We start from the raw sequence: 57,671 nt of genomic DNA, 5'->3' as shown, positions 1-57,671 counted from the left end.
TTTCAAGCGGAAACATTTCTGCCATATAGCCACCATAGTTTGTTAAAATAACGTCGTAATCCGAAATGGAAGCTTCGGGAACTATTTGTTGATAATCAGAAAGTGGAATTGTAGTAATGCTTCCTTCTGCACCATAAAGGGGATTATCTGCATTTTGCTGACTTTCAGATAATAATTGTGAAAATGAAGCTAAAACACTCTGTGTTCGGTACTCTATTTTATCAAAGGCTATATTATTTTCTTCAAGTTCCTTTAAGAACTCCTGACCGTGATCTTCAAGTAAAATATAATCTGCAGGCACTTGGCTATATGACGACGAGCCTGTTGAATAATAAGCTATATATGCTAATGTTGTAACCCCAAGTGAAACACCCGTTAAAACCGTTATAAGCGTTAATGATTTCGCATTACCTTTCATGCGATGCATTATCGGTGTTAGTGCTAAAACATCACGCACAGTCAAATGTCCATTTTTCTTAAGACGAATTGAATTCATAATAAATGCTACAGAAAAACGGAAAACAAGGAACGTACCGCCAATGGTAGTTGCTAAAATAATAATCATATTAAGCGTTAAATTACCCTGAGAGTTAATATCGAAAAGCTTAGTTGATGCATAGTAGCCATATACAATAAATACAAGTCCTAAAAAACCAATAACCATTTGTAATGGGCTAAAACGTTTCACGCGCTCATCGGCTTGCTTAGAAGCACTGAATAATGATAGTAATGATACGCGATATATCATCCAAGCCATTTGCACGAGTACAATGACTAGTAGAATGGCAAATACTACGATAGACTTCTGTAAAGCCTCTGTACTAAATGTCATCGTCACAAGTGTCTCTTTTTCTAGTACCCGTAGTAAAATCATGGCAAATAAACGCGAACTAAAGAACCCTACAAGCATACCTATAACGACCGCACCGACAAATAATAGGATACTTTCTACCGCTAACAAGCGAACGATAAGCCCCTTTGTCATTCCTATTAGCTGATACAAGCCTATTTCCTTACTGCGACGCTTCATAAATAGATGATTTGCATAAAGTACGAAAAACAAAACAATAAAGTACAGCATATAGGTTGCCGCAGCAAAACCCGCTGTGGCCGTACCGCTCTCCTCTACTGTAGCCAGCACTTCAGCATTATTTTGCAATGTCACAAAAGAAAAATATAAAGTAACACTAAAAATAAGTGCGAAAAAATATAAATAATAATGCTTCATATTTTTCTTCATACTGCGCAATACGAGTTTACTAAGACTCATAGCCGTCACCGCCTAGCACACTTTGCGTATGCATGATTTCTTGGAAAAATGCCTGTCTCGTTTTATCTCCTTTATATAGCTCACTATAAATGAGTCCGTCCTTTAAAAATAAAACACGTGTACAAAAACTCGCTGCTACTGCATCGTGCGTAACCATCATAATCGTTGCTTTTTTTGACTCATTAATACTTTGTAGATTTTTTAAAAGTGCAGTAGCTGATTTTGAGTCAAGTGCGCCTGTAGGTTCATCAGCGAATACAAGCGACGGATTCGTAATTAGTGCACGCGCTGCTGATGTACGTTGCTTTTGACCACCCGATATTTCATTTGGATATTTATTTAAAATTTCCGTAATACCTAATAAATGAGTAAGCTCTTTTAAGCGACTCTCTGCCACAGCCTTTGGTAGCCGACCAATAGCTAATGGTAGTAAAATATTTTCTTTTACCGTTAGCGTATCTAATAAATTATAATCTTGGAATATGAATCCTAATTGTTCACGACGGAAATTAGCTAATGCCTTCTCCTTCATACCACGTAAGTTTTGACCATTTATTTCAATAACACCTTCTGTAGCAAAGTCAATCGAACACAAAACATTTAAAAGTGTTGTCTTCCCAGAGCCTGAAGGTCCCATAATACCAACAAATTCACCTTTATTAACTTCTAAATCAATACCCTTTAATACCTCTTGGGCTGTTGATTTTTTGCCATATACTTTTTTTACTTTACGACCAATTAAAACTGCCACTTGTAAACGCCCCTTTCTATAGTTCAAGTGTACCCTGTCTACGTCGCCAATTCGTGTGTTTTACATGACAATATAAAAAGGTAGGTGACAATTTCGTCATCTACCTGTTAGTTTGACATATTCATTTTGTAATGGAAAACGTAATGTAAATATCGAGCCTTCACCTACACTAGATTGGACAGTAATACGGACGCCGATTTTCTGTGCCACGTTATGCGCTAAGTATAGACCCATACCTGTCGATTGGGCAGACTCTCTACCGGCTGTCCCAGTATACGACTTATGAAAGATTCGAGGTAAATCCTCCTTACGAATGCCAATACCCGCGTCTTTTATATGTAGTAATGTTGCTCCAGTAGCATCTACTTCCGTAAAAATCAGTACCTCTGAATTTGCAGGACTATATTTAATCGCATTGGACAGAATTTGTCGGATTATAAAGCCTAGCCATTTTCCATCTGTCATCACTGTCACTGTTAACGCTTCAACATCGAAACCAATACCTTTTTCAATACACCATGCTTGCATAGCTCTTATTTCCTTATAGACCACAGTTCTTAGCTCGATCTCTGTCAAATAATTATCTTTTTCAATAGAAGCTAAACGTGTTTGGTGTAGCTGCTGATCGACTAATAAATGTAGTCTTAACCACTCCGTCTCTAATTTACGACGTAGTGTCAAATCTTCTACGTGATCCAGCATTAAATTAATTGAAGTTAAAGGCGCCTTAACCTCATGAACCCACGCTAGCAGTTCATCGGAATATTCTTGAAGCTGTACCTTCGCTTGATTTAACTCTGTATTCTTGTCATAAAATACATCTTCAATTTTCGTTAAGTATGCTACTTGAAAAGGTGATAACATCATACTTTTGCTATGCACAGCATCGAGTTGACTTTCCACATTTCCCAGGAAATCCTTTAACTGTCTTACTTCTAGTTTATATCGCCAAAAAAGAAAGATCATAAAACTAATAAGCACACTAGTATTCATATACCAAATAGATATTCCCTCTAAACCAGCGTCTAAAGAAAATAAAACATTGATCATAACGATGATAAAAGCAAAAAAGCCTATCCAAGCGAGGCGTTCTCTTAAAAATAAAATTAGCATTGTTACTCACTTCCCTTGTGTTACAGCCATATAACCAAGTCCCTTTTTAGTTAAAATTGCTTCTTGTAAACCTATATCCTCAAGTTTACTACGTAACCGATTAACATTTACCGACAATGTATTATCATTAACAAAACGCTCATCATCCCATAACTTTCTCATTAAATCATCTCTTGAAACTATTTGATCGGCCTTCTCCACTAAAATACGTAAAATAAAGAGCTCATTTTTAGTTAGCGAGGCAAGGTTACCCTCATACATTATTTCACTGCGTGCATAGTCAATGATTGCACCATTAAACCGTGTAACATCCATAGATTCTTCTATATAATCATATGTACGACGTAAAATGGCTTGTACCTTTGCCAGTAATACTTCCATATGGAAAGGCTTTTGTACAAAGTCATCCGCCCCCATTTGCATTGCCATGACCATATCCATTGGGTGGTCTCGTGAAGATAGAAAGAGAATTGGCACCTTTGAGATATGACGTATTTCGCGACACCAATGAAAACCATCATAGGCTGGAAGCTGAATGTCAATCAATACAAGCTGTGGCTTTTGTTCAATAAAATCATCCATTACCTTTTGAAAATCTTTTGGACCCACAACCTGAAGCGACCACTGTGCAAAGCGTGTCTGAATCATTTCGAAAATTGATGGATCGTCTTCAATTAGCAATATTTTCATTTCCATATGCAAATTCTCCTTCCATGAAATGTTCTTATGTATTAAATAAGCTAATCATCATAACGTGAGGTTGATTTCCGCTCCGACCGGGCGCTTTCCTGGGGGCGTCCGATGAGCCGCTTTGCTCGCTCCAGAGTCTCATCCGTGACGCTGATCCCCGAGGAGTCGCCCAGCCTCCACTCCAACCAATTTATATATATCATACGTTTTCAATAAATATTATCCTAACTTTTTAAAGATGAATTATTAAACGGTTAATAGTAATTAAAAGGGGTGCGATTCTATACTCTACATGCTACATTGCCTTTCAATTTCAACTTCTTTAAGCAGCTGGCCAAACATCCGTTGAAAGAAGTTAAAACTTCCGGCGGATGTCTCTGGTACTAGCTTTCACCTCTAGCGGTTTCGTAAAAAATCGATATTTCTACTTCTTTTTGATATTTCACCCATTATGTATACATAAAATAATCTAATTCAACTAATATTACCAAATATTCTTTACATATTTTAACACAAAAAAAACCAATCTGTAAGCGTCCCTACAGATTGGTTTAAAAAATTAGCTTGCGCTAAAATTATTTTTGGATAGAAGCAACTACACCAGCGCCTACAGTACGGCCACCCTCACGGATAGAGAATTTAGTACCTTCTTCAAGAGCGATTGGAGCGATAAGTTCTACTGTCATTTCGATGTTATCGCCAGGCATTACCATTTCAACGCCTTCTGGTAAGTTACAGATACCTGTTACGTCAGTTGTACGGAAGTAGAACTGAGGACGGTAGTTAGAGAAGAATGGAGTATGACGGCCACCCTCTTCTTTTGATAAAACATAAACTTCAGCTTTGAAGTTAGTGTGTGGAGTGATTGAGCCTGGTTTAGCTAATACTTGACCACGTTGGATTTCTTCACGAGCTACACCACGAAGTAAAGCACCGATGTTGTCACCAGCTTCAGCGTAGTCTAATAATTTACGGAACATTTCTACACCAGTTACAGTTGTAGATTTAGCTTCTTCAGTGATACCGATGATTTCAACAACGTCACCAACTTTAACTTGACCACGTTCAACACGGCCAGTTGCAACTGTACCACGACCAGTGATAGAGAATACGTCCTCTACTGGCATCATGAATGGTTTGTCAGTTTGACGTTCTGGAGTTGGGATGTAAGCATCTACAGCGTCCATTAATTCAACGATTTTTTCTTCCCATTCTGCTTCACCTTCAAGAGCTTTAAGAGCAGAACCTTTGATTACAGGAAGATCATCACCTGGGAAGTCATATTCAGAAAGTAGGTCACGGATTTCCATTTCTACTAATTCTAATAATTCTTCGTCGTCTACCATATCACATTTGTTCATGAATACTACTAAGTATGGAACACCTACTTGACGAGATAAAAGGATGTGTTCACGAGTTTGTGGCATTGGGCCGTCAGCAGCAGATACTACTAAGATACCGCCGTCCATTTGAGCAGCACCAGTGATCATGTTTTTAACATAGTCAGCGTGTCCTGGGCAGTCAACGTGTGCATAGTGACGAGTTGTAGTTTCATACTCTACGTGAGAAGTATTGATTGTGATACCACGTTCTTTTTCTTCTGGAGCGTTATCGATATCAGCGTATGATTTAGCTTCCCCACCCATTTTTTTAGAAAGAACTGTTGCGATAGCAGCAGTTAAAGTAGTTTTACCATGGTCAACGTGTCCGATTGTACCAATGTTAGCATGCGTTTTTGAACGGTCGAATTTTTCTTTAGCCATTAGAGATTGCCTCCTCAAAATTATATGTTTATATTTTTTAAAAATTTATAGAATGATTGCTGATGGCGAACGGGCCCATCCGCCATCCCACAATCATAGCTTACAAATTAGTTATACTTTATGCAAGATGAAAATTCAATTATTCACCTTTATTTTTTTTAACGATATCAGCAGCAATTGATTTTGGTACTTCTTCATAATGATCAAATGTCATTGAGAATACACCACGACCTTGTGTTGCTGAACGAAGAGTTGTTGCATAACCAAACATTTCCGATAGTGGAACCATTGCACGAACAACTTGAGAGTTACCGCGAGCTTCCATACCCTCAACACGTCCGCGACGAGAAGTAATGTTACCCATGATATCACCAAGGTATTCTTCTGGAATGACAACTTCTACTTTCATCATTGGTTCTAAGATAACTGCGTCACATTGTTTAGCAGCTTCTTTAAGAGCCATAGATGCAGCGATTTTGAACGCCATCTCATTCGAGTCAACGTCATGGTAAGAACCGAATACTAATTTCGCTTTAATGTCGATTAGTGGGTAACCAGCTACTACACCGCGTTCAAGAGAGTCACGAAGACCAGCTTCTACAGCAGGAATGTATTCACGAGGTACTACACCACCAACGATAGCGTTTTCGAATTCAAAGCCTTTACCTTCTTCATTTGGAGAGAACTCAATCGTTACGTCACCATATTGTCCACGACCACCAGATTGGCGAGTGAATTTACCTTGAACTTTTGCAGAGCTACGGAATGTTTCACGGTAAGATACCATTGGAGCACCTACGTTAGCTTCTACTTTAAATTCACGGCGCATACGGTCAACTAAGATATCAAGGTGAAGCTCACCCATACCTGAGATGATTGTTTGACCAGTTTCTGTGTCAGTGTGAGCACGGAAAGTTGGATCCTCTTCTTGAAGTTTTTGTAAAGCTTGACCCATTTTATCTTGGTCAGCTTTTGATTTTGGTTCTACAGAAAGAGAAATTACTGGCTCAGGGAATTCCATTGATTCAAGAATAACTAGGTTTTTCTCGTCACACAGAGTATCACCAGTAGTAGTATCTTTAAGACCTACTGCTGCTGCGATGTCCCCAGCAAATACTTTAGAAATCTCCTCACGAGAGTTTGCGTGCATTTGTAGGATACGACCTACACGCTCGCGTTTACCTTTAGAAGAGTTTTGTACGTATGAACCTGATTCTAAAGTTCCAGAGTACACACGGAAGAAAGTTAATTTACCTACGAATGGGTCAGTCATAACTTTGAATGCAAGAGCTGAGAATGGCTCTTCATCAGAAGAATGACGTTCTAATTCTTCTTCACCATCAACATCAGTACCTTTGATTGCTGGTACATCTAGTGGAGATGGTAAGTAATCGATAACTGCATCTAACATTGGGCGTACGCCTTTGTGTTTGAATGCTGTACCACAGATTACTGGGTAAAATTCTACTGCGATCGTAGCACGACGGATAGCCGCTTTAAGTTCAGCAACAGAAATTTCTTCGCCTTCTAAATATTTTTCCATGATTTCTTCATCAACACTTGCAACAGCATCGATTAATTTTTCACGGTATTCTTCAGCTTGTGCGCGGTGCTCTTCAGGAATTTCACCATGAGTCACTGCTGTACCTTTTTCGTCGCCGTAGAAAGTAGCTTTCATTTCAACTAAGTCAATGATTGCTGAGAACTGATCTTCAGCTCCGATAGGTAATTGGATAGGGTGAGCGTTTGCTTGTAAACGTTCGTGTAGAGTTCCTACAGAATATAGGAAGTCTGCACCTGTTTTATCCATTTTGTTAATGAACACGATACGTGGAACGCCGTAAGTTGTAGCTTGACGCCATACTGTTTCAGTTTGAGGTTCAACACCAGATTGAGCATCAAGAACTGTTACAGCACCATCAAGTACGCGTAGTGAACGTTCAACTTCTACAGTGAAGTCTACGTGTCCAGGAGTATCGATGATGTTTACACGATGGCCGTTCCATTGAGCTGTTGTCGCAGCAGAAGTGATTGTGATACCACGTTCTTGCTCTTGTTCCATCCAGTCCATTTGAGAAGCGCCTTCGTGAGTTTCACCGATTTTGTGAATCTTACCTGTGTAATAAAGGATACGCTCAGTAGTTGTTGTTTTACCAGCATCAATGTGAGCCATGATCCCAATATTACGAGTATTCTCTAGAGAGAATTCGCGTTTCATAAGGTATTTCTCCTTCCATATTGGGCTTATACGATGTTTAGATTACCAACGGTAGTGAGCGAATGCTTTGTTCGCTTCTGCCATTTTGTGCATATCTTCACGTTTTTTAACTGATGCACCTGTGTTGTTAGAAGCATCAAGGATTTCGTTAGCTAAACGTTCTTCCATCGTTTTTTCACCACGAAGACGAGCGTAGTTAACTAGGTAACGAAGACCTAAAGTTGTACGGCGTTCTGGACGTACTTCTACTGGCACTTGGTAGTTAGAACCACCAACACGGCGAGCACGTACTTCAAGAACTGGCATTACGTTATTTAGAGCAGCTTCGAATACTTCAATTGGATTTTGACCAGAACGTTCTTTAACTAGATCGAACGCACCGTATAAAATCTTTTGAGAAGTACCTCTTTTACCATCAACCATCATTTTATTAATTAAACGAGTTACTAGTTTTGAACTATAAATTGGATCTGGTAACACGTCACGTTTGGAAACAGGACCTTTACGAGGCATGTGTTTTCCTCCTTTCGAATAGTTATCGATTTATTTTAAAAACATTGTCTTGCTATATTTGCCGCAAAAAATTCCAATCTGCTAGCAAGATTAGAAATTTGCGACAAACTTATGCTTATTATTAAGCAACGCTTAATAATGTTAAATTATTTTTTTTCTTTAGGGCGTTTTGTTCCGTATTTAGAACGTGATTGTAAACGACCGTTTACACCAGCTGTATCAAGAGCTCCACGTACGATATGGTAACGAACACCCGCTAAGTCTTTTACGCGTCCGCCACGGATAAGAACAACACTGTGCTCTTGTAAGTTGTGGCCTTCACCTGGGATATAAGCTGTAACCTCGATTTGGTTAGTTAAACGTACACGAGCGTATTTACGTAACGCTGAGTTTGGTTTACGAGGTGTCATTGTACCCACACGAGTACAAACTCCGCGTTTTTGTGGAGATTTAACGTCAGTTAAAGATTTTTTAAATGAGTTATATCCTTTGTTTAACGCTGGTGATTTTGATTTCGTGATTTTAGATTGACGAGGCTTACGTACTAATTGGTTAATTGTAGGCATCGATATTTCCTCCCTTCATTTATTCCTTGTTAATACCACACATCCAGGTGGTTCATTTTTTGGGTAAAAACAAAGTCTTTGTGTTTAATACACAAAAACTACTCTACAGTAATCGCAACTACCGCAGCTCCAACATGGATTCCACAGGCCTTGCCCAGTTCCTTTTTGGACTCAACAAGAATAACTGGTATACCGATTTCTCTCGCGAAAGATATGGCCGAATCGGTTACCCAATTGTCTGCATCAAGTGCCACAAAAAGTTCTTTCACTGAACCAGCTTGCATTGCTTTTACTGCTTGCTTTGTACCTATGATTGTTTGACTTGCCCTCACTTTATCATAAGACATTCTCATATCCTCCGAAGTACAGAACAGTTAACTATCAACCTTCAATATATTATCATTACCAATTTCGACTGTCAACTAATATCTTTAAAAAGTCCGAAGAGATGATAAAAAATACATCTCTTCGGTACTTATTTTAAAATTATTCAGCAGAAACTAGATCTTCTGTGTCAAGCTCATCTTTTTCGATACGGATTTGACGATAACGTTGCATACCAGTACCTGCAGGAACAAGCTTACCGATAATTACGTTTTCTTTTAATCCTAGAAGCTCATCACGTTTACCTTTAATAGCAGCATCCGTTAACACGCGAGTTGTTTCTTGGAATGATGCAGCAGATAAGAATGATTCTGTTTCAAGAGAAGCTTTTGTAATACCTAGAATTACAGGGCGACAAGTCGCAGGGTTTTTGCCATTCATAACAGCATCTACATTTGCCTCTGTGAATTGGTGAATATCTAGTAATGAACCTGGTAATAATTCAGTGTCACCAGCTTCGATTACACGAACTTTACGAAGCATTTGGCGAACCATTACCTCGATATGTTTGTCTCCAATTTCTACCCCTTGCATACGGTATACTTTTTGTACTTCTTTTAATAAATATTCTTGAACTGTTGAAACGTCTTTTACTTTTAATAATTGTTTTGGATCGATAGAACCCTCTGTTAAAACTTGACCACGTTCTACTGTGTCACCTTCGACAACTTTTAGACGTGCATTATAAGGTGCTTGATATTTACGAGTTTCTACGTCACCTTGAATTGTAATTTCTTTTAGACCTTCACGGATTTCAGTGACATCCGAAACAGTACCAGTAATTTCTGTAATAACAGATTGACCTTTTGGATTACGTGCTTCGAAGATCTCTTGGATACGTGGAAGACCTTGTGTAATATCGTCACCGGCAACCCCACCAGTATGGAATGTACGCATCGTTAACTGTGTACCTGGTTCACCGATTGATTGAGCCGCAATAATACCAACTGCTTCCCCAACTTCAACCTTTTCACCTGTTGCCAAGTTCATGCCGTAACATTTTTTACATACACCATGTTTTGTATTACATGTGAATGCTGAACGGATTGTTACTTCCTCGATACCAGCCTCGATCACCGCGCGAGCGATATCTTGATCGATTAAGCCATCTTTTTCTAAGATAACTTCGCCTGTTTCTGGATGCATAATTGTTTTCTTCGTATGACGACCGATAATACGTTCATCTAACGCTTCAATTAGCTCTGTGCCTTCCATTAACGCGCCGATTGTTAAACCGCGGTCAGTTCCACAGTCATCCTCACGAACGATAACATCTTGTGCTACGTCAACAAGACGACGTGTTAAGTAACCTGAATCGGCCGTTTTTAGGGCTGTATCGGCAAGACCTTTACGAGCACCGTGAGTAGAGATGAAATACTCTAATACCGTTAAACCTTCACGGAATGAAGATTTAATTGGAAGTTCGATGATACGACCAGCCGGGTTGGCCATCAGACCACGCATACCAGCTAACTGTGTAAAGTTAGATGCGTTACCACGGGCACCTGAGTCAGACATCATAAAGATTGGGTTTGTTTTCTCAAGCGATTTCATCAGCTTCGATTGAATTTCGTCTTTCGCAGCACTCCAGCTTGAGATAACGCGATCATAACGCTCATCTTCCGTGATGAAACCACGACGGAATTGCGCTTGAACTTTATCTACTTTTTCTTGAGCTACCGCTAAAATTTCGCCTTTGTCTGGTAATACGACGATGTCAGATACACCTACAGTGATACCAGCACGTGTTGAATATTTGAATCCTAGGTTCTTCATGCGGTCAAGCATTTTAGATGTTTCAGTAATGTGGAAACGTTTAAATACTTCAGCAATGATATTACCTAAGAATTTTTTACGGAATGGGTTTACAACTGGTACCGATGCAAAGTATTTACGCAGTACAGCTGTGCGTTGTGCATCAACTTTACCTTTTTCATCAAGCCCATTGTAAGCTGCATCTGCCTCAAGCTCTTTTAACGTTTCTTCATCAATTGTTAAATTAACAAAGTATTTGTCTGGTGTTTCTTGTTCTAAGTTGAATGCAGTTGGCTCATTAATGTATGGGAATGATTTAGGCAAGATTTCGTTAAAGATTACTTTACCAACAGTCGTTAATAAGAACATATTATTTTGTTCCTCAGTAAATGTTGGGTTATTTAACGAACTTGCTTTAATCGCAATACGAGTATGCAAATGAACATGACCTGTATCATACGCAATTAATACTTCGTTTGGTCCATAGAAAGTTGTTCCTTCGCCGCGAGCTGCTTCACGTTCAAGTGTTAAGTAGTAGTTTCCTAATACCATATCTTGAGATGGTGTTACAACTGGTTTCCCGTCTTTCGGGTTCAGGATGTTTTGTGCAGCAAGCATTAGAAGACGAGCTTCTGCTTGTGCTTCTGCTGATAATGGTACGTGAACCGCCATTTGGTCACCATCGAAGTCAGCGTTATAAGCTGTACATACTAATGGGTGAAGACGAATAGCACGACCCTCAACTAGTGTTGGTTCAAACGCTTGAATACCAAGACGGTGAAGCGTAGGTGCACGGTTTAGTAATACCGGATGCTCACGAATGACATCTTCTAAAACGTCCCATACATCGTTGTTTAAACGCTCGATTTTACGTTTAGCAGATTTAATATTATGAGCAAGACCACGTTCTACTAACTCTTTCATTACAAAAGGCTTAAATAGCTCAATTGCCATTTCTTTTGGTAGACCGCATTGGTACATTTTTAAGTTTGGACCTACTACGATAACCGAACGACCAGAGTAGTCAACACGTTTACCAAGTAAGTTTTGACGGAAACGACCTTGTTTACCTTTCAGCATATGTGAAAGTGATTTTAATGGACGATTACCAGGACCTGTTACAGGACGACCACGACGACCGTTATCGATTAATGCATCAACAGCTTCTTGTAACATACGTTTTTCGTTTTGTACGATGATACTTGGTGCACCAAGGTCTAGTAAACGTTTTAAACGGTTATTACGGTTGATTACACGACGATATAAATCATTTAAGTCGGAAGTTGCAAAACGACCACCATCTAATTGCACCATTGGACGAAGCTCTGGCGGAATAACCGGTAGTACATCTAAAATCATCCATTCAGGAGAGTTACCTGAGTTACGGAATGATTCAACAACTTCAAGACGTTTAATCGCACGAGTACGACGTTGACCTTGTGCTGATTTTAACTCTTCTTTTAAAGAATGAGTTTCATCTTCCAGATCAATTTTGCCTAATAATTTTTTAATGGCTTCCGCACCCATAGATGCTTCGAATGTGTTGCCGAATTTTTCGCGATATGCACGGTACTCTTTTTCAGAAAGTAGTTGTTTACTTTCTAAGTTTGTAGCACCTGCTTCGATTACAACGTAAGAAGCAAAGTAAATTACTTCTTCTAGTGCACGTGGGGACATATCTAAAATAAGACCCATACGGCTAGGAATACCTTTGAAGTACCAGATATGAGATACTGGTGCTGCTAATTCGATGTGGCCCATACGTTCACGACGAACTTTGGCACGTGTTACTTCTACGCCACAACGATCACAAACTACGCCTTTATAACGTACACGTTTGTATTTACCACAATGACACTCCCAGTCCTTAGTTGGACCGAAAATACGCTCACAGAATAAACCATCTTTTTCTGGTTTTAAAGTACGATAGTTAATTGTTTCAGGTTTTTTAACTTCACCGTATGACCAAGAACGGATCTTGTCAGGAGAAGCTAAACCAATTTTCATATATTCAAATTCATTAACGTCTATCAAGGAGCCTACCTCCCTCTAGTATAGGTCTTTATAAAGACTCTTTTACGCAGCTCGATAATCGTTTGCAAGAATCATGTCTCTTTAGCAAAAGATTAAAAATAGAATGATTTAATCAATTATGCCTCGGCATAATTGTGTCCGGAATCGGCTTTGTGTTTAGGCCTGCACGATGCAGGTCAGTTAGCCGTTATCGCATGGATGCGATGGTTTTAGGCTAACATCCCCTAAGAATTCCTTTCCGATTCCGTGACACCCGCCGGAGGCTTTGGGCCAACGTGATGTTGGTCACTCAGTCGTTGCCACAGGAAGTGGCGTTCTTAGACTGAGTTCCTCTGTTCAGCAAGTGTTTTTTTGTAGCGAAAGCGAAGCATCAGCTACAGGCATTTTGACTTCTGCTGAAAGAAGTTAAAAGAAAAAGCCGGACAGGGCGTTAAATCCTGCCCGACTAATTTGAAAAATAACTTTGACCGTGTTCACAAAGCTGTGAACTAACGTTTTCCATTATTCAAAAGACTCTACTGGCTCTTCTTCTGTATCTTGCTGTGGTGCAATGTTAAGTGCGTCAGCTGGTTGAAGATCATCTTCTTCGTCTAAGTCGCGAAGTTCTACCTCTTCATCATTAACTGTTAACATTTTGACATCCATACCAAGAGATTGAAGTTCTTTAATCAATACTTTGAATGATTCAGGAACACCTGGCTCTGGTACACTTTCACCTTTAACGATTGCTTCGTATGTTTTCACACGACCAACAACGTCATCAGATTTAACTGTTAAGATTTCTTGAAGTGTGTAAGCAGCACCGTATGCTTCAAGTGCCCATACTTCCATCTCACCAAAACGTTGTCCACCGAACTGTGCTTTACCACCAAGCGGCTGTTGAGTAACAAGTGAATAAGGACCTGTTGAACGAGCGTGAAGTTTATCATCAACCATGTGAGCAAGTTTGATCATGTACATGACACCAACTGATACACGATTATCGAATGGTTCACCTGAACGTCCATCATACAGGATTGTTTTACCATCACGGTTCATACCTGCTTCTTCCATTGTTTCCCAAACATCTTCCTCGTTGGCACCATCAAATACTGGAGTTGCCATATGAACGCCTAAGTAGCGAGAAGCCATACCTAAGTGTAGTTCTAAAACTTGTCCGATGTTCATACGAGAAGGTACGCCAAGTGGGTTTAACATGATATCAACAGGAGTACCGTCTGGCATGAATGGCATATCCTCTTCCGGTAAGATACGAGAGATAACCCCTTTGTTACCGTGACGTCCGGCCATTTTGTCCCCAACGCGAATTTTACGTTTTTGAACAATATAAGCACGAACTAATTGGTTAACACCTGGTGGTAATTCATCGCCATCTTCACGGTTAAATACTTTAACGTCAAGAATAATACCGCCAGCACCGTGTGGTACACGTAATGAAGTATCACGAACTTCACGAGCTTTTTCACCGAAGATAGCATGTAATAAGCGTTCTTCAGCTGTTAATTCTGTAACCCCTTTAGGTGTTACTTTACCTACAAGAATGTCACCATCACGGACTTCCGCACCAACGCGAATGATACCACGTTCATCTAGGTTACGAAGTGCATCTTCCCCTACGTTTGGAATATCGCGAGTGATTTCTTCAGGTCCTAATTTTGTATCACGAGACTCTGATTCATATTCTTCAATATGAACAGATGTATAAACATCATCTTTTACAAGGCGTTCGCTCATGATAACAGCATCCTCATAGTTAAAGCCGTTCCAAGTCATGAACGCAACAAGTACGTTACGACCAAGAGCAAGTTCACCTTTTTCCATAGATGGACCGTCTGCTAAAATGTCACGAGGTTTCACGCGTTCGCCAACTTTAACAAGTGGACGTTGGTTGTATGAAGTACCTTGGTTAGAACGAATGAATTTTTGTAATTTATATTTTGTTAAATCGCCTTTTACCTCTTTACCGTCAACGACTTCAATGCGGCGAACATGGATAGAGCGAGCTTCAACGTGCTCAACAATACCATCATACTTCGCTACTACAGCCGCACCTGAGTCACGCGCATCAACGTGTTCCATACCAGTACCAACGAATGGTGCTTCTGGGTTAAGAAGAGGAACTGCTTGACGTTGCATGTTGGCACCCATAAGTGCACGGTTCGAGTCATCGTTTTCTAAGAACGGGATACATGCAGTCGCAGCTGACACTACTTGCTTAGGAGATACATCCATGTAGTCCATTTGCGATTTATTAAATACTGTATTGTCCCCACGGAAACGACCTACTACTTCGTCTTTAGCAAATGTACCATCAGGATTTAATGGTGAGTTCGCTTGTGCTACATAGTAGTTATCTTCTTCATCTGCTGTTAAGTAATCAATTTGATCCGTTACTCGACCTGTTTCATGGTCAATACGACGATAAGGTGTTTCAATGAATCCAAATTTATTTACTTTGGCAAATGAAGATAAAGAGTTGATTAAACCAATGTTTGGACCCTCTGGTGTCTCGATTGGACACATACGACCATAGTGAGAATAGTGAACGTCACGTACTTCGAAACCAGCACGCTCACGTGTTAAACCACCAGGTCCTAATGCAGATAGACGACGCTTATGCGTTAACTCTGCCAATGGGTTTGTTTGGTCCATGAATTGCGATAATTGAGAGCTACCAAAGAACTCTTTAATTGATGCAATTACCGGACGAATATTAATTAATTGCTGTGGTACGATCGCAGCTGTATCGTTAATAGACATACGCTCACGTACTACACGTTCCATACGGGATAAACCGATACGGAATTGGTTTTGTAGAAGTTCACCAACAGAGCGTAGACGACGGTTACCTAAGTGGTCGATATCATCTGTTGCCCCTACTTGGTAAAGTAAGTTGAAGAAATAACTTACTGAAGATAGTACGTCAGCAGGCGTAATATTCTTCACTTCTTCATCAATGTACGCATTACCAATAATATTGATTTCTTTTTGCGCTTCATCTTTTGGTGCATAAATTTTAATAGACTGGATTGTTACATCGTCTTCAAGTACCCCGCCAACTTGTGATAAAGTGCGGTAACCGATTCCTTTTGATGAATCTTCTAAGTACGGTAAGATTTTATCTAAAGTACGACGATCAAGAACTGTACCCTTCTCTACTAAAATTTCGCCTGTTTCTGGGTCTACAAGCGTTTCAGCAATCGTTTGGTTAAATAAACGATTTTTGATATGAAGCTTTTTATTCATTTTGTAGCGACCAACATTCGCTAAATCATAGCGTTTTGCATCGAAGAAACGAGAGTATAATAAACTCTTCGCACTTTCAACTGTTGGTGGCTCACCTGGACGTAAACGTTCATAGATTTCTAAAAGTGCTTTTTCAGTACTTTCAGAGTTATCTTTTTCTAACGTATTACGTAAATACTCGTTATCACCAATAATATCGATAATTTCTTGGTCTGAACCGAAGCCTAATGCACGAAGTAACACTGTTACTGGTAGCTTACGAGTACGATCAATACGCACGTATACTACATCTTTCGCGTCAGTTTCGTATTCTAACCATGCACCACGGTTCGGAATAACTGTCGCTCCGAAACCTTTTTTACCGTTTTTATCAGTTTTATCATGGAAATACACACTTGGCGAACGAACTAATTGTGAAACGATAACACGTTCAGCACCATTGATAATGAACGTACCTGTCTCTGTCATTAATGGGAAGTCACCCATAAAGACATCCTGTTCTTTCACTTCGTCTGTTTCTTTGTTGTAAAGACGTACTTTCACACGTAATGGAGCTGCGTAAGTAACATCTCGCTCTTTACACTCATCAACATCATACTTAGGATCTCCTAATGAATAATCGATGAATTCTAATGAAAGATTGCCTGTAAAGTCCTCGATCGGCGAAATGTCACGGAACATTTCACGTAAACCTTCTTCAAGGAACCACTCGTAAGACGCCGTTTGAATCTCAATCAGATTTGGAAGCTCAAGCACCTCGTTAATACGCGCAAAGCTTCTACGCTGGCGGTGTTGTCCATACTGAACTAGTTGACCTGTCAACTCATTCACCCCTCAATAAAGCGATATTAGGTCTTTGCAAAATCATACAAATAGTGTATGATTTCGAAAGACAAAAAGAAAACGAGTCTTCAAAAAGATCTCATTTTCGGTTAACTAAACTTATCTTGGCAAGTATACCCACATTATAACAATCATATTCAAAAAGGGCATACGACCTCAAAATAATATTTTTGCATTTTACCATATTATCATAGCCGATTTGTCAAGTCAATAATTTATGCATATTTCACTTATTTTTTCGCGCGTACTATCCAGTACCCTTTTTTCTTCTCCACAACATCGACTTCAGAAAATTTCTCTTCTAAGTAACTTACCGTTGATGGTGCACCTTGTTTCTTCTGTATTACTACCCACAGCTCACCAGATGACACTAACTTATCATAAGCTCCATCGTAAAAGCGGAAAATTGTTTCCTTTCCTGCGCGAATTGGAGGATTGGTTAAAATAGCTGCGGCGTTTACATCATTATCAACCATCGATAGTCCGTCACTCACAAATATCCGTACATTTTGAACACCGTTTACTTGCGCATTTTTTTGCGAGAGTGCAACAGCACGTTCATTGATATCCATCATAAAAACGGTACGGTCTGGGTTTGTTTTAGCAATCGATAATCCGATTGGTCCGTACCCACACCCCACATCAAAAATCGCACCATCAATATCAGGCATTTGAAAAGCATCTATTAAAACACGGGATCCAAAATCTACTTCGCTTTTACTAAATACACCTGCATCCGTTTCAAAGGAAAACGTATGCCCTAACAACTTGAATGTCCAGTGACGAGGTTTACTCTCGGTTTGAGGCTTACTCGTATAATAGTGATCTGACATTTCCACGCCTCCTCAGAATGAAGAAAAAAGCTCGCCACAATGACGAGCTTCCCTTTTGTTTACAAGTAACGCGAGATTACTTAACTTCTACAGATGCGCCAACTTCTTCAAGTTTAGCTTTGATTTGTTCAGCTTCATCTTTAGAAACGCCTTCTTTAAGAGCTTTAGGAGCGTTATCTACTACTTCTTTAGCTTCTTTAAGACCTAAACCAGTGATTTCACGAACCACTTTGATTACTTTGATTTTTTCTGCACCAGCAGATGCTAATACTACGTCAAACTCAGTTTTTTCTTCAGCAGCGCCAGCAGCAGCACCTACTACTGCTACAGGAGCAGCAGCTGTTACACCGAATTCTTCTTCGATAGCTTTTACTAAATCGTTTAATTCAAGAACTGTCATAGCTTTGATAGCTTCTAAGATTTGCTCTTTATTCATTATAATTTCCTCCTAATTGGATAATGTTTTATTTTTGCGGTCAGGCCGCGGAAGTTATAGGGCGTATATTACGCGCCTTGTTCTTCTTTTTGTTCTGCAACAGCTTTTGTTGCAAGTGCGAAGTTGCGCACTGGAGCTTGAAGTACAGATAAAAGCATAGAAAGAAGACCTTCGCGTGATGGAAGTTCTGCAAGTGCTTTAACATCTTCAACAGAAGAGATTGTACCTTCAATAATACCCGCTTTAATTTCTAAAGCTTCGTTTTTCTTAGCGAACTCGTTGATGATTTTAGCAGGAGCTACAACATCTTCATTTGAGAACGCAATTGCGTTTGGACCAACTAATACGTCATTGATTCCTTCAAGACCAACTGCTTCAGTAGCACGACGTGTTAAAGTGTTTTTGTAAACTTTGAACTCAACACCAGCTTCACGAAGTTGTTTACGAAGTTCAGTTACTTGTGCAACGTTAAGACCACGGTAATCCACAACTACTACAGAAGCAGCATTTTGGAATTTCTCTGTAATCTCTTGAACTTGTACTTGTTTGTTTTCGATAGCTTTGCTCATGATGACACCTCCTATTAGAATGGGTCATTTATACCGACAAAAGAAAAGCCTCTGAGTCAAATAGACACAGAGGCTGAAAGTCATCATCTTTAAAATAAGAATCCGAATTCCGCTGTCCTCGGTAGGATCATTAAGTGACAAGTCACTCCTACTGTCTACGGTACAAATGGATGATTCACAACAGCAACCATCTTATCATAGATAGACAGCGCCGTCAACAGATTTACATAAAATTATTTTACTACTACGCTTGAAGCATCAACTTTAACAGCTGGACCCATTGTAGTTGTAACGTTTACAGATTTCATGTAAGTACCTTTAGCTGCAGCTGGTTTTGCTTTTTGCACTACATCAAATACAGCTAAGAAGTTTTCTACTAATTTTTCTGTAGAGAAAGAAGCTTTACCGATAGGCGCGTGGATGATACCAGCTTTATCAGCACGGTATTCTACTTTACCAGCTTTAATTTCGTTGATCGCTTTTGTTACATCGAAAGTAACTGTACCAGTTTTAGGGTTTGGCATTAAACCTTTAGGTCCTAATACGCGACCAAGTTTACCAACTTCACCCATCATGTCAGGAGTTGCAACGATTACATCGAAATCAAACCAACCTTGTTGGATTTTTTGGATGTATTCTGCATCGCCTACATAGTCAGCACCAGCAGCTTCAGCTTCTTTAAGTTTTTCACCTTTAGCGAATACTAATACGCGTTGAGTTTTACCAGTACCGTTTGGTAACACTACTGCACCACGGATTTGTTGGTCGTTTTTACGAGTATCGATTCCTAGACGGAAAGCAACTTCTACAGTAGCGTCGAAGTTCACTGTGCTAGTTTTTTGAGCAAGTTCGATTGCTTCTTGAGCGCCGTATAATGCGTTACGGTCGATTAATTTTGCTGCATCTTGCAGTTTTTTACCTTTTTTAGCCATTATATAATTCCTCCTTGATTGTGGTTATAGCGGATTTTACCTCCCACGAATAAAGGTTGCGCGTTCACAAAGAAACTCCGCAACCTTCCAAAAAACAAATACATCATCAAGTAAAACTGGGATTAGTCTTCGATAACAATACCCATGCTTCGTGCAGTACCTTCAACCATTAACATAGCAGCTTCTACTGAAGCAGCGTTAAGGTCTGGCATTTTAGTTTCAGCGATTTCGCGAACTTTATCACGTTTAACCGTTGCCACTTTTTTACGATTTGGTTCACCAGATCCAGATTGGATACCAGCTGCTACTTTAAGTAGTACTGCTGCAGGTGGAGTTTTTGTAATGAAAGTGAATGAACGGTCCTCGAATACTGAAATTTCAACCGGAATGATAAGACCAGCTTGATCTGCAGTACGCGCGTTGAATTCTTTACAGAATCCCATGATGTTCACACCTGCTTGACCTAATGCAGGACCAACCGGTGGAGCTGGGTTTGCTTTACCAGCAGGGATTTGAAGTTTAACAACTTTAATAACTTTTTTAGCCACGAGACACACCTCCTTAAGTCCGTGATGTGGTAATTGGGTTGCCCCTCCCACTCAATATCTGTCTGTCAGCTAATTGCCGATAACATTAAAATTATCATTGCAGACGTCAAACCAAAGTATGACAATCTGACCTAGAAATGATACCACTTTTAATTTTTTTAAGCAAGTAGTAATTAACAAAATCTGCGACATACGTCTTAGACATATGTACTTTAGTTACTAGAACTACATTTTTTGTATTTGCTCAAAATCTAGTTCCATAATTGTTTCGCGACCAAACATGTCGACAGAAACTTTGACCTTTCCTTTTTCAGTGTCAATTTCTTCAACACGTCCTTGGAAGTGAGCAAATGGCCCTTCTAATACTTCAACTGCTTCTCCAACAGAAATATCAATCTCGACGATTTTGTCAGTCATTCCCATTTGTTGAAGTAGACGATCCGCTTCTTCAGGCAATAAAGGTGTCGGCTTTGCACCACCACCAGATGAACCGATAAAGCCAGTTACACCTGGCGTATTACGTACAACATACCATGAATCATCTGTCATAATTAGCTCGACTAAAACATAACCAGGGAAAACTTTACGCATCATAGTACGCTTTTTCCCATCCTTCATTTCTGTTTCTTCATGTTCAGGTACAATAACACGGAAAATCTTATCCTGCATACCCATTGTTTCTACACGTTTCTCTAGGTTTGCTTTTACACGGTTTTCATACCCTGAATACGTATGAACAACATACCAATTTTTCTCCATAACTACTAGGACTCCTCGTCCGTCCCTCCCTTACAAATAAGAGTGAAAATGATTCACGATATGCTAAGTGCATTGTTTACTCTTTTCACAAACTGCTCATTAGAAAAACATAGCTTTCGCTAACAGCTAGCAAAAGCCTGATGATATATACCAAATCTAGCATAGTCATCTATTGCTACCCTCATACTATCGCTAGTAGCATACTTATCCAATTGAGAATATTTTACCGCTGTTCACGTCTTCAAATTCGCCTTGGCTTAATTTGCGTCTGGTTTTGAATCGTGCCCAGGCCTGCCGAGGGCCGACATGATGTCGGTCATTTCGGTAATGGGGTTTTTACCGATGCAGGTCAGTTAGCCGTTTTCGCGTGATGCGAGATTTCAGGCTAACATCCTAATATTCATTTTAATCCGTGACATCCTAAGGAGACTTTAGGCCAACAGATGTTTTTTGCAAGAAAACGTAGTGCTAACGCAGCATCAGCGGCATGATCTTGTTCACTCAGTCGTGTGTTGTTGTTGTCGCTTCGCTTTCGCACAGATAAATTGCCACAGGACGTGGCGTTCATAGACTGCGTTCCTCTATTTCAGTAGGTGTTTAGACACCCAATGACAAGAAACTATAACTGTATCCATCTTACCACCTATTGAGATGAGCGTCTCCTTCTGAATGAAGATAAAACAAACGAAAAAACCCGTTTATTGTCATGACGGGCTATTTCAGAAGTATTAACATGCTATTTACTAAATTATAAATCTAAGTACCAGCGGAATAATGATGAAATACCTAAGTCTACTAACACAAAAAATAAAGCCATAATTACAACAGTTGAAATTACAACGACTGTATATTTCGTCAGTTCTTTACTTTTTGGCCAGCTTGTTTTGCGCATTTCCGACATTACATTGCTGAAAAAGCCTTTAATCTTGCCCATTCTAGCCTAACCTCCGAATCAATCATATCTGTCTATTTACAAATTATTTTATAGCGTTTGTTTATGCACTGTATGTTCATTGCAATGCGAGCAAAATTTCTTTAATTCGAGGCGTACAGTTGTATCTTCCTTAGCTGGAAACGTATAATTTCTCGATCCGCATTTTTCGCAATTTAGAACGACTTTTTTTGCCATATAATCACCTTTTCGGCACTTTGTCTTTTCAAGACTAACACCTATATTTGTCAATGTCAACAAAGGCATACAACCGCTAAGACATTTCTTCAAGAACTAAATGTCGCTCTAATTTACGCTTTACTCGTTGCAAAGCATTGTCAATAGACTTCACATGGCGATTTAATTTCTCAGAAATTTCATGGTAAGATTGCCCGTCTAAGTAAAGTGCTAACACTTGTAGTTCTAATTCACTTAAAATCTCACCCATCTTTTCTTCTAAGTAGCCAAACTCTTCTCTATGAATCATTAATTCTTCCGGATCATCCATAATAGCACCGGTTAACACATCCATTAAAGTACGATCTGACTCCTCATCAAAAATAGGCTTGTCCAAAGAAACATAAGAATTTAGCGGTATATGCTTTTGCCTTGTAGCTGTCTTAATAGCCGTAATAATTTGTCTTGTAATACATAATTCAGCAAATGCTCGAAAAGAAGCAAGCTTATCTCCCTTAAAATCACGAATAGCTTTATACAAACCAATCATGCCCTCTTGCACAATGTCTTCTTTATCTGCACCAATTAAAAAATAAGATCTAGCCTTCGCTCTCACTAACAAACGGTATTTCGTAATTAAATAATCCAACGCATCTGTATTACCTTGATGCACCATTTCAATAAGTTCTTCATCATTGAATCGTTCAAAATCTTGTGTCACTTGTACAATACTATTTTTAAACATGGTATCACCTCAGCTACAACAGATAATTAGGAACAGTATAACGGAATTGGAAAATATGAGTCAATCAATCATTTCAAACCACGCCGCCATTTTTCGAATGCTAAAGCAACATCGGGCTTTAGTGCTATACGAGATGGCGGCTTGCTATCTTGTTTTCGTTTCACATCGTGAGAAATTTTATGTTGGATAATACCCAGATCAATTTCTAGCTCTCTTGCCGATTTTCGAAGAGCACCATTACCAAAAATAACATTTTGCTCTGCCATATCAGAGGTTGCTACGTGAATCTGTACATTTCTAGCTTTTAGTTCGTGTGTCATTTTCTCGATACGTTCATCTGCTGTTTCGTTTTTCCGTGTATAAATGACTTCGACATCATTTTCTAAATAAGTTTGCTCTACACCCGGTACAAGGTGTGCGTCAAAAACTATAATTACGCGCCACCCTATAGCTGCCTTATACTCAGCCATAAGCTCAATTAATCTCCTACGGGCATCTTCAAAATTTGTATCACGTAATGGTCGAAGCTCTTTCCAAGCCCCTATCATATTATAGCCGTCAACAAGCAAAATGTTGTTCATCGTCAATCATTCGCTTCTTGACGTTTACGATACACTTCGTACATTAAAAGTGCAGCAGCTACTGATGCATTTAGTGATGTGACATGCCCAATCATCGGTAAATGATATAAAAAGTCACATTTCTCTTTTAATAAGCGGCCCATCCCTTTACCTTCACTACCAATAATAATCGCAAGTGGCAATGTTGCATCCATTTTACGATAGTCTGCAGAACCTTTTGCATCTGTACCTGCAATCCAAACTCCTCGCTCTTTCAGCTCATCTACCGTCTGCGCTAGGTTATTAACACGAACGACAGGTACATGCTCTATTGCTCCAGTTGATGCCTTTGCCACTACAGCTGTCAGACTCACGGAACGGCGCTTCGGAATAATAATACCATGCGCACCTATCGCATCAGCAGTTCGCATAATAGAGCCCAGATTATGAGGGTCTTCTAGCTCATCTAAAATTAAGAAGAATGGATCTTCTTGTTTTTTTGCCGCTGCCGCAAATAAATCCTCCAGCTCCGCATATTTATATGCTGCAACAGAGGCAACTATTCCTTGGTGGTTGGCATCTGATAATTGATCCACCTTTTTTTTCGGGACAAATTGAACGATAACGCCACGTTCTCGTGCTAAATCTAGCAGTTCATTGACGCCTGATTTTTTCACACCTTCTGCAATCCATACTTTATTCATATCGCGGCCTGAACGAAGTGCTTCTAACACTGGGTTTTTACCGGCAATAATTTCACCATTTTGCTCTGCCATTAATTCGACACTCCTTTTGATTCCTCGATGATTTGAATAGCGTATGCAATGATTGCATAAACGCGTTCTAATTCATTTAATAAATATAAACTACCGAGCACAGCCTCAAAGCCTGAGCTATTACGGTATGTTTGAATATCTGTATTTTTAGGCACAGAGCCGGATTTGGCATTGCGTCCACGACGGAACACAGCCAACTCCTCCTCTGTTAAAAAGCCTTCATCCATCATTCGATGTACAATCATAGATTGTGCTTTAGCTGATACGTAACGTGTAGCTTCTCTATGAAGTGTGTTAGGTTTGACACGACCAGCACGTAATAAATGCTCTCGTATCTTTTGTTCTAAAACTGCGTCTCCCATATAGGCTAACGCTAATGCATTCAATTGCTTAACATCTTCGTTGCGGAGTTTATCCAAGTTACTTACCCTCGTTTCCATCTAGTTCCTTGTCGCGTATCTTCTAAAATGATACCTTGCGCTTGCAAATGGTCACGAATTTCATCCGAACGAGCAAAGTCACGATTTTTACGTGCATCTACACGTTCCTGTAACAGTGCTTCAATTTCTTCGTCTAATAGCTCTTCTTCTTTTACAAATTCAATACCTAAGACGTCACCTAACACCTCAAAAGTTTCAGTAAAACTTACTAATACTTTTTCATCAGTATTCGTTTCATTTAGATAAATATTTGCGATACGCGCTAATTCGAATAATACAGAAATGGCATTGGCTGTATTAAAGTCATCATCCATCGCTTCTTCAAAGTGAGCTTTTTGTTCCGCAATTTTTTTAAGCCATTCTTCTGAGTGATCACCTAAGCTCGCAGTTGCTGTTAAACGGTGTTTCACATTGTTGTAGGCAGTACGAATTCGTGCTAATCCATTTGCTGCTGCATCTACTAAATCCTTCGCAAAGTTAATCGGATGACGATAATGCACAGAAAGCATAAAGAAGCGTAAAACTTGTGGGTCAATTTGTTTGCGAATATCATTAACGAGTATAAAGTTACCAAGGGATTTCGACATTTTTTCATTATCAATATTAATATATCCATTGTGCATCCAATAACGCGCAAATGTTTTATCATTATGAGCTTCTGATTGTGCAATTTCATTTTCGTGATGCGGGAATGTTAAATCTTGCCCACCAGCATGAATATCAATAGTATCTCCTAAATGCTCACGTGCCATTACAGAGCACTCAATATGCCAACCCGGACGTCCTTTGCCCCAAGGACTTTCCCAGTAAATTTCACCTGGCTTTACAGCTTTCCATAGAGCGAAATCTAACGCGTCATCTTTTTTCTCACCTGCTTCTATACGAGCCCCAATTTTTAAATCATCCACCGATTGGTGAGATAATTTACCGTAACCATTAAATTTACGAGTTCGGTAATAGACATCACCAGCTGATTCATAAGCATAGCCCTTATCGACTAAAACTTGAATAAATTGAATGATATCATCCATATGCTCTGTTACACGCGGATGTACATCTGCTTTCTTACAACCTAGCGCTGAAACATCTTCAAAGTATGCGGCAATAAAACGCTCCGTTAATTCATGAACTTCTTCTCCAAGTTCATTTGCAGCCTTAATAATTTTGTCGTCCACATCTGTAAAATTTGAAACAAATTTCACGTCATAGCCTTTGTATTGGAAATAACGACGTACTGTATCGTAGACAATTACAGGTCGTGAATTTCCAATATGAATGTAGTTATAAACTGTCGGACCGCAAACGTACATTTTTACTTTGCCGTCTTCCAGCGGTACGAAAGTTTCCTTTTGTCGTGTTAATGAGTTGAAAATTTGAATACTCATTGTGTTTCTCTCTCCTTTTGTAAGCGCTCGATTTTCTGATTCAATGCTGCAATCTGCTTCTCGAAAGCTTGACAACGTTCTTCTACAGGGTCAGGTATATTTTGGTGGTCTAGTTTTTTCTCTAGACGAACGCCATCCTTAATCACTATTTTACCAGGAATACCGACAACTGTAGCATTTGGTGGCACTTCTTTTAAGACAACCGAGCCTGCACCAATTTTACTATTTTCACCAATTGTAATAGAACCTAACACTTTTGCACCTGTCGCAACTAGTACATTATCCTCTAACGTCGGATGGCGTTTCCCCTTTTCTTTTCCTGTACCACCTAAAGTTACACCTTGATACAACGTTACATTATCACCAATCTCACATGTTTCACCAATTACAACGCCCATCCCATGGTCTATAAAGAAACGGCGACCGATTTTCGCTCCAGGATGAATTTCAATTCCAGTAAAGAAGCGACTAATTTGTGAAATGGCACGGGCTATAAAATAAAAACGCTTTTTAAAGAACCAATGGGCAACTCGATGTGACCAAGTAGCGTGCAAACCTGAGTATGTCAATATAACTTCAAATACACTACGCGCCGCTGGATCATTCTCAAAAATTGTTTCTACATCTTCCTTCATTCTTTTAAACACAAAAGCTCCCCCTTTTCGTTTTGATCTGCTTTAATTCCACACAACCACTTGCATCCCTGGCCATTGAAATATTATAGCTAACGTTGATCTCACCGCAGAGTCAGTGAAGTAGAATCCGGCGCATCCATCGCTTCAAGTCATCTGTCTAGAAAATAAAAAAGCGCCCCTATCATCCCAAAAAGGAATGACAGAGACGCTAAATTTGCGCGGTTCCACTCTGATTGAAGGCGTATGCCTTCCACTTTGGACGTTCTGTAACGGGAACGAATCGATAAAGCCTACTTGTTGTTCAACTTTATGCTCAAAGGTGCATTTCAGTTTTGCCTTGGCTCAGACCACTTTCAGCCGGTGATGGTCCTCTCTATAGAGCATGCGCCACTTACTTCTCCTTATCAACGCTTTCTCAATGTAAATACATTTTACAACGAACTTATAAATTGTCAATCAATTTCTACTTATTGCGCAAATTTTTCTACACGATTAATTGTTTTCTGTTTACCAATTAAGCAAATTGCGTTAGGAAGTTCTGGACCATGCGTTTCACCTGTTGTGACAACGCGGATTGGCATAAATAGATTTTTACCTTTGTGACCTGTGTCTTTTTGAACAGCTTTAATAGCCGCTTTGACAGCATCAGGCGTAAATTCTTCTAAACCTTCAAGCTGTGCTTTAAATGCAGCCATTACCTCAGGTACCTGCTCCCCTGCTAAAACTGCTTTTGCTTCTTCATCATATTCAATATGATCATTAAAGAATAGGCGAGATAGTTCTACAATTTCAGCACCAAAGCTCATTTGTTCATGATAAAGTGCGATTAAATCTGTAGCCCATGCACGTTCTTCTTCTGATAACTCCGCTGGTAATAAACCAGCTTTTTGTAAGTGCGGTAAAGATAATTCTACTACTTCTTCTAAAGATAATTTTTTAATGTATTGATTATTCATCCAAGTAAGCTTTTGTTTATCAAACATAGATGGTGATTTTGAAAGACGTTTTTCATCAAAGATTTTAATAAATTCCTCTTTTGAGAAAATCTCTTCTTCTCCCTCAGGAGACCAACCAAGTAATGCGAAGAAGTTGAACATTGCTTCAGGTAGGTAGCCTAAATCTTTATACTGTGTGACGAATTGAATAATTGATTCATCACGTTTTGATAATTTTTTGCGGTTTTCATTAATGATTAATGTCATATGACCAAAGCGTGGATATTCCCAGCCGAATGCATTAAAGATCATCATTTGTTTTGGTGTATTCGATAAATGCTCTTCACCACGGAATACATGCGAAATTTCCATAAAGTGATCATCTAGCACTACCGCATAGTTATACGTAGGAATACCGTTCGCTTTAACAAGAACCCAGTCACCAATATCTTTTGACTCAAACGCTACTTGTCCACGTACTAAGTCTTCAAATTCATATGTTACATTTTCAGGTACGCGCATACGAATTGTATATGGTTCACCAGCAGCTTCTTTAGCCGCAACTTCCTCTGCTGATAAATGACGACAAGTACCATCATAAGTTGGAGCTGCAACACCTCGTGCTTTTTGTTCTTCACGAGACGCTTCTAATTTCTCAGAAGAACAGAAGCATTTGTAAGCTATACCTTGCTCTAGTAGCTTGTCAGCATGCTCTTTATAAATATCAAGACGCTCCATTTGACGGTAAGGTGCATATGGTCCACCAATATCGATCGACTCATCATACGCTATGCCTAACCATTTTAAATTATCTAACTGAGATGCTTCTCCGCCCTCTACATTACGCTCAATATCTGTATCCTCAATACGTACGATGAATTTACCGTTATGATGTTTTGCATATAAATAGTTAAATAACGCTGTACGCGCTCCACCGATATGTAAGAAACCAGTAGGGGATGGCGCGTAACGAACACGAACTTCTTTCGCCATAATTAAAAGCCTCCTAAATTTTCGATCAAAAAATTGACTTTGTTCATTTTACCACTCTGTTACAGGAAATAAAAGCGCTTTAGAGCCTGCTTTTATTTCTTAATCAATAGGATTGTCGCCATCGCAGCAATCCCTTCCTCGCGACCTGTAAAACCTAAACGCTCAGTTGTTGTTGCTTTTACATTCACTTGAGAAGGCTCTGCATGAAGCAATTCAGCAATACGATTTTGCATTTGTTGAATATACGGCGCCATTTTCGGACGCTGTGCCATAATCGTACAATCCACATTACCTAGAACATAGCCCTTTTCCTCAACAATATTCCAAATATACGCTAATAATTTCGCCGAATCAGCATCCTTAAACGCAGGATCTGTATCTGGGAAATGACGACCGATATCTCCCTCACCAATAGCTCCTAACGCCGCATCTGTTACAGTGTGTAATAAAACATCTGCGTCGGAATGCCCTACTAACCCTTTTTCATGAGGAATTGTTATACCACCAATAATTAATGGACGTCCTTCTTCAAATGCATGCACGTCAAATCCTTGTCCCACTCGAAACATATGATTTTGAAACTGTCTAATAAGATAAATAAAACAAGAAAATCTACCAACTGAAGCTCAATCGCTTCAACAAATATGCAGACTTAAAAAGCTTCCATTCAGCTTATAAGGCAGCCTCATTCACCTTCCTTCACTTCTATATTTACTCTATATTATACCCTCACATTTTAACATATTTCCTAGGAAATGAGTGTCTCGGCAAAGGTATAATATTTGGCTCTCTTTTTTCTCTCATTTTTTGATATGCTTGCATTAATAAAATACGAAAAGGCTGTGTTGAAATGAACATTAATTCTTTTGAAAAACAGTTTAAAAAAGTAATTGTACAACGTGGGTACGATTATTATATGAATAATCAAGTCATTGATATTATGCAAATTGACACTAGCAACTGGCGGGCAGAAGTTGAAGGAACTGAACCGTATACTGTAGATGTCACCTTCAATGCACAAGGTGATATTACATACGCGAATTGCGACTGCCCTTATGATGATGATTGCAAGCATATTGTTGCTGTGCTATACGAGATTAAGGAACAGTTTTACAATCCTCCTGTATCGGTATCTAAATCATCTAAAGCAAAAAAATCAACATTACAGCAATTGTTAACAACACAAACAAAAGAAAATTTAATAAGCCTAATTTTAACAGTCGGGAAGAATTCTCCTGATTTCTTACAAGAATTAGAAATCCGGCTAATGGAGCCAACTGATATAGTAATGGCCGCTAAAAAAATGATTGTCCAGCATCTGAAATGGGGGCAAGAGGGGAGAAGTGGTTTTATCCCACGCCATCGGGCATCGAAAGCACTAAAAGGTGTCTACGCAACACTTCAGCACGCTGAGGAACATATCGACAAAGAGGATAATATTACAGCTATCGAGCTAAGTTTTCTGTGCCTCCAATATGCATTAGAAGCACTACAATATGGTGATGATTCCGATGGTCATTTCGGCGATGCCATTAGAGAAAGTCTAGAATTAATTAGTCAAGCGATTGAAGAGGGGGCAACCTTTTGGTCAAAAGAGCAGTATGAAACAGTATATGAACTTGTTATTCAAAAAGCAATGCAACACGAGTTTGATGACTGGGTAGAATGTCGAATTCAACTTCTCAACGCCTGTGTTTCTCTTTGTTTATATGATGAGATTGAAAAACAGTTTAAAACCCTTATTTATTCAATGGCAAGCTCATCAGATGATTGGAACGCACAATATATAAACAAAGAATTAAAACAGGTTGAGCTTCACTTATTACAGAATAAATACAGTAGTAAGGAAGTAGAAGCATTTTTGGAGAAGCATATCGAGGACTACCATATGCGTGAGCAAATAATTCAATCTGCTATTAACCGCGGTGAATATGAAAAAGTATTACAATTGACAACTGATGGAATCCAGCAAGATCAACAACTCCCTGGCATTGTGAGCATGTGGAAACGTTACGCTTTTAAAGCTCATCAGCATTTAGGGCATACAGAAGAAATGCGCGAATTAGCTTTAGAGCTAATGCAAAAGGGTGAATATGATTTTTACAAAGAGTTCAAAGCTCTTCACTCTACTGAACAATGGCCAGAGGTTCTAGAAGAATTATTAAATAGCCTTACCAATTCGAACTTATATGCAAGACTTATTGTAGAAGAACAGCAATCTAAACGTATTCTAGACTATTGCAAAGAATACCCAACAAGAATAGGTCACTATTATCAATTCATTAAAGAACAGTACTATGAAGAAGTTTGTGCACTTTTCATTGATGCCATCACCATAGATGCTCAATCTTCCTCTAATCGAAAAAATTATAAAGACGTCTGTCGTTCAATCAATGTTATGCGTAAGGCAGGCTATACAGTAGAAGCTGGACGGTTAATTACTGAATTACTACAAACTTACCCAAAACGCCCTGCTTTTATAGAGGAATTAAAGAATATTATGAAATAGTGGATTTCCCCTGCAAAAAGCGTTGCTAAAGAACATCGCTAATAGAAGTTAAAATAAAATCCCGTAAGAAGTTATAGTGCTACTTCTTTACGGGATTTTGTATAGTTGCTTAGCTGCTACCATTGTAATTTACCTAATGTTTCTCAACTACTCTTTACAAAGCACGTTTACGCAATATCGCTTCACCGAAAACTAAATCCTCTTGCGTCGTCATCTTTACATTCTCGTAGCTACTTTCCACAATATGCACCTCATGTCCGAGACGCTCAACAAGCATTGCTTCATCTGTGCCAAGGAATCCTACCTTCTCAGCTACATCCTCTGCCTCTACAATCAAATCAAATTGAAATGCTTGTGGGGTTTGGATCATCCATAAGCTTTCTCGATCAATCGTCTCTTCAATAACACCATCGCGCACTTTTTTCATGGTATCCTTCGCACGAACACCCGCAATCGCAGCGCCAAAGTTATATGCACTTTGTACAAGATTTGCAATAATATCATGCGTAATAAACGGACGCGCAGCATCATGCACAAGCACTATATCAACCTGTTTCATTTCTTTCATGCACGAATGGACGGAATGCTGTCGTTCTGCACCACCATCAGGTAAGCCTTTAACTTTAGTAATTCCATACCTCTCTAGCATTTCTTGAATAAATACACGCTCTTCCGGCTTCACAGCAAGCCAAATACCTGTACACTGGCTATCCTGTTCAAAAACCTCTAGCGTGTGTATGAGGATTGGTTTTTCTAAAAGATTTAAAAACAACTTATTTTGCCCTGCACCCATTCGCTTTCCGCTTCCCGCAGCAGGCAACACTACTTCATATTGCACATTTCCCACTTCCTAGTCATCCTTTGGTTTAGCAAAAATCATACGACCTGCTGATGTTTGAAGAACACTTGTTACGGTTACTGTAATTGCCTGTCCTATATAGCTACGTCCCCCTTCAACAACGATCATTGTGCCGTCATCTAAATAGGCAACCCCTTGATTATGCTCTTTACCATCTTTAATGACCATCACTTGCATATCCTCACCTGGAATAACGACAGGCTTTACTGCATTTGCTAAATCATTGATGTTCAGCACTTTAACGTGGTGGAGCTCACAAACTTTGTTCAGGTTAAAGTCGTTCGTAACAATTTGTGTATCGTGCCCCATTTTCTTTGCAAGGCGTACTAGTTTTAAATCAACCTCTTGAACATCCTCAAAGTCCTCTTCAGTAATCTGTACCTTTGTCATACGTTCATCTTGTAATTTCTTCAAAATATCTAAGCCACGACGACCTCTTGTACGCTTTAATGTATCCGAAGAATCAGCAATATGCTGAAGCTCAGTAAGGACAAATTGGGGTACAACTAGCGTACCTTCTATAAAGCCTGTCTCAGAAATATCTGCAATACGACCATCAATAATAACACTAGTATCTAACAGTTTATAGCTACCTCGTACTTCTTGAGGCTCTACACCTTCCGTTAATTTTTTCTTCGTATTATTACCACGTAACGTAAATAGCTGGATTAATTCATCTCGCTTTTTAAAGCCTACACGGAACCCTAAATAGCCAAGCACAAATGACAATATAATTGGTAAAACCTTTGTAAATTTCGGTAAATCAATACTATCAATTGCAAATCCTAAGAAATAAGCAACGATTAGCCCGATAATAAGTCCCAGTGTACCAAATAATAAATCTCCAACAGGCACTTTAAATAGCACGTCTTCCATCCAACTAATTAGCCTTACGAAATAATCTGAAAAGGCAAATGATAGTGTAAACAGTAAAAGCGCTCCTAAAGCTACTGATACGTAGGGATTATCAAGCCAAGGATTAGATGATAAATGAAGCAATTCGTATAATGGCGGTAAGAAAACAAGGCCTAATGCTCCTCCAATCAGTAAAAAAGCAATTTGAACAAATTTTTTCATAACTGTCACCTCCCATTTTTACTATATAATTATACATAGTTTACTGTAGAAAATCTTTTATGAACCCATCAAAGTATCATCAATATTCTTGTGATCAACCATTTCGATTCTAATGAAAGAGGACAATCAATTATTGAAATCCTTCCATGCTTAAGCATCTGCTGGGCATTAAAGAAGCCTTTTCACAGACGTTATCTTAGACGCCATTACCCCCTTTAGAGTTTCCTACCTTCTATCTATGAATTACAAAAGCTTGCAAATCAATTATGCCTCGGCATAATTGCGTCCGGAATCGGCTTTGTGCATGCACAAAGAACTCCTTGCCGATTTCCGTGACATCCGCCGGAGGCTTTAATTTATTTCAGCGGGTGTTTGTACACCCGCTGAAATAAATTAAAAGTGCATGTCAGAACATTGCCCAACATGCACAAGCTTTTTTATAGCTCTCTAAAGCAAGCATTCAATGCATCCTTTATCGTTTCCACACCAACTATCTCAATACCTTGTGGAAAATCCCATCCACCTATATTCGAAACCGGTATGAAGGCCCGTTTAAATCCGAGCTTTGCTGCCTCAATCACACGTTGTTCAATACGAGATACACGACGCACCTCGCCTGTCAAACCTACTTCCCCAATAAAGCAGTCCGTTGCTCTGACAGCCTGATCCTTAAAACTTGAAACGATGCTTGTCAACACCGCTAAATCAATTGCAGGCTCATCCAGTTTCACGCCGCCAGCAACTTTAATATATGCATCCTGAGCCTGTAACATGAGGCCCATTCTCTTTTCAAGAACAGCCATAAGCAGTTGTACACGGTTTTGATCGACACCTGTTGCCATTCGTTTTGGATAATTAAAACTTGTTGGTGTTACAAGTGACTGAATTTCAACTAGAATTGGCCGTGTACCCTCCATTGAGGCTACGATTGTTGATCCTGCCGCTCCCTGTGAACGCTCCTGTAAAAACAACTCAGACGGGTTTAACACTTCCTTTAAGCCCCCCTGAAGCATTTCAAAGATAGCAATTTCATTCGTAGAGCCAAAACGGTTTTTTTGGCTGCGTAAAATACGGTGATTATGATGTCGTTCCCCTTCAAAATACAATACCGTATCAACCATATGCTCCAATATACGTGGCCCTGCAATTTGGCCCTCTTTTGTTACATGTCCAACTAAGAAAATTGCAATTCCCTTTGTTTTTGCAATCCGCATAAGTTCTGCTGTACATTCACGCACTTGTGATACACTACCAGGTGCACTCGTTACCTCTGGATGAAAAACAGTTTGAATCGAATCGACAATAACAAACTTTGGCTGCACATCGTCAATAGTCTGATTTAAAAACTCTAAATTCGTCTCAGAATAGATATACAGCTCCTGTGACACCACTCCTAAACGTTCTGCACGTAGCTTTGTTTGACGGATGGATTCCTCACCAGAAATATAAAGCACGCGATGCCCTTTATTCGAAAGCAACGCAGATACTTGTAATAACAACGTCGATTTCCCAATCCCAGGATCTCCCCCAATTAATACAAGAGAACCCGGCACGATACCTCCACCTAACACTCGGTTAAGCTCACCCATTTCTGTTGCAACTCGTGATTCCTCAGCTGCTTCAATCTGCATAATAGGGAGAGCCTTTTGAGTAACCGTAGCAGAATGCTGGAATGCCCCACGTGGCCCTTTCGCGACCACCTCCACCTCTTCAACCATCTTATTCCATTCCCCACACCCTGGACATCTTCCCATCCATTTTGCGGATTCATAGCCGCAGCTTGAGCATACAAATTTTGTTTTTTTCTTCGCCAAAATGCATCCACCTCGAATATTTGTTCTTATATTTATTGTACATCAATTTAAGCCTTGGCGTAATTACGTCCGGATTTTTAATTGTGCCCGCATAATTTATTCCTTTTAAAATCGTCCGACGAGGCTTTGGGGGCAACGTGATGGTGGTCACTCAGTCGTTACCACAGGACGTGGCGCTCTTAGACTAAGTTCCTCTATTTCAGTAGGTGTTTGGAACCCTCTAAAAAGGAACCACCTTCAGAAATGCTAAATGACGATAAAAAAGAACAGCTTGGCACTATGCCTTGCTGTTCTTTTCAAATAAACATTTAATGGGCAGATGAGGGATGAATGCCCCCACTGTTGAAGATTATTTAGAAGTAGAAACTTCCTCTTTTTTCTTCACAACAAACTCTTCATTTACGTAATCAATAATAACTTGATTACCCTTCTCTACATTGCCTTTCAGCAGTTCTTCCGATAAACGGTCTTCTACTTGTTTTTGCAACGAACGACGTAGTGGACGAGCACCGTATTGAGGATCGTAGCCTTCCTCTGCAATTTTCTCGAGTGCCGAATCCGTTAACTCTAACGAAATGTCTTGCTCCTTCAGACGTTTTGTTAAAGCATTCGCCATCATTGCGACGATTTCTTTTAAATGTTCTTTTTCTAGTGAGTGGAAGACAATCATTTCGTCGATACGGTTTAAGAACTCTGGACGGAATGCTTTTTTCAATTCCTCGAGCATTGTACCCTTCATATCTTTATACTTCGTATCAGTACCACCTACATTAAAGCCAAGGTTTTTCTGATATTTTAAAGCATCTGCACCGACGTTTGAAGTCATAATAACAACGGTATTGCGGAAATCGACCACTCGACCTTTAGAATCTGTTAAACGGCCATCTTCAAGTACTTGAAGTAAGATATTGAAAACATCTGGATGAGCCTTCTCAATTTCATCTAGTAATACTACTGAATACGGTTTACGACGAACCTTTTCCGTTAGTTGACCGCCATCATCAAAACCTACATAGCCTGGAGGTGAACCAACTAAACGTGAAGTCGAATGTTTTTCCATGTACTCAGACATATCCACGCGAATCATTGCGTCCTCATCGCCAAACATAACCTCAGCTAGTGCTCTGGCAAGCTCTGTTTTACCAACCCCTGTAGGGCCTAAGAAAATAAATGAGCCAATTGGTCGTTTCGGATCTTTCAAACCAGCTCTTGCGCGACGTATTGCACGAGAAATTGCCTCTACTGCTTCTCCTTGACCTACAACCCGTTTGTGTAACTCTTCTTCAAGTTGTAATAACTTAGACGATTCTTCTGACGCAATTTTCGAAACGGGAATTCCAGTCCACATAGATACTACCGCTGCTACATCATCCACTGTCACTTTTGACTCGGCTTTACCTTGTTCTTCCTTCCAGTTTTTTCTTGTAGTTTCGATTTCATCTTTTAGCTTTTGCTCTGTATCTCTTAATGATGCTGCCTTTTCAAATTCTTGACCTGAGACAGCTGCATTCTTTTCAGAGCGCACATTTTCAAGCTTATCTTCAAGTGCCTTTAAGTTTGGTGGCACTGCGAATGAACGTAAGCGGACTTTAGAACCGGCTTCATCGATTAAGTCAATCGCCTTATCTGGTAAGAAACGATCAGAAATATATCGATCACTCATTTTTGCTGCCGCTTCAATTGCTTCATCAGTGATTTTCACACGGTGATGTGCTTCATAACGATCACGTAAGCCTTGAATAATTTGAATTGCTTCTTCTACAGTTGGTTCATCAACTTGAATTGGTTGGAAACGACGCTCTAATGCCGCATCCTTCTCAATATATTTGCGATACTCATCTAGTGTCGTTGCACCAATACATTGCAGCTCGCCACGTGCTAAAGATGGTTTTAAAATATTTGACGCATCTATGGCACCTTCTGCACCACCCGCACCGATCAATGTGTGCAATTCATCGATGAATAAAATAACATTTCCTGCTTGGCGAATTTCATCCATTACCTTTTTCAAGCGGTCCTCAAATTCACCACGATATTTTGTTCCAGCAACAACTGTCCCCATATCAAGTGTCATAACACGTTTATCACGAAGAATTTCTGGGACTTCATTATTAATAATTTGCTGTGCCAAGCCTTCAGCAATAGCTGTTTTACCAACACCTGGCTCCCCGATTAATACAGGGTTATTTTTTGTACGACGTGATAGAACCTCAATAACACGTGTAATTTCCTTGCTTCGACCAATGACTGGATCTAAAGTGCCTTCACGAGCAATTTGCGTTAAATCACGCGCAAGGCTATCTAATGTTGGTGTATTGGCAGCCTGTGCAGCTTGTTGACCAGATTGAGCATTATCGTTATTACCTAATAACAATAGCACTTGCTGACGAGCCTTATTCAATCCGACACCAGCATTATTTAATACACGGGCCGCTATACCTTCACCCTCACGAATAAGCGCTAATAGTAAATGCTCTGTGCCGATATAGGAATGACCTAATTTACGTGATTCATCGACTGATAGTTCTATTACCTTTTTAGCGCGAGGTGTGTAGTGGACAATTGGACCAACATCTTCTTTACCTTTCCCTACAAGCTCTTCGATACCTGATTCAATCATTTGGGGACTAATATCAATGGCTTCTAATGCTTTTGCAGCAATACCGCCACCTTCACGGATAAGCCCTAATAGAATATGCTCTGTTCCAATTGATTCGTGTTTCCAACGAATTGCCTCTTCTTGGGCAAGCTGTAATACTTTTTGCGCGCGTTGTGTAAAACGATTAAACATCAAATGAATCCTCTCCTTTTCTCCGAATAATAGGCTTACTCATATTTTCTCGAGATAGTGCCTCACGAAGCATTTCCGCTCGTACGCGATCTCGCTCAGTAGGTGGCAAAACGTCACCTGCGTAATTCTGTAAAAATCCAGGTTGCATACTAACAACACATTCGTTTAATTTAGTCGCTTTAATACCTTCAATTAACCGTAAATCTACTCCTAAACGAACATTTGAAAGACAGGTAGCAGCTTCCTCACTCGTTAAAATTCGAGCATGTGTTAATGTCCCTAAAGCACGGTATACACGGTCTTCTAAGGCAAGCTCTGCTTTTTCCATTAACTTTCCTCTTGCATGTCGTTCTTTTTGAATTATTTTTTCAGCGACACTTTGGATATCGGCTAAAATATCATCCTCTGTTTTCCCTAGTGTAATCTGATTTGACACTTGGTAAACATTCCCTATATTTTCACTACCCTCCCCATATATTCCTCTTACCGTCATTCCTAATCGTGTCATCGCATTAATGATTTGATTCATCTGACCCGTAAGTGTAAGGGCAGGCAGGTGCATCATGACAGATGCTCGTAAACCAGTACCAATATTTGTTGGACAACTTGTTAAATAACCAAATGTATCTCGAAATGCGTAAGGCAAGGCTTTCTCTAAGGTACGATCAATTTTATTAGCTTGCTCGTATGCCTTTTGAAGTTGAAAGCTCGCCGTCATACATTGAATGCGTAAATGGTCTTCTTCGTTCACCATAATGCTAGTTGATTCGTCATCAGATAAGAGCATGGAGCCAACTCGCTCTTTTTTTGCAAGCTGAGGACTAATCAAGTGCTTTTCCACAAGTATTTGACGCTGTAAAGACGTTAAGTCTTTAATAGCAAAATATGAATAATTTTCTCGAAGTTCTGTACTATCCTTGATTGCATGTGTAACTGCGTGTTCCACCTGTAATGCTTCATCCTCTGTAAAGGCTAATGGAAAACGATAACCATCTAAATTTCGAGCAAGGCGAATGCGTGTACTTATGACAATATCTGAATAATCGTCCTCTACACTCATCCATATCGGTGTAGCACGCTCTAAAAATGACTCAATCATCACGACACATCACCACCTTCAAATTGTAGCTGCTTCTCAAGTTCCTTCGCTTCATCACGAAGCTTTGCGGCCTCTTCAAATTGTTCTTCATCTACAGCAATCTTCATACGTTTACGAATATCTTCAATTTGCTTTTTGATGACATAGACATTATTTTGGGCACCGGGCATTTTTCCTATATGTTGAGGACCAGCCTGTATACGGTTAAAGAGCTTCGGTAAGTGTTCACCAAAGGTATCATAGCAGCTAGGGCATCCAAACTTACCTTCTTTTAAAAATTGTTTATACGTAAATCCACATTGTGGGCATGTTTGCGGTTGTGGTGGTGCCTGCTGTTTTTCACCCACTTGTTGTTGCTGCCATGTAGGGGAGCCAAACCAATTGGATAATAACTGCTGAATAGATATTGGCTCTTGCTTAAACTCAGCATGAAATGGATGGAACTGCGAGGCACAGACGTCACAATAATGATGCTCTACTTTTTGACCATTTTGAATTTGTGTTACGGTAACTGTCGCATTACGCTGCTTACAATGTTCGCATATCATTCCCATCACCTCTTTATTTGTGCTGTTCATATTTAATCGTTGTTAGCATCGCTCGTAAAATTCTTGCTCGAATAATATCCCGTAATGGGAGTTGCAAATCGAGAGTTGAGCGATCAACTGCTGCTAACATTAATTTCGCTTCTCGCTTTGAAATTACCTGCTCATCAATTAGTCGATACACTAAATCTTCTGCCATTGTTTGCGATGCCCCACCTTCTATTTGCGCGAGGACATCATCAATCAGATCAATTTGTGAATTCGCGCGGACACGTAAAATTCGAATGTATCCACCACCACCACGTTTGCTTTCAACAAGATAACCTCGCTCGACAGTAAATCTAGTATTGATTACATAATTTATTTGTGAGGGCACGCATTGAAATTTATCTGCGATTTCACTACGTTTTATTTCAATATGCCCTTCTCCACCTAATTCAAGCACTTGCTTTAAGTAGCCTTCTATGATGTCTGATATATTACGCATTTTAGGAATACACCTCGCTTACTTCACTGACTTTGACTATCTTTGACTTTCTTTGAGTATATTATACAAAACGCTTGAAAATAATTGCAATTATTTCGCACTTAGAAAAAATCAATTATGCCTATGCCAGAAATAATTGCGTCCGGAATCGGCTTTGTGGTTTGGCGAGCAGGATGTTTTTTGCCCGAAAGCGTAGCGTCAGCAGCTTGATGCAGGTCAGTTAGCCGTTATCGTAAGGAAGCGATGATTTTAGGCTAACATCCGCCAGAGGCTTCACTTATTTCAGCGGATGTTTGGACAACCGTTGAAATAAGTTTCTTAGTTATAAGATGCCCTTTTCAGCTATAGAAAAAACGCAAGCATATGCAACTAGCATATACTTGCGTCTATAAAAATTATACCCATCGACCAACTATTGGATAACGCCAATGCTCATCAGATAGAGCCTTTACAATACCGATAATTGGTGCAATAAAATACATGATACCAAACACAATTAAGAACGGTATACCAATGATTAGGAAGCTTAAAATCCCCGAAATTGTCATTAATACCCCCATCACAACTTGGAACAATAAGGCTTGCACGGAAATACTTTTTACCTCTTCATCTGAGCTGATTAAGAAAAATATAATCGGTACTAACCATGGCGCAAAAAACGCACTTGCGTGTATGATTACCTTAGACCATTTAGTTTCCATTTATATCAATCCTTCCATTTAATTTTTTATTTTATGTACTACTATTTACGGATCTATTTCTTAAATAGTTTCAAATATAAATTGGATTTTAAAATTTTTTTGAAAGGCATGTGATAACCGATGGAATTTAATAACAAACTTGCCAACGAATACGAAAAAGGTATTCGTCGCACGCTCCCTAGCTATGATGCAATGCTACGTTTGACACAAACCTTTTACCAATCTGCGTTACATGAAACAGCTGAATTTTTAGTAGTTGGCTCCGGAAGCGGCAATGAGATTTTACAGCTTGCTGAGAAAAGTCCTCATTGGTCATTTGTTGGTATAGATCCGTCAGAAGCGATGCTGCAAATCGCTGGTGAACGTTTAAAATCTCTACCTAATAATATTTCTTTATATCAAGGAACTATACTGGATACTCAGTTACCTGCAGTGAAGTTTGATGCAGCAAGCTGTGTATTAGTGCTTCACTTTATACAAGATGATCAGGAGAAGCTTGCAACATTACAAGAAATAGCGAATAATTTAAAGCCTGGTGCTCCCTTTGTCCTCGTCTCAAAATATGGGCAGCAAGGTTCCTTAGAAACTGAGCTACAATTTGATTTATGGCGTGCTTATTGGCTACAGCATACAAAGCTAACACCATCGGAAGTAGCAGAAATGGAGAAATCGATACGTTCTCTTTCATTTATGCGTGAAGAGGACATTTTAGCACTATTACAGCAGGCAGGTTTTACAAAACCATCTAGATTCTTTGCGACTGCTTTATTTGGTGGTTGGATATGTTATAAAGAAAGTTTGTTGTGAAGATATATACACCTGTTAAGCTATAATTAACAGAATTGAGGTGAATGCTGTGATACGTACAATTGGCATTACAAAAGACCAAAAGCTTATAAAGGATTTTCCGCTTGAAGATATACACAAAAACGAATTTGAATGGTACTGGGTCGATTTTAATTGTCCGACCGATGAGGAAGAACTACTGTTAGATACATTTTTCCATTTTCACCCACTCGCTATAGAAGATTGTTTAATGCGTTTACAGCGACCAAAGCTCGATTTTTATGATGATTTCCACTTCTTTGTTATCCAAAGAGTTAACGAAGAATTAACAGCTGAAGAAGTAAACATTTTTGTTTCTAATAAATTTATTGTCACATTTCATAAAAATTCAGCACCGGAGATAGATCGAGTACAAATGATGTTAGAAAAACAGCCAAAGAATTGGGAACGTGGCACCATCTATTTAACATACCAGATAATCGATAAAATCGTTGATAACTATTTCCCGCTTGTCTATAAGATTGAGGATCATTTAAATGCACTAGAAGATGAGCTTACCTATCAAAGTAACCTTAACGCTATGAAAATTGTGTTTGAATTCCGTAGTGATTTGCTTGATCTACGTCGCACCATATTACCAATGCGTGATCTATTATATCGTATCCTTAACTCTTACCGATTTTCACTAAATAAATCAGAACGAGCTTATTTCGGAGATATTTACGATCATCTGCTTAAACTCACCGAAATGATTGAATCCAACCGTGAGCTCACTGCAGATATGCGTGATAGCTATATGGCGATGAGCTCTAGTCGTATGAATGGCATCATGATGACCTTAACAATTGTTTCAACAATCTTTATTCCGCTAACATTCATTGCCGGTGTTTATGGCATGAATTTCGAATATATGCCAGAGCTACACGGGAGATTTAGCTACTTTATCGTACTCGGAATTATGATTTTTATCGCTTTATTTATGCTGGCAGTCTTTAAGCTTAAAGGCTGGTTCAAATTATTTAAACCTTAATTCCTTCAGGACCATCGTCATCGATGACGAGAAGTACCCGCGCAAAGCGTTTACTCGCACAACATATTAAAGGCACCTGAGATTTTTCTAAGGTGCCTTTCTACTGTCAGTAAGGACCACGATCATCAACTTTATGTTCGCCTTGCTGTGGAAATAAAAAGTAAGCGAGTACCCCAGATACTATTGTTGCACAGATAGTAATTAATAGTTGATCTAAGTCTGGTACTTCAGCATAGTAGTTTCTTAACATGTAAACCGAGCCAATCGCTACAATTACCATAACCGGAATAACAAATTTGAAACGCTTCTTTTCCATGTAATACCTCCTCAAAACCATTGTTACGTTCAATCTAAACAGTTCGTATTTTACAGGTTTCCTATTTTAAATTCAATTTACCTACTACCTTTTTAATAGTCTATTTCATGACTTTTAAGCGACAGTCGTCTATAATGCCTATAAAAAATAAAGAAATACACTAAAATTTTAACCAAATTCACGACAAAAAATAGTAGAATAGACTAAATACCATATATTCCGAAAAATTAACAAACTAAGCAATTCGATTTTTATATACTACTATGCATTTATAAAGAATGGAGCAAACAGACAATGAGTTGGTTTACAAAAAAGAACGATTCTAGCTACTCAATTACATTAGCACCTGAAAATTATAAAAATAATGTACAATTGGATGTATCAAACTATCCAAAACTTCAAAAACAGTTGCAACTTTTAGATTTAACAATTGAGGATTTAGCCATCATTAAACAACTACAGCCTTTAGCTAAAGATTTAGTTCCTGAAATGGTGGATCAATTTTATGCAGCTATTAGTTTAAGCCAAGATTTGTTAGATATTATAAACAGAACGTCACAAATCGATCGTTTAAAAGTTACTTTACATAAGCACTTGAGTGATATTTTCGAAAGTCATATTAACAACGCTTATATTGATGAACGGAAGGCAATCGCTGAAACCCATGTTCGAATTGGTCTACAATCAAAGTGGTATATCGCCTCATTCCAGTCATTAACAACGACATTTACACGCTTTACAAATGAGTTGGATTTATCAAAACATGATGCCATACGTGCTATCAATGCCTTCTGCAAAATCATTAATTTCGAGCAGCAGCTTGTAATCGAAGCCTATGAAAAAGAAGAGGAACGCATTCGAGCAGCAGCTGATGACACAAAACACGCACTTGTCACTACCATTCAAAAAACGGCAGAGGAGCTCAATGGGATTAGTGAAGAAACAGCAGCCTCTTTATTAGTCATTTCTTCTCAAACGGACGATATCGCAGTAGCGACTAAACAAGGCTTATCCTTCGTTGCTGATACACAGGAAAAATCCAAACGCGGACAGCAGCAGCTACAAGATCAAAATGATTTAATACAAGTTATTTTGCAAAGTGTAAACAGTCTTGAAGTTACGATGAACCAATTACGCACATCTTCTCAAAAAATATCAGAGATTGTAGGGCTAGTTACGGGAATTGCCGATCAAACCAACTTATTAGCATTGAATGCTTCTATCGAGGCAGCCCGTGCGGGTGAGCATGGTAAAGGTTTTGCTGTTGTAGCAGAGGAAGTTCGTAAGCTTGCAGAAGAGACAAAAAATGCTGTACAAAATGTTTCTCATCTCATTAGAGAAACAGAAAGTAATATTACAACAATGTCTAATTCAGTTATTAACGTGGATCAAAAGATTCAACATAGCGTAGATACACAAAACAGTTTATCTAAATCATTTAATGATATCGCCGATGCTGTTGCTGGAATTCAACAGCAGTATGTAAATACATCCAGAGATATTTCAACAATCTCTAACTTGATTACTGAACTGTCACAAGGAGCTACACTCGTTTCTTCTTCCTCCGATTCACTGATTAATGTGGTAAATGAGTTAAAAATGTAAGCACAAAAAGGGAAACTGACAGTATACGTCAATTTCCCTTTTCTCTTTTAATGCGGTAATTCCCGTTTTTGCTTACGATGTTCTCGTCTTGCAGGGCCTGTTTCAAACAGACGTTTTTCTGCATCTGTTTCAGGATAAATTGCAGGAACTGGCTTAGGTTTACCATCATCATCTACTGCAACCATCGTTACAAAGGATTCTGTCGTTAATTTTTCCTCACGAGTTTCAATGTTTCGTGAAATAACCCGAACGTAAACTTCCATTGAAGAACGTCCAGTTGAGGAAACAATACTTTCGATTTCTAAAATATCCCCTACATGTGCTGCCGATAAAAAATCAACTGAATCAATAGAGGCTGTAACTACATGCCCTTTCGCATGCTTCATTGCCGTAATTGCAGCAATTTCATCAATATAAGCTAACACTCTTCCACCAAAAATGGAGTTGTGATTATTTGTATCTGGCGGTAATACGAGACGCGTTTGAACAGTACGTGACTGACCCATCGGTATTGCGTTGTTTGTCATAGTTCTTGCAACTTCCCTTCATGAAATGTTCTTTCGTCATCGTATCGTAGAAAAAGAGTTGATGCAAATTAGAACGATTTTTTCATCGTTATAAATTTCATATCTGTCATTTCCTCAATTGCCCACTTAATACCTTCGCGCCCGTAGCCACTCATTTTTACGCCACCGTATGGCATATTATCGACCCTAAATGTCGGAATATCATTAATAATAACAGCACCCGCTTGTATTTCATCTGCTGCACGTAATGCATCAGGTAACACATTCGTATAAATGCCAGCATTTAAACCAAGTTCCGACTCATTCACTAGTCGAATAGCGTCGTCTAATGTTTCATATGAAACAATTGAGACGATTGGCGCGAATGTTTCCTGACAAACAACTTTCATATCCGACGTCACATTCGTCATAACAGTTGGCGTTAAAGTACGTTCCGTAAATGTTCCGCCTGTTGCAACTATCGCACCTTGTGACTTTGCTTCGTCAATCCATTGACGAATACGTTCAACTTCTTTTGGATTAATCATTGCACTAACATCCGTATTTGTATCTAGTGGATCACCTACCACTAATTTTTCTGTCTCCGCTACAAACGCCTTTGTAAATTCATCAATAATAGATGCGTGTACATAAATACGTTGTAAAGAGATACAAACCTGTCCAGCAAAATTAAAAGCACCACCGACACAACGCGAAATAATTTTATCAATTGGTGTCGATGGCTCGACAATTACTGCAGCATTGGAACCAAGCTCTAAAGTGACTTTACGCAAGCCTACTTTTTCTTTAATGCCTAAACCAACCTTACCACTACCCGTGAATGTCACCTTTTTCACAAGTGGGTGGGTCACTAGTGTATCACTTAGCTCCCCTCCGCTACCTGTAATAATTTGAAGCGCACCATTAGGTAGACCCGCTCGCTGGAAAATTTCTGCCATCACGATAGAGCTTAATGGCGTTTGCGTCGCTGGCTTTAAGACTACCGTATTTCCAACTGCAAAAGCAGGACCTAATTTATGTGCCACTAAATTGAATGGAAAATTAAATGGTGTTATGGCTGAAATTACACCTATAGGCTCTCGTTTTGTCCAGCCGATACGATCTCCTGCCCCTGGTGCAGCATCCATCGGTACCGTTTCACCGTTTGCTTGCTTAGCACCCTCCGCAGCAAATTGATAAGTTGCTATTGTACGTTCTATTTCAGTTAAACCTGCCGATATTGGCTTACCTGCCTCTAGGGCTAAAATTTCAGCTAATTCCTCTTTGCGCTGACGCATTATGTTAACCACTTTATATAATATTTCGGCACGTTCGTAGGCTGTTGTCTTTTTAAACGTTTGGAATGCCTTATGTGCACCTTCTATTGCTTGCTCAACGTCAGTAATTGATGCTTTAGCTACCTTTGCAATAACCTCACCACTATAGGGCGAACTTAGCTCATATGTTTCCTTTGCGTTCTGCCATTGGCCATTCATCCAAAGCTTTGTTTCCTTCATCCTTCAAATGCACCTCCAAAAAATCAAGTTCTTCTTTATTTTATCACGAAGAACTTGATGCTACAGCTGCTGCCCCCATTGCCGCGAACATTGCTGCTTGCTGTGCTTGAATTAATAATTCAATAGATGACATGATCGTCATTGATAAGGATTGTTGCACCTGCGCCATATCATAAATTACAATTTGTATGGCCATAAATAACACAAATTCACGATGCCATTTTAAAAGTTTCATATCTTTTAACTCATTATATACATCAACAATCTGTTGAAGCTGTACTTGATTCACTTCAAGGATTGCTAAAAAACCAAGTAAAGGATAGTGCATCGTCTTGACCTTTACATCCTGATTCTTTAGTGTGTCACGGATCGTCACAACATTTGGCACTAGATTATTATCATATTGGGCTGATAAGAAAGTCAGTAATTGCGATAGCCATTGAAGCTCATTACCCGCATTAAAATTATACGTACGTAATTCTTTATAATAACGATTCATTGTTTCCGCACGTAGCTCCGCATCATCAGAGGGGCTACTTAACAATACTGCATAAGGAATATCATCGTATGACGTTAAAAACTTATGATGTTTACGGATTGCATCAAATAATGCACGTGCCGCCTGTGCATGTGCACGCTTCTCGCTTTCCTCTTCAGTTAAAAACTGTGCTCCAATAAAACTAAAATTCCCACTTCTAAATTTCGCTTCCTTCATTATATTCACGTTGTGCAGTAAATTTTTTACGGCTTGTTGTGGATCTTCTTGCTCCAATAAATTTGCAGCAATACTATAACCTACCGTTGTTCTTAACGGAGATGTCCATGAAGTTTGCTTTTTCATTTCTTGTAATACTTCTTTATACTTAACAGAATCAAAAGGTTTTCCAGATGCCACATATTTGCTAGCTATGGCTAACACAATTTTACGATGCACTGTCCGGCCAACAGCATTCGAGACATCCTCCACCATATTTGTAAACTGATTTTCAATCATAACGAAATCCATGTTTAACACGCTCCTTTTCCATATTTACGTAATTAAACAAAAAAGGATTCATTCATTTTGGCTCATCATCATAACGTTGGATTGGTTTCATTCCTGCTAACGAAGCGACAGTAGCACATGATTTTTTGTGTGAAAGCCTCCTATCAAGTAGCCATATAACCTCACATAAACTTTCCAAATAAATCAACATAAAAAACAGCGGCAATACTGTTTGCCGCTGTCACTAAAGTCTTTAAATTACACCTAATTCCTTTAACTCCTCTGTTGAAAAGGCTCTTGATCTTGTTAAGAACCGTTTCCCTTCAACGCCTTCAAGTGAAAACATACCACCTCTACCATCGACAACGTCTAAGATTATTTGTGTATGCTTCCAGTAGTCGTATTGATTTTTATGCATATAGAAGGGAGCACCACCAATCTCTCCTAGGCAAACATCTTGATCACCTAATAGTAGGTCGCCCTCTGGATAACACATTGGCGAAGAGCCGTCGCAGCATCCACCTGATTGATGAAATATAACAGGACCATGCTTTTCTTTCAATAATTCTTTTAGTGCTAGCGCTTCCTCTGTTGCTATAACTCGCTCGACCACGCTCATGCACCTCCCTATTGATTAGAAGAAACCAAGTTTGTTTTCACTGTAGCTAACTAATAGGTTTTTCGTTTGTTGATAGTGAGCTAACATCATCTTATGGTTTTCACGACCAACCCCTGACATTTTATAGCCACCGAATGCTGCATGTGCAGGATAAGCGTGGTAGCAGTTTGTCCAAACACGTCCTGCTTGAATACCACGACCAAAGCGATAGGCTGTATTCATATCACGTGTCCATACACCTGCACCCAAACCGTATAATGTGTCATTCGCGATTTCTAACGCTTCTTCTTTTGTTTTAAATGTTGTTACAGCAACAACTGGCCCGAAAATTTCTTCTTGGAAAATACGCAGTTTATTATGTCCTTTGAAGACAGTTGGCTTAATGTAGTAACCATTTTCAAAGCCTGCTCCTACATTATTTTTCTCTCCGCCAATTAGACATTCTGCACCTTCTTGCTTTCCAATATCTAAGTAAGAAAGGATTTTTTCCATTTGCTCACTTGAAGCTTGCGCACCCATCATCGTATTCGGATCAAGTGGATTTCCAACTTTAATCGCTTCAACACGCTGTAGGACGCGCTCCATAAATTTATCGTAAATAGATTCTTGAATTAATGCACGAGAAGGACATGTACATACTTCACCTTGGTTTAATGCGAATAATACAAAGCCCTCTACTGCTTTATCTAAAAAGGCATCATCTTCGTCCATAATATCCTCAAAGAAGATGTTTGGCGATTTGCCGCCCAATTCTAATGTAACTGGAATAAGATTTTGCGAAGCATATTGCATAATTAAGCGACCTGTCGTTGTCTCACCCGTAAAGGCAATTTTACCGATGCGTGGGTTTGATGCGAGCGGCTTCCCTGCCTCTAAGCCAAAGCCATTGACAACATTTAGTACACCTGATGGCAATAAATCTTCTATTAATTCAACGAGCACCATAATCGAAGTTGGTGTTTGCTCTGCAGGTTTTAACACCACACAGTTTCCAGCTGCAAGTGCTGGTGCTAGCTTCCAAACAGCCATTAATAACGGGAAGTTCCATGGGATAATTTGACCTACTACCCCAATTGGCTCATGGAAATGATAAGCGACAGTATCGTTATCGATTTGGCTTACTGCGCCTTCCTGTGCACGTAAAGCTCCCGCAAAATAACGGAAATGATCAATTGCAAGAGGGATATCTGCATTTAATGTTTCACGTACCGCTTTTCCGTTATCCCATGTTTCGGCAACGGCTAGCTTTTCTAAGTTTTGTTCTATGCGGTCCGCAATTTTAAGTAAAATGTTTGCACGCTCTGTTGGGGATGTTTTTCCCCATGCATCTTTTGCGGCATGTGCTGCATCAAGTGCAAGTTCAATATCCTCAGCAGTAGAACGAGCTACTTGTGTAAAAACTTGTCCAGTAACAGGTGTCACATTGTCAAAGTATTGTCCTTTCACTGGAGGTGTCCATTCTCCACCAATGTAATTTTCATATTTCTCTTTGAATTGAACTACCGACCCTTCAGTGTTTGGAAATGCATAAACCATTTTACTTCTCCCCTTTACACAAAATGATGAGAAAATAATCTACAAATATCGTCATTTTTTATCGAAATAACAATAATTTCATAGATACCCTCTTACACAATATATTGTCAGAAACGAAAAATAATTTCAACTTTTTTAAAATTTTTTAGATTCCTATTAAAATTCGTTTGTGATTAAGGAAGCAAATTGGTATGAAAGCACAAGGGATAAGGGGGTAGAACGACGAGGAGAATCACGAAAGTTGTTTTCCTGGAATGAGTTATTTTTCCTAGAAAAGCTTCTAGAATTCACGGTGTGACCAACTATAATGTATACTTAAAAATAATATAAATGTATAGGAGAACAGTATGCGCATTAATAAATATTTGAGTGAAACAGGCATCGTATCTCGTCGCGGTGCGGATAAATGGGTAGAAGAAGGTAAAGTAACCATTAATGGTGAACTTGCTACAGTTGGTAGTCAAGTAGCAGCTGGTGATATGGTTTGTGTTGATGGAAAAGAGGTAAAGAAAGAAGAACAGCTCGTATATATTGCCTTAAACAAACCAGTAGGAATTACAAGTACAACTGAACGTCATATAAAAGGAAATGTCGTTGATTTTGTCAATCATCCTCTTCGCATTTTCCATATTGGACGACTAGATAAAGAGTCAGAAGGGCTATTATTACTGACAAATGATGGTGACATCGTCAATAAAATTTTACGTGCTGAAAATCATCACGAAAAAGAATATATCGTGCAAGTCGATAAACCCATTACGGAGCAATTCATCAAAAAAATGGGAGCGGGTGTAGATATTTTAGATACTACAACCTTACCTTGTCATGTCGAAAAAATTTCTGATAAAGTCTTTAAAATCATTTTAGAGCAAGGTTTAAATCGCCAAATACGTCGTATGTGTTCGGCACTTGGCTACTCCGTTAAGCGTCTACAACGCATTCGTATTATGAATATTAAGCTTGGCAATTTAAAAGTTGGACAGTGGCGCGATTTAACAGATAAAGAACGAACAGAACTATTTAGACTACTTAAATACACACCAAAATAAAGCAGTTTAAGGGGATGGAACTATGCTGTCAATTCAAAGTACTGAGCAGTTAACTGGGGCACGTGTTAGCGGGGATTTTTGGGATTTAGATGAGCTTATTAATGCTATTTACAAAATAACTGGTGATGAAAACAAGTATTATGATTATCAAGGAGCGCGCCTGCGCATTCTTCGTGTTTGTTATAATCTACGTCAAGCTGCCCAGGGGGAGCATCAGCTTGAGTTTGTTAGCAATGGTCTCAATAAAAGTGTTTTGATACAGCATGAACTAATTTTTCCCCACAAAAATGCTTATTTCGCAGCAGAGATTCTTTGGCCTGAGCTAATCTTTACTGCTATCGCTTTAAACGATTTCATTCGCCTACATCAGGAGCTAATTGATTCTTCTGATTGGAATATTGATGTTGCCGCTATTCGTAAATTCCAGGCAGCGGTTGCTAACTGTTTAGAGCAGGAGCTTAATGAGGAAGAATACTTAGTATTTTTAAGAATGCTCCATACTAAAAGTCCATTAACATTCCGGTATGCAACACAGTACATCGATGTTTTGAACTTAGAGTATATTCAACTAAGCCTAGAGGAGCGTAAAGCTCAATTAGCATCATTTGCTCTCCGATTAATGTTAGAAGACAATGAATATGTAATGCTAAAATCACAACTCATGGAAGCCGCAATTACTACAAAAAAATCGTTACATGAAATCGAAATTAAAGCTAAATATCCTGAAACTATTTTGTGGTAAATAGGAAGCGCCGTCTCAACTAATTTGAAACGGCGTTTGTCAATAAAATATAGCGATTGGGCTAAACGAGTAGCCCTCATCTAGGTAAACAATATTTCCTTGGCCATTTTGTTTTTCAACACTATGAGCCGACTCACCTAACTTTGAACAGCTATCTATCTTCCTTTAAATTGTTGTGTAAGCCATTTTTCTAATAACTTCCTCGTGCTGTGGATAGTCAGCTAAAAGCTCTTCTTGTGTAAATAATTCGAAGTCTTCAAAATCAAAGCCTGGCGCAACCATGCAGCCTACTAAACTAAATGCTTCTGCATCCTCTACAGATGAGCCAAATATAGTATTTTTCGGTACTGCTATTTGTGGTACTTCTCCCGACTCAACATCTAATCCAAGTTTCTTCGCCTCATATGTACCATCTGGGAAAATCATATGGACTGTTAGCGGACTGCCAGCATGATAATACCAAAGCTCGTCCGACTTTAAACGATGCAAATGCGATATATCCTGTGAACGAAGTAAGAAATAAATACTCGTATAAATGGGTCTCTGTACATCTCTTACAGCCATATCCTCAGCTGCTCTAAACGAGGATATGTAATATCCCCCCTCAGGATGCTCTGCTAAATTTAATTTCTCAATAAAATATTGTGCTGAATACTTCATAAAACATCACTCCTTTCGTCCACAATACCAAATAATAAAAGACGAATGCTACTGCTATCTTTTTTTTCAAGCACCTATCTAATATAAAAGGCATCTCATCTTCGGAGATGCCCTCATCTTTTATAAACCACCTAAATAAGCAGCCTTTACTTGTTCACTCTCTTGAAGCTCTTTAGCCGTGCCCGATAATACTATACGTCCTGTTTCAAGTACGTACGCACGATTGGCTACGGATAAAGCCATATTGGCATTTTGCTCAACAAGTAATACGGTTGTACCTTCTTTATTAACTTGCTCAATAATATTAAAAATATTTTTTACCATGAGTGGCGCAAGCCCCATTGAAGGTTCATCCATTAATAACAATTTTGGTTTTGCCATTAATGCTCGACCCATCGCTAGCATCTGTTGCTCACCACCAGATAATGTACCTGATTGCTGTTTACGGCGCTCCAACAGACGCGGGAATAATTCATACACATGCTCTAGATCCTTTTTGATACCTGCTTTATCGTTACGGAGATATGCTCCAAGCTCTAAGTTTTCTTCAACGGACATATTTGCAAAAACACGGCGCCCCTCTGGAACATGTGAAATTCCTGATTTTACAATTGTCTGTGCAGCTTTCCCTGAGATAGAGAAGCCCTCATATTCAATGATGCCACCCTTTGGTTTTAATAAACCTGACAATGTTTTTAATAATGTACTTTTACCGGCACCATTTGCACCAATTAACGTTACGATTTCACCCTCATTTACTTCTAAAGAGAGGCCCTTTAATGCTTGAATGTTACCGTAAAATACATCTATATTTTGTACTTTTAGCATTAGCTGATAACCTCCTCGCCAAGGTAAGCTTCAATTACCTTTGGATTGTTGCGGATTTCTTCTGGTGTCCCATCAGCGATTAATTGGCCGTGATCGAGCACGTATATACGTTCACAAATTCCCATAACTAAGCTCATATCATGCTCAATTAGAAGAATTGTTAAGCCAAATTCTTTACGAATAAACGCTATTAATTCCATTAAATCATGCGTCTCCTGCGGGTTCATCCCTGCTGCTGGCTCATCTAATAAAAGTAGCTTAGGTTTCGCAGCAAGAGCACGAGCAATTTCTAGACGGCGCTGCATCCCATAAGGTAAATTTTTCGCAAGTTCATCCTTATAAACATCTAAGCCAAAGATTTTTAAAAACTCAATAGATTGATGCTCCATTTCTGTCTCACCTTTAAAATGATTCGGTAAGCGGAAAATAGAAGACCACATGGAATGCTTTGCAAGTGAATGGTTTGCTACCTTAACATTATCTAAAACAGATAGCTCTTTAAATAAACGAATATTTTGGAATGTACGACTAATACCTTTTTGTGTTACTTGATATGGTGCAAGCCCATTTAACTTTATATTGTCAAATGTAATCGTGCCCTCAGTTGGCTTATACACCCCGGTAAGCATGTTAAAGCTCGTTGTTTTACCAGCTCCATTAGGCCCTATAAGACCTACTAGTTCTCCTTGATTTAGGTACATATTAACGCCCTGTACCGCCTTTAAACCACCGAATTGAATGCCCATGTTTTCAACATTGATAAGAAGGTTTCCAGTCATTATTTTGTACCTCCTTTTTTACCGAATTTAAATAAATCTGTAACTTCCTTTGTTCCCATCAAACCTGTTGGACGGTACAGCATTACCACTATTAAGACTAAGCTATAAATAATCATACGTGTTTCTGGGAAGTTTGCTAAATATGCTGAGACTACTGTTAAGAAGACCGCAGCTATGACAGATCCTGAAAGACTGCCTAAACCACCAAGAACTACATAGATTAAAATATCAAAAGATTTTAAGAAACTGAAAGTGGTCGGTTGAATAATGTAAAAATTATGTGCAAAGATGGCCCCTGCAAGACCAGCAAAGAAGGAACCAATTGCGAAAGCTACAACTTTATAGTAGGTTGTGTTAATACCCATTGCATCTGCCGCAATTTCGTCCTCACGAATCGAAATACATGCGCGTCCATGACGGGAATTTGTAAAGTTCGAGATTACTAAAATTGTTAGAACAACACCTATGAATGCATAAGTCCAATTTGATAAATATTCAACCTGCATCCCTGCTGCGCCACCAACATAATCCGTATTTAAGAAGATAATACGTATAATTTCCGCAAAACCAAGCGTTGCAATTGCTAAATAGTCACCTTTTAAACGTAACGTCGGGATACCTACAATTAAACCTGCTACTGCTGCTGCAAGTGCCCCTAAAAAAATAGCTAATGGGAACGGAAGCATTAATTTAGTTGTGATAATGGCAGAAATATATGCCCCTACCGCTAGAAAGCCGGCATGCCCAATCGAGAACTGACCAGTAATACCAATGACAATGTGCAAGCTGACCGCAAGCATAATGTTAATACACATTGTGATCAACATATTTTGATAGTAAATATCGAGAAAGTTCGTTGAAATAAGCACCTGAACAACTGCATAGATGACTAGCGCTAATACTGCATAGCCCCAGAAAACTTTAGACTTTTTCATAATCACCACTCACCTACACTTTCTCACGGGCATTTTTACCAAAGATACCCGATGGTCTGAAGATTAAAATTAAAATTAAAATAACAAATGCCGCTGCATCACGCCATAGAGAGAAACCAAGTGCACTTACGAATGATTCCACAACACCGAGCAACATACCGCCAACCATGGCACCAGGAATAATACCAATACCGCCAAGTACTGCCGCTATGAATGCTTTAACCCCTGGAATAACACCCATTAATGGATCGATTTTTGTGTAATATACCCCGAAGATAACACCTGCTGCACCCGCTAAGGCTGAACCTATTGCGAATGTCGCTGAAATTGTGTTATCTACATTAATGCCCATTAAACGTGCTGCATCGGCATCATGAGAAACAGCACGCATCGCTTTCCCAATTTTTGTTTTATGTACGATGAATTGTAAAAGAATCATCAGTACAATTGAGACAGATAAAATTAATATAGATGTACTACTAATTTGAACACCAAAAATATCAAATGATTTATTTTTAATGACATCAGGATATGCCGCAGGTTGCGCACCTCTGAAGAAAATCGTTGTATATTCGATTAATAGCGATACACCGATTGCCGTAATTAAAGCAGCAATACGTGTGGCATTTCGCAAACGCTTATAAGCAATACGTTCAATTAAAACACCAAAGATTGCACAGACTGTCATTGCCAATAATAGTGCTGGAAAGAAACCAAGCTCCCATTTAGCCATTGCATAAAAGCCAATAAATGCCCCAATCATGAAGACATCTCCGTGGGCAAAGTTAATCAGCTTAATAATCCCGTATACCATCGTATACCCCAGCGCTATTAATGCGTAGATACTACCTAATGAAATACCATTCACAAGCTGCTGTATCCATTCCATGAGCGTTCACTCCTTTTTATTTTTTGAAAAGTGCAAAAATAGGACTTACTTCTACATGTTATTATTGAAAAGAGAGTAAATTGTGTCCTCTTAAAAATTTTTTCATCATCTATCCATTTCGCTTTGGTGTATCTGCATTCATCTCATCACCTTCAATGGTGGGAACCTTTACTGAATAAGAGAAAACAAAAAGGGAAGGCGTGTTTACCCGCCTCCCCTTGCCTAGAAAACATTAAGGATTAACTTTAGAGTTGAACACTTGTTTACCGTCTTTAAATTCAAGAACTGTTGCTGTTTTAATTGGGTTATGATTTTCGTCAACTGAGAAAGTACCTGTTACTAAAGAAAGATCTTTTGTGTCAGCTAGTGCATTTTTAATTGCTTCCCCATCCGTAGAGCCTGCACGTTTAATAGCATCAGCAATGTAGTAAATTGAGTCATAGCCAAGTGCATTAAATGCATCTGGTGCTTTATCATTGTTCGCTGCTTTAAACGCCTTTACGAAGTCTTGAATTTTTTTATCTGGGTCTTCTGCAGAGTAGTGGTTTGTGATGTACGTGTTATTTAGCGCTTTCGCACCAGCTAACTCTACTAATGTTGGTGAATCCCAACCGTCAGCCCCCATCAGTGGTACATCAATACCCATTTCACGTGCTTGTTTCACAATTAAACCGACCTCTTCATAGTATCCTGGGATAAAAATAAAGTCTGGCTTCTCTCCTTTAATATTTGTTAACTGTGTACGGAAATCAGTATCCTTCGCTACATACGCTTCTTCCTTTACAACTTTCCCGCCATTTTCTGTAATTGTTTCTTTAAATGATTTCGCAAGGCCTTTTGCATAATCAGATGCGTTGTCCGCAAAAATAGCTACATTTTTAGCTTTCAATTCATTAGAAGCGAAGTTTGCTGCTACAATCCCTTGGAATGGATCGATGAAACAAGTACGGAATGCATACTCATTAATGCTACCGTTATCATTTACTGTAATGTTTGGAGCAGTACCAGAACCAGTAACGATTGGGATTTTATTTTTATTCGCAATTTGCACAGTAGCAACTGTATTACCAGAAGTTGCTGGGGCTAACATTGCTACTACTTTATCTTGCGTTGCTAGTTTAATAGCTGCTGCAGTAGCCTCCGAGTTTTCTGATTTGTTATCTACTTTAATAAGGTCAATTTTTTTACCGTCGATCCCACCATTGTCATTAATTTCTTTAACAGCAAGCTCTGCACCCAGAGCAATTGACGAACCATAGGAAGCTACGTTACCCGAAAGTTCTAAGTTTGCACCGATTTTAATCGTATCACCGTCAGAAGAACCGCCACCGCCTGATGATGATCCTCCTCCTGAACTTGAACTACCTCCATTACCACAGCCCGCAAGAACGCCTGCAAGTAATGAAGATGCCACTAAAAGTGAGCCAAACTTTTTAAGCTTTTTATTCTCTCGCATAATTTTATTCCCCCTGAATTTTTTCAAATGTTAGATATTTCTGATAATTATAAACAATCCGCGGCATTTCCTCAATAACAAAAATAACCAAAATGATAATTTATAACTATCTATTACTAAATCGATATATTATTCAATTAAACCTTTTACATTGTAAAACATTCTTTATTTTTAGTCTAGAGTGATTTTTCTGTATAATTAGTAATTTAAGAATTATCTATTAATTCGGAGTAAACATTACTATAAAACTATTATTTTTTTTACAATAAAATCTCGTTAAAAGAAGCCCTTTTTTCAAAAATTGCTAGATCTAGCATACAAAGCGCTAAAGCGTTTTCGCAAAGTATTAATACGGAATTACAGTACTTAGCGGGCGCAATCGGAGTAAGATTTTTGTCAAAGTCGAATCCATAAAAGAGCTTAGAGCTAGGTATTTCTACAGCTCTAAGCTTTTTTCAATGCAAACACACAGAGGCGTTCGTTAATATTTGTTTCATGTTCAAGATGAACCTCATGGACTAATTCAAAAGGCGTCCCATGATGTAAAAACTGTAAATAATCATACGGTGGGTAATATAAAATAATATGAATTTCACGCATATGCTGTTCATAAGACTGCCATATATTATGAATTACTGTACGAAAAATATGAATTGAAAACGGATTGAAAAAAAAGAAAACGGTGTCGCTTGGCTGAATAGCATAGTCCTCTGCTATTGAATGAATAAAGGATATCGGTGCTTGAGCACTC

At 39.0% G+C, this 57,671-nt stretch carries 54 protein-coding genes and 2 other annotated features (2 of these 56 cut by a window edge); of the genes, 6 read left to right on the top strand and 48 right to left on the bottom strand.

Translation table 11 applies throughout. The features are described 5' to 3' along the window. From PVA17_RS01375 to ispF, 27 genes are all read right to left on the bottom strand, one after another. Nucleotides 1–1,270: the 5' portion of an FtsX-like permease family protein gene (locus tag PVA17_RS01375; RefSeq protein ID WP_132362693.1), read on the bottom strand. Its footprint begins 719 nt before the window's first position; the window shows 1,270 of its 1,989 coding nt (coding positions 1–1,270); the start codon lies at nt 1,268–1,270; its stop codon lies off the left edge, out of view. Beyond that, nucleotides 1,260–2,021 (bottom strand): ABC transporter ATP-binding protein, encoded by a 762-nt coding sequence (locus tag PVA17_RS01370; protein WP_132362691.1) that lies wholly within the window; start codon nt 2,019–2,021, stop codon nt 1,260–1,262. Before PVA17_RS01370 ends, PVA17_RS01375 begins: the two co-directional genes overlap by 11 nt. 96 nt (nt 2,022–2,117) lie before the next feature. Next, nucleotides 2,118–3,134, bottom strand: coding sequence for a sensor histidine kinase (locus PVA17_RS01365; RefSeq protein WP_132362689.1), 1,017 nt, complete (start codon nt 3,132–3,134; stop codon nt 2,118–2,120). A gap of 6 nt (nt 3,135–3,140) precedes the next feature. Then, nucleotides 3,141–3,830: a response regulator transcription factor gene (locus PVA17_RS01360; protein ID WP_132362687.1), complete on the bottom strand. Its 690-nt coding sequence runs from the start codon at nt 3,828–3,830 to the stop codon at nt 3,141–3,143. A 569-nt stretch (nt 3,831–4,399) separates the two neighbouring features. Further along, nucleotides 4,400–5,587 (bottom strand): elongation factor Tu, encoded by a 1,188-nt coding sequence (gene tuf / locus PVA17_RS01355; RefSeq protein ID WP_132362685.1) that lies wholly within the window; start codon nt 5,585–5,587, stop codon nt 4,400–4,402. A 139-nt stretch (nt 5,588–5,726) separates the two neighbouring features. Beyond that, nucleotides 5,727–7,805: an elongation factor G gene (gene fusA, locus PVA17_RS01350; protein ID WP_132362683.1), complete on the bottom strand. Its 2,079-nt coding sequence runs from the start codon at nt 7,803–7,805 to the stop codon at nt 5,727–5,729. Between the two features lie 42 nt (nt 7,806–7,847). Next, the gene (gene rpsG / locus PVA17_RS01345; protein ID WP_132362681.1) at nt 7,848–8,318 is read right to left on the bottom strand and encodes a 30S ribosomal protein S7; all 471 of its coding nucleotides are present in this window, start codon (nt 8,316–8,318) and stop codon (nt 7,848–7,850) included. Between the two features lie 146 nt (nt 8,319–8,464). After that, the gene (gene rpsL, locus PVA17_RS01340; protein WP_010860613.1) at nt 8,465–8,884 is read right to left on the bottom strand and encodes a 30S ribosomal protein S12; all 420 of its coding nucleotides are present in this window, start codon (nt 8,882–8,884) and stop codon (nt 8,465–8,467) included. Nucleotides 8,885–8,982: 98 nt separating this feature from the next. Continuing rightward, nucleotides 8,983–9,231, bottom strand: a complete 249-nt coding sequence (locus tag PVA17_RS01335) for a ribosomal L7Ae/L30e/S12e/Gadd45 family protein (RefSeq protein WP_132362679.1) — start codon at nt 9,229–9,231, stop codon at nt 8,983–8,985. A 139-nt stretch (nt 9,232–9,370) separates the two neighbouring features. Next, nucleotides 9,371–13,057, bottom strand: coding sequence for a DNA-directed RNA polymerase subunit beta' (gene rpoC, locus PVA17_RS01330; protein WP_132362677.1), 3,687 nt, complete (start codon nt 13,055–13,057; stop codon nt 9,371–9,373). A gap of 501 nt (nt 13,058–13,558) precedes the next feature. Next, a complete protein-coding gene (gene rpoB, locus PVA17_RS01325) occupies nt 13,559–17,134 on the bottom strand; it encodes a DNA-directed RNA polymerase subunit beta (RefSeq protein WP_248717491.1) in 3,576 nt (1,191 codons plus the stop codon). A 242-nt stretch (nt 17,135–17,376) separates the two neighbouring features. Continuing rightward, the gene (locus PVA17_RS01320) at nt 17,377–17,979 is read right to left on the bottom strand and encodes a class I SAM-dependent methyltransferase (protein WP_132362673.1); all 603 of its coding nucleotides are present in this window, start codon (nt 17,977–17,979) and stop codon (nt 17,377–17,379) included. A gap of 76 nt (nt 17,980–18,055) precedes the next feature. Beyond that, nucleotides 18,056–18,415 (bottom strand): 50S ribosomal protein L7/L12, encoded by a 360-nt coding sequence (rplL, locus tag PVA17_RS01315; RefSeq protein ID WP_132362671.1) that lies wholly within the window; start codon nt 18,413–18,415, stop codon nt 18,056–18,058. Nucleotides 18,416–18,483: 68 nt separating this feature from the next. Further along, nucleotides 18,484–18,984: a 50S ribosomal protein L10 gene (gene rplJ / locus PVA17_RS01310; RefSeq protein WP_068986555.1), complete on the bottom strand. Its 501-nt coding sequence runs from the start codon at nt 18,982–18,984 to the stop codon at nt 18,484–18,486. Between the two features lie 32 nt (nt 18,985–19,016). Continuing rightward, nucleotides 19,017–19,163, bottom strand: a sequence feature (ribosomal protein L10 leader region). 54 nt (nt 19,164–19,217) lie between these two features. Next, entirely contained in the window at nt 19,218–19,916 is a 699-nt protein-coding gene (gene rplA, locus PVA17_RS01305) for a 50S ribosomal protein L1 (RefSeq protein ID WP_132362669.1), read from the bottom strand. A gap of 122 nt (nt 19,917–20,038) precedes the next feature. Further along, nucleotides 20,039–20,464, bottom strand: coding sequence for a 50S ribosomal protein L11 (rplK, locus tag PVA17_RS01300; RefSeq protein ID WP_004233593.1), 426 nt, complete (start codon nt 20,462–20,464; stop codon nt 20,039–20,041). A 225-nt stretch (nt 20,465–20,689) separates the two neighbouring features. After that, a complete protein-coding gene (gene nusG / locus PVA17_RS01295; RefSeq protein ID WP_049662801.1) occupies nt 20,690–21,223 on the bottom strand; it encodes a transcription termination/antitermination protein NusG in 534 nt (177 codons plus the stop codon). A 748-nt stretch (nt 21,224–21,971) separates the two neighbouring features. After that, entirely contained in the window at nt 21,972–22,157 is a 186-nt protein-coding gene (gene secE / locus PVA17_RS01290; RefSeq protein WP_053482826.1) for a preprotein translocase subunit SecE, read from the bottom strand. Nucleotides 22,158–22,205: 48 nt separating this feature from the next. Next, the gene (gene rpmG / locus PVA17_RS01285) at nt 22,206–22,352 is read right to left on the bottom strand and encodes a 50S ribosomal protein L33 (RefSeq protein WP_132362667.1); all 147 of its coding nucleotides are present in this window, start codon (nt 22,350–22,352) and stop codon (nt 22,206–22,208) included. Between the two features lie 76 nt (nt 22,353–22,428). Then, nucleotides 22,429–23,076: an RNA polymerase sporulation sigma factor SigH gene (gene sigH / locus PVA17_RS01280; RefSeq protein WP_049662792.1), complete on the bottom strand. Its 648-nt coding sequence runs from the start codon at nt 23,074–23,076 to the stop codon at nt 22,429–22,431. A gap of 68 nt (nt 23,077–23,144) precedes the next feature. Then, nucleotides 23,145–23,657: an NYN domain-containing protein gene (locus tag PVA17_RS01275; protein ID WP_274066697.1), complete on the bottom strand. Its 513-nt coding sequence runs from the start codon at nt 23,655–23,657 to the stop codon at nt 23,145–23,147. A gap of 2 nt (nt 23,658–23,659) precedes the next feature. Then, nucleotides 23,660–24,412: a 23S rRNA (guanosine(2251)-2'-O)-methyltransferase RlmB gene (gene rlmB, locus PVA17_RS01270; protein WP_132362665.1), complete on the bottom strand. Its 753-nt coding sequence runs from the start codon at nt 24,410–24,412 to the stop codon at nt 23,660–23,662. Then, entirely contained in the window at nt 24,412–24,831 is a 420-nt protein-coding gene (locus PVA17_RS01265; protein WP_274066678.1) for a Mini-ribonuclease 3, read from the bottom strand. Before PVA17_RS01265 ends, rlmB begins: the two co-directional genes overlap by 1 nt. Nucleotides 24,832–24,836: 5 nt before the next feature. Continuing rightward, nucleotides 24,837–26,237 (bottom strand): cysteine--tRNA ligase, encoded by a 1,401-nt coding sequence (cysS, locus tag PVA17_RS01260; protein WP_274066677.1) that lies wholly within the window; start codon nt 26,235–26,237, stop codon nt 24,837–24,839. Beyond that, complete coding sequence (gene epsC, locus PVA17_RS01255; protein ID WP_132362659.1) at nt 26,234–26,884, bottom strand: serine O-acetyltransferase EpsC; 651 nt, start codon at nt 26,882–26,884, stop codon at nt 26,234–26,236. Before epsC ends, cysS begins: the two co-directional genes overlap by 4 nt. Nucleotides 26,885–27,070: 186 nt before the next feature. After that, nucleotides 27,071–27,289, bottom strand: a binding site (T-box leader). Nucleotides 27,290–27,339: 50 nt separating this feature from the next. Continuing rightward, a complete protein-coding gene (gene gltX, locus PVA17_RS01250; RefSeq protein ID WP_274066676.1) occupies nt 27,340–28,800 on the bottom strand; it encodes a glutamate--tRNA ligase in 1,461 nt (486 codons plus the stop codon). A gap of 92 nt (nt 28,801–28,892) precedes the next feature. Beyond that, nucleotides 28,893–29,369 carry a 2-C-methyl-D-erythritol 2,4-cyclodiphosphate synthase gene (gene ispF / locus PVA17_RS01245; RefSeq protein ID WP_132362655.1) on the bottom strand — a complete coding sequence of 159 codons (477 nt, stop codon included), beginning with the start codon at nt 29,367–29,369 and terminating at the stop codon, nt 28,893–28,895. Between the two features lie 281 nt (nt 29,370–29,650). On the opposite strand from ispF, the gene PVA17_RS01240 reads away from it, so the two are divergent. Further along, complete coding sequence (locus PVA17_RS01240; RefSeq protein ID WP_274066675.1) at nt 29,651–31,309, top strand: SWIM zinc finger family protein; 1,659 nt, start codon at nt 29,651–29,653, stop codon at nt 31,307–31,309. A 154-nt stretch (nt 31,310–31,463) separates the two neighbouring features. Here PVA17_RS01240 and ispD read toward each other — a convergent pair whose 3' ends face one another. From ispD to PVA17_RS01200, 8 genes are all read right to left on the bottom strand, one after another. Then, nucleotides 31,464–32,147 (bottom strand): 2-C-methyl-D-erythritol 4-phosphate cytidylyltransferase, encoded by a 684-nt coding sequence (ispD, locus tag PVA17_RS01235; protein ID WP_132362731.1) that lies wholly within the window; start codon nt 32,145–32,147, stop codon nt 31,464–31,466. Nucleotides 32,148–32,159: 12 nt separating this feature from the next. Continuing rightward, nucleotides 32,160–33,245, bottom strand: a complete 1,086-nt coding sequence (locus PVA17_RS01230) for a PIN/TRAM domain-containing protein (protein ID WP_132362651.1) — start codon at nt 33,243–33,245, stop codon at nt 32,160–32,162. 437 nt (nt 33,246–33,682) lie between these two features. Beyond that, entirely contained in the window at nt 33,683–35,059 is a 1,377-nt protein-coding gene (radA, locus tag PVA17_RS01225) for a DNA repair protein RadA (RefSeq protein ID WP_274066674.1), read from the bottom strand. A gap of 349 nt (nt 35,060–35,408) precedes the next feature. After that, the gene (locus tag PVA17_RS01220) at nt 35,409–37,853 is read right to left on the bottom strand and encodes an ATP-dependent Clp protease ATP-binding subunit (RefSeq protein ID WP_274066673.1); all 2,445 of its coding nucleotides are present in this window, start codon (nt 37,851–37,853) and stop codon (nt 35,409–35,411) included. Further along, nucleotides 37,843–38,952, bottom strand: a complete 1,110-nt coding sequence (mcsB, locus tag PVA17_RS01215) for a protein-arginine kinase McsB (RefSeq protein WP_132362645.1) — start codon at nt 38,950–38,952, stop codon at nt 37,843–37,845. The genes PVA17_RS01220 and mcsB overlap by 11 nt, the downstream gene beginning before the upstream one ends. Beyond that, on the bottom strand, nt 38,949–39,497 hold the full coding sequence (locus PVA17_RS01210; RefSeq protein ID WP_132362643.1) for a UvrB/UvrC motif-containing protein: 549 nt from the start codon (nt 39,495–39,497) through the stop codon (nt 38,949–38,951). The genes mcsB and PVA17_RS01210 overlap by 4 nt, the downstream gene beginning before the upstream one ends. Before the next feature lie 13 nt (nt 39,498–39,510). Then, entirely contained in the window at nt 39,511–39,981 is a 471-nt protein-coding gene (locus PVA17_RS01205; protein WP_132362641.1) for a CtsR family transcriptional regulator, read from the bottom strand. A 395-nt stretch (nt 39,982–40,376) separates the two neighbouring features. Beyond that, entirely contained in the window at nt 40,377–40,682 is a 306-nt protein-coding gene (locus PVA17_RS01200; RefSeq protein WP_132362639.1) for a DUF4870 domain-containing protein, read from the bottom strand. 120 nt (nt 40,683–40,802) lie between these two features. Between PVA17_RS01200 and PVA17_RS01195 the strand changes: the two genes are divergently transcribed. Further along, a complete protein-coding gene (locus PVA17_RS01195) occupies nt 40,803–41,489 on the top strand; it encodes a class I SAM-dependent methyltransferase (protein ID WP_274066672.1) in 687 nt (228 codons plus the stop codon). Nucleotides 41,490–41,538: 49 nt separating this feature from the next. Next, nucleotides 41,539–42,498 (top strand): magnesium/cobalt transporter CorA, encoded by a 960-nt coding sequence (corA, locus tag PVA17_RS01190; protein ID WP_274066671.1) that lies wholly within the window; start codon nt 41,539–41,541, stop codon nt 42,496–42,498. A gap of 106 nt (nt 42,499–42,604) precedes the next feature. On the opposite strand, the gene PVA17_RS01185 is transcribed toward corA, so the two are convergent. Then, nucleotides 42,605–42,814 carry a hypothetical protein gene (locus PVA17_RS01185; protein ID WP_274066670.1) on the bottom strand — a complete coding sequence of 70 codons (210 nt, stop codon included), beginning with the start codon at nt 42,812–42,814 and terminating at the stop codon, nt 42,605–42,607. Between the two features lie 294 nt (nt 42,815–43,108). On the opposite strand from PVA17_RS01185, the gene PVA17_RS01180 reads away from it, so the two are divergent. Continuing rightward, nucleotides 43,109–44,419 carry a globin-coupled sensor protein gene (locus PVA17_RS01180; protein ID WP_132362633.1) on the top strand — a complete coding sequence of 437 codons (1,311 nt, stop codon included), beginning with the start codon at nt 43,109–43,111 and terminating at the stop codon, nt 44,417–44,419. A 47-nt stretch (nt 44,420–44,466) separates the two neighbouring features. Here PVA17_RS01180 and PVA17_RS01175 read toward each other — a convergent pair whose 3' ends face one another. From PVA17_RS01175 to adh, 5 genes are all read right to left on the bottom strand, one after another. Beyond that, nucleotides 44,467–44,946, bottom strand: a complete 480-nt coding sequence (locus PVA17_RS01175; RefSeq protein WP_053482846.1) for an acyl-CoA thioesterase — start codon at nt 44,944–44,946, stop codon at nt 44,467–44,469. A gap of 68 nt (nt 44,947–45,014) precedes the next feature. After that, a complete protein-coding gene (locus PVA17_RS01170) occupies nt 45,015–46,442 on the bottom strand; it encodes an aldehyde dehydrogenase family protein (RefSeq protein ID WP_274066669.1) in 1,428 nt (475 codons plus the stop codon). A gap of 43 nt (nt 46,443–46,485) precedes the next feature. Beyond that, nucleotides 46,486–47,448: a DUF4003 family protein gene (locus tag PVA17_RS01165; RefSeq protein WP_274066668.1), complete on the bottom strand. Its 963-nt coding sequence runs from the start codon at nt 47,446–47,448 to the stop codon at nt 46,486–46,488. Nucleotides 47,449–47,680: 232 nt separating this feature from the next. Next, nucleotides 47,681–48,040 carry a DUF779 domain-containing protein gene (locus tag PVA17_RS01160; RefSeq protein WP_274066667.1) on the bottom strand — a complete coding sequence of 120 codons (360 nt, stop codon included), beginning with the start codon at nt 48,038–48,040 and terminating at the stop codon, nt 47,681–47,683. A 21-nt stretch (nt 48,041–48,061) separates the two neighbouring features. After that, nucleotides 48,062–49,582, bottom strand: a complete 1,521-nt coding sequence (adh, locus tag PVA17_RS01155) for an aldehyde dehydrogenase (protein ID WP_274066666.1) — start codon at nt 49,580–49,582, stop codon at nt 48,062–48,064. Nucleotides 49,583–49,929: 347 nt separating this feature from the next. On the opposite strand from adh, the gene rluF reads away from it, so the two are divergent. Continuing rightward, a complete protein-coding gene (gene rluF / locus PVA17_RS01150) occupies nt 49,930–50,631 on the top strand; it encodes a 23S rRNA pseudouridine(2604) synthase RluF (RefSeq protein ID WP_132362623.1) in 702 nt (233 codons plus the stop codon). A gap of 22 nt (nt 50,632–50,653) precedes the next feature. Beyond that, nucleotides 50,654–51,373 (top strand): DUF6904 family protein, encoded by a 720-nt coding sequence (locus PVA17_RS01145; RefSeq protein WP_274066665.1) that lies wholly within the window; start codon nt 50,654–50,656, stop codon nt 51,371–51,373. Nucleotides 51,374–51,538: 165 nt separating this feature from the next. Here the strand turns inward: PVA17_RS01145 and PVA17_RS01140 are convergent, their stop codons facing one another. The 7 genes from PVA17_RS01140 to PVA17_RS01110 all read right to left on the bottom strand — a co-directional run. Next, nucleotides 51,539–52,033 (bottom strand): cupin domain-containing protein, encoded by a 495-nt coding sequence (locus PVA17_RS01140; RefSeq protein ID WP_132362619.1) that lies wholly within the window; start codon nt 52,031–52,033, stop codon nt 51,539–51,541. 120 nt (nt 52,034–52,153) lie between these two features. After that, a complete protein-coding gene (locus PVA17_RS01135; protein WP_274066664.1) occupies nt 52,154–52,861 on the bottom strand; it encodes an ABC transporter ATP-binding protein in 708 nt (235 codons plus the stop codon). Continuing rightward, complete coding sequence (locus tag PVA17_RS01130) at nt 52,861–53,640, bottom strand: ABC transporter ATP-binding protein (protein WP_274066663.1); 780 nt, start codon at nt 53,638–53,640, stop codon at nt 52,861–52,863. Before PVA17_RS01130 ends, PVA17_RS01135 begins: the two co-directional genes overlap by 1 nt. Then, nucleotides 53,640–54,575 carry a branched-chain amino acid ABC transporter permease gene (locus PVA17_RS01125; protein WP_132362613.1) on the bottom strand — a complete coding sequence of 312 codons (936 nt, stop codon included), beginning with the start codon at nt 54,573–54,575 and terminating at the stop codon, nt 53,640–53,642. The genes PVA17_RS01130 and PVA17_RS01125 overlap by 1 nt, the downstream gene beginning before the upstream one ends. A gap of 13 nt (nt 54,576–54,588) precedes the next feature. Continuing rightward, nucleotides 54,589–55,464, bottom strand: coding sequence for a branched-chain amino acid ABC transporter permease (locus tag PVA17_RS01120; protein WP_132362611.1), 876 nt, complete (start codon nt 55,462–55,464; stop codon nt 54,589–54,591). Nucleotides 55,465–55,696: 232 nt separating this feature from the next. Further along, entirely contained in the window at nt 55,697–56,920 is a 1,224-nt protein-coding gene (locus PVA17_RS01115; protein ID WP_274066662.1) for an ABC transporter substrate-binding protein, read from the bottom strand. A 444-nt stretch (nt 56,921–57,364) separates the two neighbouring features. Continuing rightward, a protein-coding gene (locus PVA17_RS01110) for a class I SAM-dependent methyltransferase (protein WP_274066661.1) crosses the window boundary here: on the bottom strand, nt 57,365–57,671 show its 3' portion. The gene runs 296 nt beyond the window's last position; 307 of the gene's 603 nt are visible here — the last part of the coding sequence; its start codon lies beyond the right edge, outside the window — the gene reads right to left on this strand; the stop codon is at nt 57,365–57,367.

The sequence above is a fragment of the Lysinibacillus sp. CNPSo 3705 genome, from assembly GCF_028674935.1.
Taxonomy (GTDB): domain Bacteria; phylum Bacillota; class Bacilli; order Bacillales_A; family Planococcaceae; genus Lysinibacillus.
The sequence above is the reverse complement of the archived record's forward strand: the minus strand, read 5'-3'. Positions and strand labels throughout refer to the sequence as shown.

Bases quoted from the DNA above. Each gene is read 5' to 3' on its own strand.
- PVA17_RS01365 (WP_132362689.1), bottom strand. From the start codon at position 3,134: ATGCTAATTTTATTTTTAAGAGAACGCCTCGCTTGGATAGGCTTTTTT.
- PVA17_RS01360 (WP_132362687.1), bottom strand. From the start codon at position 3,830: ATGGAAATGAAAATATTGCTAATTGAAGACGATCCATCAATTTTCGAA.
- tuf (WP_132362685.1), bottom strand. From the start codon at position 5,587: ATGGCTAAAGAAAAATTCGACCGTTCAAAAACGCATGCTAACATTGGT.
- fusA (WP_132362683.1), bottom strand. From the start codon at position 7,805: ATGAAACGCGAATTCTCTCTAGAGAATACTCGTAATATTGGGATCATG.
- rpsG (WP_132362681.1), bottom strand. From the start codon at position 8,318: ATGCCTCGTAAAGGTCCTGTTTCCAAACGTGACGTGTTACCAGATCCA.
- rpsL (WP_010860613.1), bottom strand. From the start codon at position 8,884: ATGCCTACAATTAACCAATTAGTACGTAAGCCTCGTCAATCTAAAATC.
- PVA17_RS01335 (WP_132362679.1), bottom strand. From the start codon at position 9,231: ATGTCTTATGATAAAGTGAGGGCAAGTCAAACAATCATAGGTACAAAG.
- PVA17_RS01320 (WP_132362673.1), bottom strand. From the start codon at position 17,979: ATGTCAGATCACTATTATACGAGTAAGCCTCAAACCGAGAGTAAACCT.
- rplL (WP_132362671.1), bottom strand. From the start codon at position 18,415: ATGAATAAAGAGCAAATCTTAGAAGCTATCAAAGCTATGACAGTTCTT.
- rplJ (WP_068986555.1), bottom strand. From the start codon at position 18,984: ATGAGCAAAGCTATCGAAAACAAACAAGTACAAGTTCAAGAGATTACA.
- rplA (WP_132362669.1), bottom strand. From the start codon at position 19,916: ATGGCTAAAAAAGGTAAAAAACTGCAAGATGCAGCAAAATTAATCGAC.
- nusG (WP_049662801.1), bottom strand. From the start codon at position 21,223: ATGGAGAAAAATTGGTATGTTGTTCATACGTATTCAGGGTATGAAAAC.
- secE (WP_053482826.1), bottom strand. From the start codon at position 22,157: ATGGGCAAGATTAAAGGCTTTTTCAGCAATGTAATGTCGGAAATGCGC.
- rpmG (WP_132362667.1), bottom strand. From the start codon at position 22,352: ATGGCAAAAAAAGTCGTTCTAAATTGCGAAAAATGCGGATCGAGAAAT.
- sigH (WP_049662792.1), bottom strand. From the start codon at position 23,076: ATGTTTAAAAATAGTATTGTACAAGTGACACAAGATTTTGAACGATTC.
- PVA17_RS01275 (WP_274066697.1), bottom strand. From the start codon at position 23,657: ATGAACAACATTTTGCTTGTTGACGGCTATAATATGATAGGGGCTTGG.
- rlmB (WP_132362665.1), bottom strand. From the start codon at position 24,412: ATGGCAGAGCAAAATGGTGAAATTATTGCCGGTAAAAACCCAGTGTTA.
- cysS (WP_274066677.1), bottom strand. From the start codon at position 26,237: ATGAGTATTCAAATTTTCAACTCATTAACACGACAAAAGGAAACTTTC.
- gltX (WP_274066676.1), bottom strand. From the start codon at position 28,800: ATGGCGAAAGAAGTTCGTGTTCGTTACGCGCCATCCCCTACTGGTTTC.
- ispF (WP_132362655.1), bottom strand. From the start codon at position 29,369: ATGTTTCGAGTGGGACAAGGATTTGACGTGCATGCATTTGAAGAAGGA.
- PVA17_RS01240 (WP_274066675.1), top strand. From the start codon at position 29,651: ATGAACATTAATTCTTTTGAAAAACAGTTTAAAAAAGTAATTGTACAA.
- PVA17_RS01230 (WP_132362651.1), bottom strand. From the start codon at position 33,245: ATGAAAAAATTTGTTCAAATTGCTTTTTTACTGATTGGAGGAGCATTA.
- PVA17_RS01210 (WP_132362643.1), bottom strand. From the start codon at position 39,497: ATGATATGCGAACATTGTAAGCAGCGTAATGCGACAGTTACCGTAACA.
- PVA17_RS01205 (WP_132362641.1), bottom strand. From the start codon at position 39,981: ATGCGTAATATATCAGACATCATAGAAGGCTACTTAAAGCAAGTGCTT.
- PVA17_RS01200 (WP_132362639.1), bottom strand. From the start codon at position 40,682: ATGGAAACTAAATGGTCTAAGGTAATCATACACGCAAGTGCGTTTTTT.
- PVA17_RS01195 (WP_274066672.1), top strand. From the start codon at position 40,803: ATGGAATTTAATAACAAACTTGCCAACGAATACGAAAAAGGTATTCGT.
- PVA17_RS01185 (WP_274066670.1), bottom strand. From the start codon at position 42,814: ATGGAAAAGAAGCGTTTCAAATTTGTTATTCCGGTTATGGTAATTGTA.
- PVA17_RS01180 (WP_132362633.1), top strand. From the start codon at position 43,109: ATGAGTTGGTTTACAAAAAAGAACGATTCTAGCTACTCAATTACATTA.
- PVA17_RS01175 (WP_053482846.1), bottom strand. From the start codon at position 44,946: ATGACAAACAACGCAATACCGATGGGTCAGTCACGTACTGTTCAAACG.
- PVA17_RS01170 (WP_274066669.1), bottom strand. From the start codon at position 46,442: ATGAAGGAAACAAAGCTTTGGATGAATGGCCAATGGCAGAACGCAAAG.
- PVA17_RS01165 (WP_274066668.1), bottom strand. From the start codon at position 47,448: ATGGATTTCGTTATGATTGAAAATCAGTTTACAAATATGGTGGAGGAT.
- adh (WP_274066666.1), bottom strand. From the start codon at position 49,582: ATGGTTTATGCATTTCCAAACACTGAAGGGTCGGTAGTTCAATTCAAA.
- rluF (WP_132362623.1), top strand. From the start codon at position 49,930: ATGCGCATTAATAAATATTTGAGTGAAACAGGCATCGTATCTCGTCGC.
- PVA17_RS01145 (WP_274066665.1), top strand. From the start codon at position 50,654: ATGCTGTCAATTCAAAGTACTGAGCAGTTAACTGGGGCACGTGTTAGC.
- PVA17_RS01140 (WP_132362619.1), bottom strand. From the start codon at position 52,033: ATGAAGTATTCAGCACAATATTTTATTGAGAAATTAAATTTAGCAGAG.
- PVA17_RS01135 (WP_274066664.1), bottom strand. From the start codon at position 52,861: ATGCTAAAAGTACAAAATATAGATGTATTTTACGGTAACATTCAAGCA.
- PVA17_RS01130 (WP_274066663.1), bottom strand. From the start codon at position 53,640: ATGACTGGAAACCTTCTTATCAATGTTGAAAACATGGGCATTCAATTC.
- PVA17_RS01125 (WP_132362613.1), bottom strand. From the start codon at position 54,575: ATGAAAAAGTCTAAAGTTTTCTGGGGCTATGCAGTATTAGCGCTAGTC.
- PVA17_RS01120 (WP_132362611.1), bottom strand. From the start codon at position 55,464: ATGGAATGGATACAGCAGCTTGTGAATGGTATTTCATTAGGTAGTATC.
- PVA17_RS01115 (WP_274066662.1), bottom strand. From the start codon at position 56,920: ATGCGAGAGAATAAAAAGCTTAAAAAGTTTGGCTCACTTTTAGTGGCA.